The sequence below is a fragment of the Actinomadura sp. WMMA1423 genome (genome assembly GCF_006547145.1).
Lineage (GTDB): Bacteria > Actinomycetota > Actinomycetes > Streptosporangiales > Streptosporangiaceae > Spirillospora.
Genome location: NZ_CP041244.1, coordinates 5,909,842 through 5,966,866, shown reverse-complemented (window position 1 = coordinate 5,966,866; position 57,025 = coordinate 5,909,842). Strand labels below are relative to the sequence as shown.

Sequence of the window (57,025 nt, the reverse complement as noted above, 5' to 3'; positions counted from 1 at the left end):
TCGACCTGACCTGCGAGCTGTCCATGGGCGCGCAGAGCCGCGCCCGCGACCCCTACATCAGCGCGGCGTCCGCGCGCCGGGTCGCCCGCCTCGTCGTGGGTCCGACCGGGTTCGAGGACCCGCGGCTGGCCCTGCTCACGTGCGCCTGGACCGACATGCCGCCCGTCCTGATCCAGGTCGGCGGCGCCGAGGTGCTGCGCACCGAGGCCGAGGCGTTCGCCGAGGCCCTGCGCCGCGCCGGCGCCACCTGCGACCTGCAGATCTGGAAGGGGCAGATGCACGTCTTCCAGATCCTGAACCGCGTGCTGCCGGAGGCGAGCGCCGCGATGCGGGACGCCGCCCACTTCGTCCGGACGGTCACGGGCACGCCGGCCAAGCGCGCCAGGCACGGAAAGCGCACCAGGGCCGCCTAGCAGAGGGGACGTACTCGCCAGGCCCAGCGCTCACAGGTTCTCCTGAGCGAACTGAGCGGCGTCCTAAACGCCTGGCAGCGCGCATGCGGCCGATCCAGCTACTTCTGCGCTGTTGCCCCTGTATCTGATGCAGGGACGGTCCTAGGGCGTCATCCCTACAAACAAGACACGAGGGGGCAGAACATGGACCACTGCAGGTCAACTCTGATCATCTGCGCTCTACCCGACGGATTCGAGCCCGGGTTCCTGGTGTGCCTACTCGGGGTGATCGGCACACTCGGGGTCGTCCTCTACCACTTCGGCGGTGACCGCAAGGACGGCCAGTAACCGTTCAACGCGGTAGCAGCCCACTTGTCGCCGGGCCCTCCACGGGCCCGGCGACCCCTTGTCCGAGGGCGTTCCACCAGTACTTCGTCCGGACGGTCACGGGCACGCCGGCCAAGCGCGCCAGGCACGGAAAGCGCACCAGGGCCGCCTAGGGCCGGCCGTCCTTCCGCTTCGTCAGGAGCCCGGCCAGCAGAGCCGCCGCGTGGTCGGCCATGAAGCGCGGGACCCGCGCTCTGAGAAGCGCCCTGTGCAGTGCCGACGCCGGGAACGGCAACTCGCCGGGACGTTCGCGCGGCTCTTCCATCCGGTCCCCCAGATTTCAAGATCAACTGGATGGTAACCGAGCAGGACCGGTCGTACCGCGAGAACGGCGACCTTCTCCACGCTCCGCACAGGACCCATCACGTCGAGTCCACACCTCGCGGCGCCCCTCCACAAGGTTCTTCGCCGATAGCGCGTTTCGGTTTCACGCCCGGGATGGACGGGGCGCGGACGACCGGTGCGAGGGGCCGCGGTCAGCCGCTCGCGAGTTCGCGGCCCCGGTTGCGGGCCGCCTCGATGGCCTCCAGGACGGCGGCCCTGACGCCGTGCCGCTCCAGCTCGCGGATCGCCGAGATCGTCGTCCCTCCGGGGGAGGTCACGGCCTCGCGCAGCAGCACCGGGTGCTCGCCGGAGTCGCGGAGCATGACCGCGGCGCCCACCGCCGACTGGACGACCATCTCCAGCGCGGCGGCGCGGGGCATGCCGAGCAGGATGCCCGCGTCCACCATCGCCTCGACGAGGTAGTAGAAGTACGCCGGGCCGCTCCCGGACAGGGCCGTGGCGCCGTCCTGCAGCGACTCGGGGATGCGCAGCACCTTGCCGACCGGCGACAGCAGCTCCTCGGCGAGCTTCAGGTGCTCCTCGCCCGCGTGCGACCCGGGCGAGATGACGCTCATGGCCTCGTCGACGTGGACGGGCGTGTTCGACATGACGCGCACGACCGGCACCCCCTCTGGGAGCCGCGCCTCGATGAACCCGGTCGTGATGCCCGCCGCCATCGAGACCACGAGCCGGCCGGGCGGCACGTGCGGGCCGACCTCGTCCAGCAGGGCCCCCATGTCCTGCGGCTTCACCGCGAGGATCAGCGTCTCGGCCGTGGCGGCGGCCTCCGCGTTCGGCATGATCTCGACGCCGTACCGCTCCCGCAGCAGCGCCCCCCGCTCCTCCCGGCGCGCGGTCGCCACCAGCTCGGACGGGCGGCGGCCGGCCCGCAGGACGCCGGACAGCAGCGCCTCGCCCATCTTCCCGGCACCCAGAATCGCGATCATCGACATACCTTGACGTGGGGTTCCAACGACCCGTACAGCCTATCGCCGGGCCTGCCCGGCCCGCCGCCCGGCCGCCTCGGGACCCCGCCCTAGGCCCGCCCCGCGAGGGAGCGCATGAAGAAGCGCAGGTTGGCGGGCCGCTCGGCGAGGCGCCGCATGAAGTACTGGTACCACTCGCGGCCGTAGGCGACGTAGACGCGGACATGCGCGCCCTCCGCGGCGAGGCGGCGCTGCTCCTGCGGGCGGATCCCGTAGAGCATCTGGTACTCGAACGAGTCGTCGTCGCGCTCGTCCAGCACCGACAAGGCGCCGGCGATCTGGATGAGCCGGGGGTCGTGGGTGGCGAGCATCGGGTAGCCCTTGCCGGCCATCAGCACCTTCATGCACCGCACGTACGACCTGTCGACCTCCTCCTTGTCGGTGAAGGCGACCGCCGCGGGCGCCGCGTACGCGCCCTTGCACAACCTCACCCGCGAGCCCTCGTAGGCCAGTTCCGCGCAGTGCTCCTCCGCACGACGCAGGTACGCCTGGACGACCGCGCCCACGTCCGGGTAATCACGCCGCAGTTCGTGGACGATCCCTAGCGTCGAGTCGACGGTCGTGTGCTCTTCCATGTCGAGGGTGACGGTCGTACTGGACGCGCGGGCCGCGGCGCACACCCGCTGTGCGTTCTCCAGGGCGAGGTCTTCGTCGAAGGTCTGCCCTATGGCCGAGAGCTTGAGCGACACCTCGGCGCGTCCACCGAACCCCTCTGCCCACAGCCGGTCCAGGAGCTCCACATAGTGCGAGACGTTCGCCTCGGCCCGGTCCTTGTCGTGGGTGTCCTCGCCCAGGACGTCCAGGCTGACGAGCAGGCCCTCACCGGTCAGCGCGCCGGTGACGCGCATGGCGTCGTCGATCGTCTCGCCGGCGACGAAGCGGCGGACCACGTCCCCGCTGAACGGCGCGGTCTCCACCAGCCTGCGTGCGCCGCCGCTGCGCGACGCCGCCAGCAACGCCTGACGAAGCACTGTGCGAACCCCTGTCCCTGGACGTGCCGTCTCCGGTTACCGTCCCAGGCTATGCGGACGGGGCTCGGCGATCACGACACGGTGCCGAGGGTGTTCCCGGCGCCGTACCGCTGAACGTAGTCCGGCATCCGCGCGGTCTTGACCGCCTCGAACAGGGCCTTCGCCTTCGGGCCGTCCAGGAACACGACGCTCTGCCGCTTGCGCATGCCGGTGCCCTTGTGCGGCAGCGTCATGAACATCACGTCGGACGGGCGGACGCCGCGCATGCTGAGGGCCAGCGAGCGCAGGTCGCCCGCCGACACCCCCTCGTCCACGCTGATCGACCTGGTGAGCGCCGACAGGAACCGGTCGAGCTTGAGCGGATTGCTCAGCGTGCCCCGGTCGGCGGCCTGCTTGGCGAGCGCGCCGAGGAACGCCTGCTGGCGCTTGATCCGGTCGAAGTCGCCGTTCGGCAGGTTGTAGCGCTGCCGGACGAACAGCAGCGCGTCGTCGCCGTTCAGCTTCTGCCGCCCTGCCTCCCAGCGCTTCTTGCGCGCGGGGTCGTACACGCCCTGCTTGATGTTGACGGTGACGCCGCCGAGCGCGTCCGTCATCGACTTGAAGCCCTCGAAGTCGATCGCGCCGTAGTGGTCGATCCGGACGCCGGTGAGGTTCTCCATCGTCTCGATCAGCAGCTTCGGCCCGCCGAACGAGAACGCCGCGTTGATCTTCTGCTGCCCGTAGCCGGGGATCTCGACCCACGAGTCGCGCGGGAACGAGACGATGTAGGCCTTCTTCCGGTCCGCCGGGAGGTGCAGCAGCATGATCGTGTCGGTGCGCTGCTGGCCCGGCTTCCAGACCTGGTTGCCCTCCCCGGTGGTCGCGGAGTCGGCCCGCGAGTCCGAGCCGACCAGCAGCCAGTTCTCGGTCCCCGCGACGTTCGGGCCCGGACGCCGCGCCCCGGCGTCCGGCATCACGCCCTTGATCCGGTCGATGTTGCCGTTGTAGGACGACTGCCGCTGCCAGATGAGCCCGCCCAGCCCTGCCACGACCAGCGCCAGGAACACGCCGACCGCGATCAGCACGCGGGGCCACCGCCGCTTGCGCCGCGTCTCGCCGCCGTCCGTACCGCCGCCCCAGAACGCGTCCTCGGCGCCGGCCTCAGGGGTGCCGGGGGCCTCGGGGGCGCCCGGCGCCTCGGCCGTTCCGGGCCCCGCGGGCGGGCGCGCCCCCTCGGCGGACGGCTGCGGCCCCTGCGAGCCGTGAAGATCAGGGGAGGTCATGGCGCGAAGCTACCAGCCCCACCGCAGGGAGATGGCCGACTTCGCCCCCTCTGTCCGCTTACGGCGCACTCGCCCGTCCGGGTAAACCCCGCCCCCCGTTCGCGGGTCGGCCCCTCGCCCCGCCCGGGCCTCAGGCGCTCCGGCGGCGGAGGGTCACCGCCCCCAGCAGGAGGGCGACCACCACGAAGCCGGCTATGACCGAGACGTCGACGGCCAGGGTGCCGGTGAAGTCGGGGCTGGCGCTGATCTCCTGCATGCCCTCGACCGCGTAGGACAGGGGGAGGACGTCCGCGATCGCCTGGAGCCAGGACGCCATGCTCTCGCGCGGGATGATCAGGCCGCAGAGCAGCAGCTGCGGCAGGACGAACGCGGGCATGAACTGGACGGCCTGGAACTCGGTCCGGGCGAACGCGCTGGCGAGCAGGCCGAGGGCCATGCCGAGCAGCGCGTCCAGCACCGAGACCAGGACCAGGGACGCCAGCGAGCCGCTGAGGTCGAGGTCGAGCCAGGTCAGCGAGATCGCCAGCACGACCGCGACCTGGACGAGCGCGAGCAGCCCGAACGCGAGGGCGTAGCCGAGCAGCAGGTCGAGCTTGCCGAGCGGCATGGTCATCAGCCGTTCGAGGGTGCCGCCCGTGCGCTCGCGGAGGGTGGCGACGCTGGCCACGACGAACATGACGATGAACGGGAACAGGCCGAGCAGCATGGGCCCGATCCGGTCGAAGACCATCGGCTGGTCGAACACGTACCGCAGCAGGACCATCAGCAGCGCCGGCACGCCGATCAGCAGGCCGAGCGTGCGGTGGTCGTGCTTGAGCTGCGCCAGGATGCGGCGCGTCGTGGCGAGCGTGATGGCGGCGTTCATGGCGCGCTCCCGGCCTTCTCGTGGATCAGATGGAGGAACGCCTCTTCGAGGTCGGCCGCGCCGGTGCGCGAGCGCAGGCCGTCCGGCGTGCCGTCGGCGAGGATCTCGCCCTCGCGCATCAGCAGCAGCCGGTCGGTGCGGCCCGCCTCGTCCATGACGTGGCTGGACACGACGAGGGTGGCGCCCCGGTCGGCCAGCTCGCGGAACAGCTCCCACAGCTCCTGCCGCAGTACCGGGTCGAGGCCCACGGTCGGCTCGTCCAGGACGAGCAGCTCGGGCGCGCCGAGCAGCGCGACGGCGAGGTTGGCGCGGCTGAGCTGCCCGCCGGACAGCGTCGACGCGCTCTGGTGGCGGCTGCGGCCGAGCCCGACCTCGTCGATGACGCGGGCGACGTCCGAGCGCGGGGCGCGCAGGACGGACGCGAAGTAGCGCAGGTTCTCGGTGACGGTCAGGTCGGCGTAGACGGCCGGCGTCTGCGTCGCGTACCCGACCCGGCGCCGCAGGGCGGGCGACCCGGCGGGCTCGCCGAGCACGGTCACCTCGCCGCTCCGCACGATCTGGACGCCGACGAGCGCCCTCATCAGGGTCGTCTTCCCGCATCCGCTCGGGCCGAGGAGCCCCACGATCGAACCGCGCGGGACATCGAAGGCGAGGTCGCGCAGCACCTCCCGGCCGCCGCGGACGACCCGCAGGTCGCGCACCCGCACCGCGGTCCCGGACGCCCCCGCGGGGCTGGAACTCATCATGTGTTGAATTTATGCCGATACGGAGACCCGGTCAAGGGGCCGAACGTCCCGTCGAGAAGGAACCTCCACTGAGAACGGCAGGGGCGACGTGAAGGCCGGTCGAGAAGGGACCGCAGGGCCGGAACGAAGAGCCGGGCGAGAGGGGAGGGCCGTTGGGAACGCAGGGGCGAACTGAAGGCCTGGTCGAGCGAGGGGAGGCCCGGCAGGGGCGGAGCCGAGCCTGAAGGGCAGTGGTACCGGGGCTCAGGGCATGAGGTAGCGCTGGAGGGTCGGCGCCACCAGCTCGATCAGCTCCTCCTCGGAGGCGGAGGCCAGCGGCTCGACGCGCAGCACGTAGCGCAGGATCATCAGGCCGATCATCTGGCCGGCCGCCGCCTGGATGCCGAGCGGCGCGGCCTCGGTGGCCTGCGAGGCCCGCCCGAACAGCGCCGTCGTGACGAACTCGCGCAGCAGCGCCGCCGCCCGCTCGTTCGTCATCGCCGAGCGGAGCATCGCGAGCATCGGGGCGCGCCGGGCCTCGTCCCCCCACACGTGCAGGAAGGTGCGGACCATCCCCTCGCCGATGCGCTCAGGGGGGAACGCCATGATGTGCGGCAGGAGGACGGTCGGGTCCACCGGGAAGCGCATCGCCTCGACGAACACGCCCTCCTTGTTGCCGAAGAAGTGGTGCACCAGCGCGGGGTCGACCTCGGCGGCGCGGGCGATGGCGCGCAACGAGGCCCCGTCGTAGCCCTTCTCAGCGAACAGGTCCCGCGCCGACGCCAGGATCTTCTCGCGCGTCTCGGTCGGACCGGGCCTGCGTCCCGGGCCGCGGCCGCGCGACCCGGCGGGCTCCGCCGGGCGGGGTCCGCCCCGGGGGCCCGTCACCGGCGCACGCCCCGGCGGGTGACCTCCCCGGCCGAGGTGACCTCCCACGTGTGGGCGGCGGCGGCCAGGTGCAGGCGCGCGAACGCGAGGGCCTCGGCGAGGTCCTCCATCCGCTCGACCCGGTTGGAGGCCCGCCGCGTGTTGACCTCCAGGACGATGTGCCCCTTGAAGCCGCCCTCGGCGAGGTTCTCCAGCATCGTCCCGCAAGGCTGGTTGCCCCGCCCCGGGACGAGGTGCTCGTCCTTGTTCGTGATGCCGACCCCGTCGGCGAGGTGGATGTGCCGCAGCCGGTCGCCCAGGCTCCCCGCCATGTCGACGGCGTCCGAGCCCGAGACGGCGGTGTGCGACAGGTCGAGGGTGACGTGCGGGTAGTCCTGGTCGACGGGGTTCCAGTCGGGCAGGTACATGCCCGCCTCCGCGCCGCGCGCCTTGAGCGGGAACATGTTCTCGACCGCGAACAGCACGTCCGTCTCGTCCTGCATGCGGGCGAGGCCCTCGACGAACTCCTTCGCGTAGTCGCGCTGCCAGCGGAACGGCGGGTGCACGACGACGACCTCGGCACCCAGTTCCTCGGCGACCTCCTTGGAGCGCACCAGCTTGCCCCAGGGGTCGCGGCCCCAGACCCGCTGGGTGAGCAGCAGGCACGGCGCGTGGATCGACTTGATGGGGACCTGGTGGTAGTCCGACAGCCGGCGCAGCACGTTCAGGTCCTGGGAGGAGGCGTCCGTCGAGACCATGACCTCGATGCCGTCGTAGCCCAGCAGCGCGGCGATCTCGAACGCGCTCGGCACCTTCTCGGGGTACACCGAGGCGGTGGAGAGCGTGATCGGCGCGTCCGGGACGCGCAGCGCCGGTGAAGGGACGCCGTTGTGCTGCGGAGTCAAGGCTTCCTCGCCAGGAATGGTCGCTCGGCCGTGTTCGTGAGGCTGTCTGGTGAAAGCTGTGTTCGTAAAAGAGAGCCTATGCCGCGGCGGCCGTGATGAAACCCTCGCCCGGAGTGATCTCGCTTGCTCCCCCCGGGCCGCGGCTACGCTCTGTCCCCGTGGCCGAGATCGCGCGGGGCGCCGTGCCGAGCCCCAACATCTGGAACTCCCCTCAGGTCTACGAGCTGGAGAACCGCGCCGTCGACCCCGACGGCGTGCTGGCCGCGGCCATGCGCGCGATCCGTCCCTGGGACGGCGCCGACGTCCTCGACGTCGGCTGCGGCACCGGCTTCCACCTGCCCTTCTTCGCCGAGGACGCGCGCCGGGTGATCGGCGTCGAGCCGCACGCGGGCCTCGCCTCCGCCGCCGCCCGACGGACCCGCGGCCTTCCGAACGTCACCGTCCGCACGGGGACCGCGCAGGCGCTGCCGCTCCCCGACGCCTCCGTCGACGTCGCCCACGCGCGGTGGGCGTACTTCTTCGGCCCGGGCTGCGAGCCGGGCCTCGCCGAGCTCGACCGGGTCGTCCGGCGCGGCGGCGCGATCTACATCATCGACAACGACGCGACCCGCTCCACGTTCGGCCGCTGGTTCCGGCGGAGCCTGCCGGAATACGACCCCGCCGCCGTCGAGCGGTTCTGGACGCGGCGCGGCTTCCACCGGGAGCCGCTGACGATCCGGTGGGCGTTCCAGAACCGCGACGATCTCGCGGCCGTGCTGCGGATCGAGTTCCCCCGCGATCTCGCGGACGCCTGCCTGCGCGAACACCCCGGCCTCGAGGTGGACTATGCCGTGAATTTGTGGTGGCGTTGCCCCTGAGTTACCAGTCGGTTGGGTCACGGGAGGAACGCACCATGGGTCGCGCCGCCGCCACGAGCCGAGTCACCGCCGCGAGAGCGCTCGGCGGCCTGTTCGCCGCCACCGCGCTCGGCGCGGCCGGCGCCGGAGCCGGGCTCGTCGCCCAGCGCCGCGCCATGCGCCGCCTGCAACTGCGCCCCGACCCGTTCGCGGGCGAGCCGTTCGGGTCGCTGCGCGGCCGCCCCCTGCCGGTCCGCGCCGACGACGGCACCCGGCTCTACGCCGAGATCGACGGCGAGGAGCGCACCGACCTCGCCGTCGTGTTCTGCCACGGCTGGACGCTCACCCAGGACTCCTGGCACTTCCAGCGCAAGGCCCTGCGCGGCCTCGGGCGGCTCGTCTTCTGGGACCACCGCGGCCACGGCCGCTCCGACGGCGGCGCCCGCGACGGCTACGCCGTCTCCCGGCTGGCCCGCGACCTCGGCGCCGTGATCGAGGCGACCGTCCCCGCCGAGACCCCCGTCGTCCTCGTCGGCCACTCGATGGGCGGCATGACCGTCATGCGGTTCGCCGACGAGAACCCCGACCTGGTCGGACGCAAGATCCTCGCGACCGGGCTGCTCTGCACCTCCTCCGGCGGGCTCGGCGAACTCACGCTCGGCATGCCCGCCCTCGTCGCGCGCACCGCCCACCGCGTCCTGCCGGGCGCCCTCGGCGCGCTCGGCGCCGGCTCCGGCGCCGTCGAGCGGGTCCGCCACCTCGGCCGCGACGCCGCCGCCCTCCTGGAGGACCTGGTCGCCTTCGGCCCGGACGCCAGCCCGGCCGCGGTCGCCTTCGCCGAGCAGATGATGACCGACACCAGGATGGACGCCTTCGTCGACTTCTTCCGCTCCATGATCACCACCGACGTGATCAGCGACTGCGCGTCCCTCGGCGGCGCCGACACGCTCGTCCTCGGCGCGGAGAACGACCTGCTCACCCCGGTCGAGCACAGCCTGAAGATCGCCTCCTGCGTCCCGTCCGGGCGGCTGGAGGTCGTTCCCACCGCCGGTCACATGGCCATGCTGGAGCGTCCCGGCACCGTGTCCGACCACCTCGGCGATCTGATCGAGCGAGCCCGCAAGGAAACCTGACCCCCGGCGCTCCCCCGGCGGGATGAATACTGTCGGTGCCCGGCTCTACGCTTCCGCGCATGGCGAAGGCGAAGACGGCCAAGGCCGCCTACCGGTGCTCGGAGTGCGGGTGGCAGACCTCCAAGTGGGTCGGGCGCTGCGGCGAGTGCCAGACATGGGGAACGGTCACCGAGGCCGCGTCGGCGACACCGGCGCGGGTCGTGTCGGCCGGGCCGGTCAGCTCACCGGCGCGCCCCATCGGGCAGGTCGACGTGCGGTCCGCGCAGACGCGCCCCACCGGCCTCGACGAGCTCGACCGCGTCCTCGGCGGCGGCATCGTGCCCGGGGCCGTCCTGCTCCTGGCGGGTGAGCCCGGCATCGGCAAGTCGACGCTGCTGCTGGAGGTCGCCGCCCTCGCCTCCACCAAGGCGGGCGACGCCGCGGGCTCGGCGGGCTCGGCCGACTCGGCGGGCGAGAACGTCCTGTACGTGACGGGCGAGGAGTCGGCCGAGCAGGTCCGGCTGCGCGCCGACCGCGTCGGCGCGATCACCGACCGGCTGTACCTGGCCGCCGAGACGGAGCTGTCGGCCATCCTCGGCCACATCGACTCGGTCGACCCGGGGCTGCTCGTCGTCGACTCCATCCAGACGATCGGCACGTCCGAGGCCGACGGCGCGCCCGGCGGCGTCACCCAGGTCCGCGAGGTCGCCGCCAACCTGATCAGGGTCGCCAAGGAGCGCGGCATGACCGTCGTGCTCGTCGGCCACGTCACCAAGGAGGGCTCGATCGCCGGCCCGCGCCTCCTGGAACACCTGGTCGACGTCGTCCTGTACTTCGAGGGCGACCGGCACTCCCGGCTCCGCATGATCCGCGCGATGAAGAACCGGTACGGCCCCACCGACGAGCTCGGCTGCTTCGACCTGTCCGAGGTCGGCATCGTCGGGCTGCCCGACCCGAGCGGCCTGTTCCTCACCCGCCGCGAGGAGGCCGTGCCCGGTACCTGCGTCACCGTCACGCTCGAAGGGCGCCGCCCCCTCGTCGCCGAGGTGCAGTCCCTGGTCGCCAAGTCGCACCTCCCGGCGCCGCGGCGCGCCACGTCCGGGCTCGACACCTCCCGCGTGGCGATGGTCCTCGCCGTCCTCGCGCAGCGCTGCAAGATCTCCATGCACGAGCAGGACGTCTACGTCTCGACCGTCGGCGGCGTCCGGCTCGCCGAGACCTCCGTCGACCTCGCCCTCGGCCTCGCCGTCGCGGGCTCCACCGTCGAGCAGGCGCTGTCCACCAGCCTCATCGCACTCGGCGAGGTCGGCCTCGCCGGAGAGGTCCGCATCGTGCCCGGCGTCCAGCGGCGGCTGGCCGAGGCGGCCCGGCTCGGGTTCAAGTACGCCGTCATCCCGCGCGGCTCCCTCGAACTGGCCGACGGGCCCCTCAAGCGCGCCGATCCGCAGCTCAGCAGCTACGAGGGCATGAAGGTCATGGAGGTCGACAGCCTCCAGCAGGCGCTGCAGGTGGCCTTTACCGCTCCGTGACAGGCGTCCCGCCAGAGTATTACTCCACACAACGCACGCTTGCGACCTGGGGAGGAACCAGCGCGCGGCCCGCCTCGGTAAACTGACGCCGTCCAGCGACCTCCGGGGGTCAGGTGCCAGTACACAAGAGTCATGACGAACGACGCCGCGCCACGTTGGCCGCGGTGGCTCCGGGCACCCAGATCCGCGACGGGCTGGAGCGCATCCTGCGGGGCCACACCGGCGGCCTGATCGTGCTCGGCTACGACGGGCCCGTCGCGGAGCTGTGCACGGGCGGCTTCGAGCTCGACGTCGAGTTCTCCGCCACCCGGCTGCGCGAGCTCGCCAAGATGGACGGCGCGATCGTCCTCGACGACAGCCACACCCGCATCGTCCGCGCCGCCGTCCACCTCGTGCCGGACTCCACCCTCCCCACCGAGGAGTCGGGCACCCGGCACCGCACCGCCGAGCGCGTCGCCCGCCAGACCGGCCTGCCGGTCATCTCGGTGAGCCAGTCGATGCACATCATCGCGCTCTACCTCGACGGCATCCGCTACGTCCTGGAAGACTCCGCGGCCATCCTCTCCAAGGCCAACCAGGCCCTGGCCACGCTCGAGCGCTACAAGCTGCGCCTCGACGAGGTGTCCGGCACGCTGTCGGCGCTGGAGATCGAGGACCTCGTCACCGTCCGCGACGTCAGCGCCGTCGTGCAGCGCCTGGAGATGGTGCGCCGCATCGCCGACGAGATCGAGGGCTACGTCGTCGAGCTCGGCACCGACGGCCGGCTGCTCTCCCTCCAGCTCGACGAGCTGGTCTCCGGCGTGGACGTCGACCGCCAGCTGATCGTCCGCGACTACCCGTCCGACGACACCCGCACCCGCGGCGTCGACGCCATCCTGTCCTCCCTGGACACCCTCTCGGCCAACGAGCTGCTCGACCTGTCCACGGTCGCAGAGGTGATGGGCTTCGCCGGACCCGATGCCCTCGACCTCCCCGTGAGCCCCAAGGGCTTCCGCCTGCTCGCCAAGGTCCCCCGCCTGCCGAGCACCGTCGTTGAGCGCCTCGTAGAGCACTTCGGCGGCCTGCAGAAGCTCCTCGCCGCCAGCATCGACGACCTCCAGGCCGTCGGCGGCGTAGGCGAGTCCCGCGCCCGAAGCGTCCGCGAGGGCCTCTCCCGCCTAGCCGAATCCTCCATCCTGGAACGCTACGTCTAACCCGCGTTTCAAAGCCCCTGCCCGCTCCACTCGCCTGACGGCTCGCTACGTGTCCGCTCCTGGGCAAACGCGGCATCGCTTCACGATCAACCCGGCTCCCCTCGCCTCCGGCTACACCACACCGGGCAGGTAACACGTTCGCGCGGGCGCTCAAGGCCACTGCGAGCCAGGCCCTGACCCAGAAGCCCCACCCACCAAGGCCCGAACCCCGGCCCCCCGCGTACACACGTTGGCCGAGGTCAGCAAGCGGCAGAACACAGCGAGCAAAGCACGACGCGTAACACGAGGCATCACAACGCGCCCGAGACGAAACCGCACGCAACACGCGACCACCCAAACGCGGAGCTAACGACGCGTCGAGCGGCGCAACGACCCGCGCGAGACGGAGCACGCGCAAACAAGCGGATCGCACGCAACAAACGGAGCGCGCAACAGACGGAGCGCACGCACCAGACGGAGCGCACGCAACAACTAGCGACGCGTGACGGGCAGCGCGACGCAGGGCAACGCGACACGTGACGGACCGCGCGACGCGTGACCGCGCGGGCGCGCTGCGCGGGTCGGGGCGTAGCGGGCGGGCGGGGGGCGGAGCCCGGTCCAGCGAGGCCTGATGGGACGGGAGCGGCCTGGCCCGACCAGGGCGGATACGCCTGGCGGGGGCGAATGGGGTGAATGCGGCGGAGCCGCGCAGTGGACGGACACAGAGGCGAAGCGGCGCAGTGGCAGGACGGACACAGAGGTGAAGCGGGCGCTGAGGCGAAGCGGGCGCAGAGGCGAAGCGGGCGCAGGAGCGAGGCGGACACAGAGGTGAAGCGGGCGCAGAGGTGAAGCGGGCGCAGAGGTGAAGCGGGCGCAGAGGCGGGACGGACACAGAGGCGAGGCGGGCGCAGAGGCGAGGCGGGCGCAGAGGCGAAGCGGGCGCAGAGGCGAGGCGGGCGCAGAGGCGAAGCGGGCGCAGAGGCGAAGCGGGCGCAGAGGCGAAGCGGGCGCAGAGGCGAAGCGGGCGCAGAGGCGGGACCGACACAGAGGCCAAGCGGGCGTGGTGGCGGGACGGACGTGTCACAATGGCGGCGCGTTATGAACATCGACTCCGCCTTCACTGCCCCGATCCTCGGCTGGTACGAGGCGAACGCTCGGGATCTCCCGTGGCGGGCGCCGGACGCGACGCCCTGGGGCGTCCTGGTCAGCGAGATCATGCTCCAGCAGACCCCGGTCTCCCGCGTCCTGCCCGTCTGGGACGCGTGGATGACCCGGTGGCCGACGCCCGAGGCACTCGCGGCCGAGCCGTCCGGCGAGGCCGTCCGCGCTTGGGGGCGGCTCGGCTACCCCCGCCGCGCGCTGCGCCTCCACGAGGCCGCCCGCGCGATCACCGAACGGCACGGCGGCGACGTCCCGTCCTCGCACGCGGACCTGCTGGCGCTCCCCGGCATCGGCGCCTACACCGCCGCGGCCGTCGCCAGCTTCGCGTTCCGGCAGCGGCACGCCGTCCTCGACACCAACGTCCGGCGCGTCCTCGCCCGGCTGCTCACCGGCGTCGAGTACCCGCCGAAGACGCAGACCAAGGCCGAGATCAGGCTCGCGGAGAGCCTCCTGCCGCTCGACCCGCCGACCGCCGCCCGCTGGGCCGTCGCCGTCATGGAGCTGGGCGCCCTGGTCTGTACCGCCCGCTCGCCCCGCTGCGTCGACTGCCCGGTCATCGACAGGTGCGCGTGGCAGCTGAACGGCCGTCCCGCCTACGACGGGCCGCCGCGGCGCGGCCAGACGTACGCCGGCACCGACCGGCAGTGCCGAGGCCGCCTCCTCGCAGTCCTCCGGGACGCCGAGGAGCCGGTCGCGAAGCCTGCCCTCGACGTCGTCTGGTCGGACCCCGTCCAGCGCGAACGCGCCCTCGACGCCCTCATCGCGGACGGCCTCGTCGACCCCCTCGAAGACGGCCGCTACGCCCTACCCGTCTGACCCCAGCCGCATTGAAGGCCGGCGCTACCACCGCTCCGCAGGCGGAAGCCAGCCAGGCCGACAGCGACGATCCGGCACTCGGGGCCAGGCGCGGATCCGCGCGGTCTGCCCCCCTGCGCGGACCCGCACACCGCCACCGAGCGGCCCGCCACCCCATGCCGCGCCCGGATCCACTCCCCGCCGACACCGCAGTCGAGGAGCACCTCTCCGACCCCAGAGACGCAGCCGCGGACGCAGCCGGAGGCACAAAGCGAAGGCGCCGACACAAGCGAAGGCGCAGGCGGAACATGTGCTCGGGCGCAGCTACAGGCTAGTGGCGGGACGGCTGAGCCGACCCGCGCGCGGGCGGCGGGGCCGAACGAATGCACCCCTCCCAAGTGAGAGAGCGCCGGCGCCACGCAACCTGGTGTCGGGACGGACGGTCCCCCCGCCGATCCCCACGCTGCCCCGGGACGGCCAAGGGGCCAACGGCTCGCCGGGTTCGACGGTGTCACCCCGCACCACCTACTTGGCGCGACTACATCGAGCCGGGACGGGAGGCTCGGGCGAGGGACACACCGCCGGTGGCGAGGCGAACGGCGGCGCCCGGGCGGCCCGGCAGAGTCCGCCGAGAACTCATCCATTCGCCGTTTTTCATGGAAGAGGAACACCCGCTCTCTGGGCTCGGATTTCGGAACGGACCAGTTCCAGGAGGCGCCCTACCCAGTTGCGGCCTTCCCCTCCGCGCGTGATCCAGTGGTCGGAGTCCGATCCGCTGTAAGCGAGCGGCGCGTCGGCCGTGCCGAGCAGGATCTCCGCCAATTCCGGATGCCGGGCGTATTTCGCGCGCAGGAGGCCTCCCATCACCGCCGTCCTGATCTGCGGCCACTCCTGGAGTCGGGGCGCCTCTTCCCCGATCTTCCGGGCGTCGTGGGAGCGTTCGGCCGCGCGGATCCGCTCACGGGCCTCGAGATCCTCGGTGGACAGGGCCCAGTAGGCGTGCGTGACCGACGGGTAGACGACGCCGCCGACCTCGATCGGGGCGGGGTAGTCGTTCTGCAGGGCGTCGATTCCGGGCTCGTCCGGCCAACCTCGCGGAAATACGCGTCCGCCGAAGTGGATCGTCCCTGCCACAGGTTCACCCGACTCGTCGGCCGGGATTTTTGATGCGTATTCGGCATGTGCGCGGTCGCGCTCGGCGAAGTAATCGAACGCCCATTCCCGCATGCCTTCGGTGACCACGTCGTCGAACTCGAACCAGCCGTCTATCGGACGCTCGCCCAGGTCGGTGCACAGGATGACCAACGGCCGGTCCTTGTTGTCCATGTCGCCGAGCGCATAATGGCGCTTGTGCGCGGGGATGGCCAGGTACGCCTCGCGCAGCGCCCGTCGGTCGGCCTCGTCCCTGGACTCCAGGTACCGGTCCAGCACGGCCAGGCAGCGGTCGGTGGAATCCGGACGGCCGTTGAGCCGCTCGATGTCGTCGGCCACCTCTCCCAGCAGCATCTCCGGAGTGAGGCCGAACGACGGCTCGGCGGCCTTCCAGCTGCCCAACTCGAACGCGCTGATCTCACCGCCCTCGGGTACCTCCGTGACCACCCAGCCGCATTCGAGCTTCTCCCGCAGACCCTGCAGGTCGACCCAATCCCAGCAGTTGATCGCACCGTCCGCGAACACCTGGAGGCTCGTGAGGTGGTACGAGAAGTTGTGGATGAAGACAGGCCGCGCCGTTCCCTCGATGCGCTGCCCGTCCTCGAAACGATGGATCCGTCGCAATGCGGGGTCTCCTCAATCCTCGTCCAGCGGTGTGAGGCACAGCCGTTGGAACCGTCGTCAGCTCACCGGGCCACGCGGCAGCACATCACGGACATGCGCGTCCGGCCGAATCATGGGCGGACCGCCCCGCCGGGGTCAACGAATAATCGTTCGTCAGCCCAGGCCACCGGCTCGTAACGTACGCACGTGCGCGATCTGCTGAGCCTGCCCAAAGCCCACCTGCACGTTCATCTCGAAAGCACCGTACGCAGCGCGACGCTCCGCGAGATCGGCGCCGCCAACGGCGTGCGGGTCCCGGACGACGTCGGCACTTTCGGTGACTTCGCCTCCTTCTTCGCGCAGAACGACCTCGTCCGCGCCTGCCTGCGGCGGCCCGACGACTTCCGCCGGGTCGCCTACGAGTTCTGCGAGGACGAGTCCGCCCAGGGCGTCCGGTACGCAGAGGTCTCGTTCACGGCCGCCGCCCATGGCGAGCGCCTCGGCGACCTCGACATGCCCTTGGCGGCCGTCCTGGAGGGCCTGGAGGCCGGCCAGGAGGCCTTCGGCATCGAGTGCCGCCTGATCCTCGACCATTCCCGCCGCCGCTCCGTCGAGCGCGCTTGGCGCACCCTGGATCTGGCCCGCCGCCACGACCGCGTGGTCGCCGTGGGCCTCGCCGGCGACGAGGCCCACCCAGGCGACCCGTTCAACGAGGTCTTCGCCGCCGCCCACGACGCGGGGCTCCACGTCGTCCACCACGCGGGCGAGGGAGAAGGGCCCGCCAGCATCCGGCAGGCGCTCGGCCCCGGACGCACCGAGCGGCTGGGCCACGGCATCCGGATCCTGGACGACCCGGACCTGGTCGCCGAGGTCCGCGAACGGGGGATCGCCCTGGAGGTCTGCCCCTCCTCCAACGTCGCCCTGGGCTTCGCCCCGTCCCTGGACGCGCACCCACTCCCCCGTCTCCGCGAAGCAGGCCTGCTGATCACCATCAACACTGACATCCCCGCTCTGATCGGCACCCCCCTCACCACCGAGTACACGCGCGTCCGCACCGCCTTCGGCTACGACGACACCACCCTGGCCGACCTGGCCCGCGCAGGCGTGACCGCATCCTTCGCCCCGCCTGCCACCAAGGAATCCCTCCACGAAGCGATAACCACCTGGCTCACGACGCCCGCCTCCCCTTGAACACCCCCGCTCCAGCCCGCGCGAACCCCGACCAAAGCCGGCCGCTCCGAGCAGGCCCGAGCGAGACCTGACGGAGCGAGACCCGGCCCGGCGCGGCCTCTGATCCAGGATCGGCAAAGCCGGCGAACACCGGAGGCAGAACCGCGTTCTGTGGATTACTCCACCGGCGCTTCCGGCTCGCGCACGAAGAGGCAGAACGGCCGCCCCACGGGATCCAGGAAGACGCGCACGTCGTCATCCGGCTGGAAGTCGGCCAAGACGCCACCCACGGCCTCCGCGTGCTTCGCGGCGGCATCCAGGTCTTCGACCTCGAAGTCCAGGTGGACCATCTGCAGTTGAGCACCCTCTGCGGCGGGCCAGGTGGGAGCCTTGTAGAGCGGCTCTGTCTGGAACGACAGGCCGGTACCGCCACCCGGAGGACGCAGCTTCACCCAGTCCGGCTCGCGCTGCACGACCGTCCAGCCGAGGAGGCGCCGGTAGAAGTCCGCCAGCGCGTGCGGGTCGGGGGCGTCGAGAACGGGGGCGGACAGAATCAGTCGGCTCATCGCAACTCCCGGGGCTAGTTGATCATGTGAGTGAATACTGCCCGCGAGAAGCCCGACCATGCGAATGCCCAAAGCTGCGGCTGGCCGAGGCGCGCCCCGGTACGGGCCATCAGCACGACGGCTCTCAAGGGCGCTTTCACCACAAAGGCCCGCCCCGGAGACCGGTGCGGGCCTTTGTCGTGCGGACGCTTAGTCCTTGTTGAAGTTGACCGCGCCCTCGATGGGCGGCGGGCTGTCGGGGACGGTGGACGGCTTCGGCACGCCCTTGAAGGTGAACTTGGCGTTCTCCGCCGAGTCCTTGTTCTCGGGGTCGAAGCCCTCCGTGCCGACGATCACGATCTGGCCGGGCTTGAGCTCGTTGTAGAGGATCTTCTCGGACAGGTTGTCCTCGATCTCCCGCTGGATCGTGCGGCGCAGCGGCCGGGCGCCGAGCACCGGGTCGTAGCCGCGGATCGCGAGCAGGTCCTTGGCCTCCTGGCGGAGCTCGATGCCCATGTCGCGGTCGTGGAGCCGCTGGTCCACCTTGGCGATCATCAGGTCGACGATCTGGATGATCTCCTTCGGGGTGAGCTGGTGGAAGACCACCGTGTCGTCGACGCGGTTGAGGAACTCGGGCCGGAAGTGCTGCTTCAGCTCCTCCGAGACCTTCGCCTTCATCCGCTCGTACGAGCCCTGCTCGTCGTTCTGACGGGCGAAGCCCATCGAGACGCCCTTGGAGATGTCCTTGGACCCCAGGTTCGTCGTCATGATGATGACGGTGTTCTTGAAGTCCACGACGCGGCCCTGCGCGTCGGTGAGGCGGCCGTCCTCCAGGATCTGCAGCAGCGAGTTGAAGATGTCCTGGTGGGCCTTCTCGATCTCGTCGAACAGGACCACCGAGAACGGCTTGCGGCGCACCTTCTCGGTGAGCTGGCCGCCCTCCTCGTACCCGACGTAGCCGGGCGGGGAGCCGAACAGCCGCGAGACGGTGTGCTTCTCCATGAACTCGGACATGTCGAGCTGGATCAGCGCGTCCTCGTCGCCGAACAGGAACTCCGCGAGCGTCTTGGACAGCTCGGTCTTACCGACACCGGACGGACCGGCGAAGATGAACGAACCGCCGGGGCGCTTCGGGTCCTTCAGGCCGGCGCGGGTACGCCGGATCGACTGCGAGAGCGCCTTGATGGCGTCCTCCTGGCCGATGACGCGCTTGTGGAGCTCGTCCTCCATGCGCAGCAGGCGGGTCGACTCCTCCTCGGTCAGCTTGAAGACCGGGATGCCGGTGGCGGTGGCGAGGACCTCGGCGATCAGCTCGTCGGTGACCTCGGCGACGACGTCCATGTCGCCGGCCTTCCACTCCTTCTCCCGCTGCGCCTTCTGGCCGAGCAGCTGCTTCTCGGAGTCGCGCAGCGCCGCGGCCTTCTCGAAGTCCTGCGCGTCGATCGCGGACTCCTTGTCGCGCCGGACGTCGGCGATCTTCTCGTCGTACTCGCGCAGGTCCGGCGGCGCGGTCATGCGGCGGATGCGCATCCGCGAGCCGGCCTCGTCGATCAGGTCGATCGCCTTGTCGGGCAGGAACCGGTCGCTGATGTAGCGGTCGGCGAGCTGCGCGGCGGCGACCAGCGCGCTGTCGGTGATCGACACGCGGTGGTGCGCCTCGTACCGGTCGCGCAGGCCCTTGAGGATCTCGATCGTGTGCGACAGCGACGGCTCGGCGACCTGGATCGGCTGGAAGCGGCGCTCCAGCGCGGCGTCCTTCTCCAGGTGCTTGCGGTACTCGTCGAGCGTGGTGGCACCGATGGTCTGCAGCTCGCCGCGCGCCAGCATCGGCTTGAGGATGGACGCGGCGTCGATCGCGCCCTCGGCGGCGCCCGCACCGACCAGCGTGTGCAGCTCGTCGATGAACAGGATGATGTCGCCGCGGGTGCGGATCTCCTTCAGCACCTTCTTCAGGCGCTCCTCGAAGTCACCGCGGTACCGGGAGCCGGCGACCAGCGCGCCGAGGTCGAGGGTGTAGAGCTGCTTGTCCTTGAGCGTCTCGGGCACCTCGCCCTTGACGATCTTCTGCGCGAGCCCCTCGACGACGGCGGTCTTGCCGACGCCGGGCTCGCCCACGAGGACGGGGTTGTTCTTGGTACGGCGGGACAGCACCTGCATGACCCGCTCGATCTCCTTGTCCCGGCCGATGACCGGGTCGAGCTTGCCCTCGCGGGCCGCCTGCGTCAGGTTGCGGCCGAACTGGTCGAGCACGAGCGACGTGGAGGGAGCCGCCTCCGAGGGACCGCCGGAGGCGGCCGGCTCCTTGCCCTGGTAGCCGTGGAGCAACTGGATGACCTGCTGGCGGACCCGGTTCAGGTCGGCGCCGAGCTTCACCAGCACCTGGGCGGCGACGCCCTCGCCCTCACGGATCAGCCCCAGCAGGATGTGCTCGGTGCCGATGTAGTTGTGGCCGAGCTGCAACGCCTCACGCAGCGACAGCTCAAGGACCTTCTTGGCACGCGGAGTGAACGGGATGTGGCCCGACGGCGCCTGCTGGCCCTGGCCGATGATCTCTTCAACCTGCTGACGCACGGCCTCAAGACTGATCCCCAGGCTCTCCAGAGCCTTGGCGGCCACGCCCTCACCCTCGTGGATCAGACCCAGGAGGATGTGCTCGGTGCCGATGTAGTTGTGGTTGAGCATCCTGGCCTCTTCCTGAGCCAGGACGACAACCCGCCGCGCGCGGTCGGTGAACCTCTCGAACATCTCGTCGCTCCTCACAGAGCGGTTGGGCAGAGTCCGGAACGTCCGGAACTGTCCTTCCGCATGCTAGCCCGCCCCGAGGAGGCCGCCCGGTGCACTCCCACCAGGAGACGTTCCCCAGCTATGCGCTGTTCAGTCTCATCCAACTACCGCATCGGTGCGTCATGTTCCCGCTACGCCCCAAGCGAACGGGGGACTTTTCGCAGGTCGATCAAGGCGCGGGCCGAGAGTGCCGAATGGGGGTGGAGTTTCCACCCGCGGGCCCTGTGTACCTCACGGCGGACTCGGTGAACCGCACGGACGCTACGCCACAAGCGAACGGCTCTTCGCATCGATCCGCCGGGGCGGCGAATCGCCGGCGTCCTTCCGGGTGCCGCCGGCCGTGCGAAGCGCTCGGTCGTGGAGAGCCCGCCCCGGGAACGGCTCCCTCGCGAACGGTCAACCGTGAACGCCGCGCCCGCGAACGGCACGCCCGCGAACGGCGAACGGCCCGCCCCGCGAACGGAGACGGGCCGCCGGTGGTCCGGGGCGGGTCAGTTGGCCGCCTCGTACTGCTCGATCACATGAGCCGGGATGCGGCCGCGCTCATTCACCTTGATGCCGTTGTTCTTGGCCCAGGCGCGGATCTCCGCACTGCGTTCACGGCTGGAAGCGCCGCGCTGCCGGCGGCGGCGGTTGACCGTGCCCGCCTTACGGGACTTCTCGACGAACGGCTGCAGAGATTCCCGCAGCTTCGTCGCGTTGGCGCCACTGAGGTCGATCTCGTAGGAGGCGCCGTCGATCGAGAACGCTACGGTCTCGTCCGCCTCGCCACCGTCGAGGTCGTCGACGAGAAGCACCTGAACCTTCTGTGCCATGGGGACAGACCTTTCGGCTTGAGCAAACTCTAATCGAGTGCCAAAGATATACCTAGAACTTCGCAGATGACAATTCCGGCGTCCACATGAACCCGCAGTCGCACGAAGTCGCCTTCCCGTTCGTTACCGGCTGTAATCGGCCTCGTCGTTTCGGGTGCGCACGACCCTCGGATGACGCCCGGATCCTGCCCGGTGTCCATCAATTCCCCATGCCGCGGCGACCCGCCCGGGTTTTCAACCGTGACCGGTGTCACGGCGTACCGCGCTGACCTGCGCGGGCGTGCGCACATTGCCCCGGGTTTGCGGACGGCGCCGCCGCCGCCGCGATTAACCTCCGGTATCGGATACTTACCGCGCGCCCGCGCGGTATTGCGCAGGTGACCGGCAGCGCCTGATCAACGCCACGACCGGGGACGTGGACGAATAACGCCGGACGGCCCGGCTCCGAAATCTGTTGCCGGAGCCGTGCGCGCGAGGCAGGCGCCCTGCTCACGCGGCGGAAGCGGGACGCCTGCCGGCGCCCTGAAATCGGAAGATCGGGACACAATCCCACCGCCTGCCCCAGTTCTTCAACCCGGCCCCGGGGCCCGGACGGACCCGCCCCTCGGCCCGGCTCGCGCCGCGCGGGGCATGCCGTGCGAAAGGTCCGTTCCAAGGGCGAGCCCGCGCCTTCCGAAGTAAGTCCAGGCCCGCAATCACGCGGTCCCGTTCCGGCGGCGGCAACGGCTTCGGAGGGGAACTCCCAAAGCGGAGGCCACGTCCGGGACGAGACAGATCCCGCCGGTTTCAGGACCGTAACCGGAAGGAACGGGCATATGCTGTCGCCCGGCGGACGCCCGGAAACAGCGAGCATCTCGGCGAAAGCATGTATGGCGCACGTGCGCCGCCTCGCGTGCGCACAGGGCCGCACACGCGACCGCGCGGTATCGGACGCGTGGTATTGGACGGAGTGTATTGGAACGCCGCGGGCACCTCACGGCGCCCGGGAGGGCCTCAGAAGGCCGAGGATTCGGGCCGCGGACGTTTTACCACGAGCGTCCCCGCGAGCCTGTCGTGAACGGCCTGACGGCGCGTGCCCTCGAACAAGACCCCCGCGTTCGCGACCCAGAAGACGCTCGCGAGCACACCCAGAACGGGAATCGGACGCAAGCCGATCGGCACCGAATAGACGGCGGCGCGCAGAACGCAGCGCAGGACGTCCGGACGCGCACCTGCACCGGTGCCCTCGGCCTCTCCCGGAGCCGCGCTCTCCGCGGGCTCAGGGGCCGCCACGGGCACGAATCCGGGCACGGACACGGGTAGGGCCGAAGCGGCACCGGGCCCGGCGCCACCGGCGGCTTCCGCAGCGCCCTGCGCAGCCGCTCCAGGGGCCTCCTGAGGGGCCGCCACGACCACCTCGATACCCGCGACGCGCTTGCCGAGCGTCCGGCCCCAGAGGGCCAACTGGACCGCCTCGTACAGCAGCATGCATCCGGCCACGGCGGTGGGAGCGATGACGTCGGCCGCGTGCCCGGACACGAGCTCACGGACGACGAGAACGACGGGGACGCCGACGACGAGCGTGTCGACGACGCGCGCGAGGAGCCTCTGTCCCGGCTCGGCGAGCGGTGCCGCCATCGTGGCCTTAGCCCGCGTACTCGGAGTACTCGGAATCGTCATATCCGACCCGCTCGTCAATGACGAGCGTGCCGGCGAAGCGATCGTGCAGTGACTGGTGCAGGGGCTGGTCCCAGATCGCCCAGAGGTAGGCCATGAGCGCACCCGCCCAGACCAGCACCATCCCGTACGCGGCGTAGTCCCACACCATCACCGCCAAGATGAGGAAGAAGAAGACCCCGAGCTGGTAGCCGACGTGGGTGATACCGGCACGCCAGACCGCCTGCGTCGTGGTGATCGGGCTGCCCGCGGGCCGCGCCTGGACGACCCCCAGGCCGAGGACGCGCTTCCCCAGCGTGCGACCCCACATGGACAACTGGACGGCCTCGTAGATGAACGGCAGCACGGAGAGCACACAGAAGAGGGTGAAGATGATGGGCCAGTTCCACACACCCCCCTCGTCCTCCGTCTTGCTGCCGGGCTTGCCCAGGCCGAACGCGCCGATCGTCACCGGGAGGACGAGAGCGAACCCGAAGACGGCGACGAGCGCGTTGTCGATGATCCGCGCGCCCGCCCGGCGGTAGATCGGTGCCAGCGCCACATCACCGCTGTCGCCGTAGGAGCCGTGGCCGTACGAGCCGTGGTCGTCGTAGGCGGGCTGCTGGTTCCAGTTGTCCTGTTGCGGCTGCTGCCATTGCTGCTGCTGGGGCTGTTGCTGCCACTGCTGCTGGGACGACCCCTGCTGCGGTTGCTGCCACTGGGAACCTTGGTACGGGGGCGGCGGGCCATAGGAGCCCTGCCCCTGCGGGGGCTGGTAAGGCCGCCCGCGGCGGGGGGAATCGCTCATTTGAGTCAGTCCTCCAGGCGAAGCAACATCCGGGTGTTGCCCAACGTATTCGGCTTGACCCGGTCGAGGTCCAAGAACTCTGCCACGCCTTCGTCGTAGGAGCGGAGGAGTTCCTCGTACACCTCTGGCGCCACCGGAGTCCCCAGGATCTGCTGGAAGCCGTGGCGAGCGAAGAACTCCACCTCGAAGGTAAGGCAGAACACCCTTCGCACGCCGAGTTCCCGCGCGGTCTCCAGGAGGCGCGTCACGATGCGGTGCCCGATACCGCGTCCCCCGCACTCCTTCTCCACGGCCACAGAGCGGACCTCCGCGAGGTCCTCCCACATGACGTGGAGGGCGCCGCACCCGACGACGCGCCCAGGCGTCCCGTGCTGGAGGTCCTCGGCGACCCAGAACTCCTGGACGTCCTCGTACAGCTTGACCGTCGTCTTCTTCAGCAGGCGCCGCCCCGACCCGGCGTACAGATCGACGAGCCTGCTGATATCCGGGACGTCGGCGGTACGGGCCCGCCGGATCACGACTTCCACAAACAGGCGAGATTATCGAACGCCGCGGCTCTCCAGTGGCCGCCCTCCGCCAGACCTCGCACCGGGCACCGCACGCAGGCGACCGGACCAGAGCGACCGGGGGCGCCGCCCGCCCGTCCGAAAGTGAGCCAGAACACAGGATACGGGCGTGACACATCCCGTGGTTCCTCGTACACCGCGCCGCACCACCTGCGAATTCGCATGTTCTGGTTGGCATCCAATGCGGGTTCCGTTAGTGTCCTGCGCTGACATCGGCCGACCGCAGAGCGGAGGCCGTACCGCCGAGTCCCACCGGTCGCAACCAGCGTTCCTGGGAGCCGGGGACCCACTTTCGGAGCGTTTCAGGGGATCGCCCCTGAAGACCCGCCGTGAGGGGTGAATCCGCAGCCGCGAGCGATCGGATCGCGCGCGGCCGCGGACGGGCTGCTCCAGCCCTAACCCGTCAGCTAACCCGGTAGGCGGCTGAGGAGAGGAGTATTCGTGAAGCGATCGCGGCATGCTTCCCTTTCACGCTTCCGCTGGCGTGCGGCCACCGCGGCCGGAGCGCTCATCGCAGTTTCGGCCGCTCCGCATGCGCTCGCCCCGCACACGCTCGCCGTCGCGCACGCCGACCCCGACCCCTCGGCCAAGGAGCTGAGGACGAAGGCCCTGAAGCTCGCCGACCAGCTGGAGCAGCTCACCGAGCAGTACAACGGGCTGAAGGTCCGGCTCGCGCAGTCGCAGCGCGCCGCCAAGGTCGCCACGGAGAACGCCAAGCGGCAGGAGAAGACGCTCGAGGCGCTCCGCCAGAAGGTCGGATCCCTCGCGGCGACGAGCTACATGCAGGGCGGCTCCGACCCCGCGGTCTCCTTCGTCGCCTCCCAGGACCCGCAGTCCATCCTCGACCAGGCCGCGACCCTGCACTACTTCGCCAAGCAGGACAGCACCCAGGTCCTCGGGCTCATGCAGGCCATGCAGTCCGCGCAGCGGGCCCGCAAGTCCGCCGAGGCCCGCGCCAAGCAGGTCAAGGACCTGAAGACGCAGCTCGAGTCGCAGCGCACGAAGATCACCAGCGCCTACGAGAAGATCCGCGGCAAGCTCGTCGACAAGGACCCCACCCAGCTGGCCAAGCTCCCCGTCGTCGGCAGCGGCAAGGCCGCGCAGGCGCTCCGGTACGCGATGAGCAAGATCGGCCGCCCGTACGTGTGGGGCGCCGCCGGCCCGAGCTCCTTCGACTGCTCCGGCCTCACGATGTGGGCCTACAAGCAGGTCGGCATCAACCTGCCGCACTACACCGGCAGCCAGTGGAACGCGGGAACGCACGTGTCGCGCAGCCAACTGCAGCCCGGCGACCTCGTGTTCTTCTACTCCGACCTGCACCACATGGGCATCTACGTCGGCGGCGGCAAGATGCTGCACGCCCCGCAGACCGGGGACGTGGTGAAGATCGCCCCCATGGACGGCCGCCCCTTCGCCGGCGGCGTACGAGTCGCCTGACCCGGCCACCGCCTCGCGGACGCACGCTCGAGACAACGCCGGAGGCCGTCGTGCGGCCGGGGGTTGTCGCCGGTTCTCAGGCAGGCCTCAGAGGGCTTGGGCGGTTCGAACGCCGTCCGCGGCGGCGCCTTCTGCAGGGACCTACCTGCCAGGGCGCCGGCGCCGCCGCTGCGGGGTCGGACGGTATTCGAACGAGCCGCCAATTCTCCGGATGACGCCCGCCGTCCCCTGGCGAGCGTCGGGGTCGCAGGCTAGATGAGCTGCCTCCGGGCCGCCCACACCACGGCCTCGATAGGGGTGTTGACCTCCAGCCGGTCGCAGATCGTCCGCAGCCGGCGCCGCAAGGTCCGAGCGCTCAGTTCCAGCTTGCGTGCCGCCACATCGGCGGTGACACCGCTTGCGATCTGGGCGAGCAGCCGGATCTCCTCTTCGCTCAGCCCGAAATCGTCGGTGCCACGACGTGCGAGTGTGGCTGCTGTTTCCACTCCGTCCTCCCTCGTCCGTGGTGATGACCGCGGGGATGCAGCCGTCCGCTGCACAGGCACGGGTTGGGCCTCGATCTGTACGCGCGTTGGGTTGCCGGGTCCGGACCCTTCCGGACTTAGATCATCGGGTTCCTTTTCTGTCTCACGCGCTTGGCCGGAGGTGGCCGCATGGCCGATTGCGGGGGTGTACGGGGGAACTCCGGGTGACGATTCACTCGTTGCCCTGCCGAGGGAGACGGGATGTGATCGCCAGCCATCCGCACCCGCCCCTCCCGCCGAACTCACCGGTCCTCGTCAGTGAACGAAGATCGTGAATCGTTTCAAGCTACGCTTCGGCTCGGAACGCTAGGCGGCCGGATCCGGCCCGTCAAGCGCCGGTCAAGAGCGCTACGTGCCCGTACGTTCACCATGTGTGACCGTGCATTCGGTGCCACGCCATGCAAAACTCCACTACCTGGGAAAACGCCCATGGAGCGGGACGAGGAGCGAGTTGCCACAGACCAGTATTCGTGAGGTCGCGAGGCGTGCTGGCGTCTCAGTTGGGACCGTTTCGAATGTCCTAAACCGGCCAGATCTCGTGGCCGAAGCTACCCGTGACCGCGTCCGCGCGGCGATCGAGGAGCTCGGGTTCGTCCGCAACGAGTCCGCGCGCCGGCTCCGCACGGGCCCCGAGCGGACCGCGGGCGAGTTCGGCGACCAGCCGCGCCGGGCGTTCGGCGTCGTCGTCGAGGACCTCACCAACCCGTACGCGACCGACGTCGCGCGGGGCGCCGAGGCCGCGCTCAACGCGGCCGGCCACGACGCCCTCTGGCTGTCCAGCGACCACTCCCCCGCCAAGGAGCGCCGCTCGCTGGAGCTGCTCGCCGAGCAGCGGGCCGCGGGGGTCCTGGTGATCCCGGTCGGGCTCGGCTCCCGCGACATCTCGCGCCTGCGCGCCGCGGGCATGAGCGTGGTGCTGATCGACCGGGACGCCGTCGACGTGTGCTCCGCCCGGGTCGACCACGTGGCGGGCGGCGAGACCGCGGCCGCCCATCTGCTCGGCATCGGCCGCGAGCGCATCGCGTTCGTGACCGGCGTCCCGGAGCCGCAGCCCTGCGTGCAACGCCGCACCGGGGCCGCCCGCACGATCGTCGAGGCGGGCCTCGGCAAGCCGCCCGTCCTGGTCAAGGACGCCCTGAGCCCGACCGAGGGGCAGGCCGCCGCCCACGAGATCATGGCCATGTCGCCGGTGCCGGACGGCGTGTTCTGCGCCAACGACCTGCTGGCGATCGGCCTGATCAACGAGCTGACCCGGCTCGGCGTCCGCGTCCCCGGGGACATCGCCGTCATCGGCTACGACGACATCGAGCTCGCGGCGAGCGCCGCCGTGCCGCTCACCACCATCCGCCAGCCGCGCCGCGAGCTCGGCTGGGAGGCCGCCGAACTCGCGATGGCCGAGATCGGCGAGGGCAGGTCCCACCAGCACCGGCAGGTCGTCCAGCGGCCCGAGCTCGTGATTCGAGAAAGCGCTTAGCGAGCGTCCCCGTCCACCGCTATTGACATTTCGTCTCAGAATCGGGTCGGCTTGGGGCATGGAGGACAGGACGGCCCAGACCGTGCAGGCGGGGGCGAGCGCGGTACTGGGCTTCGATCCGGGTGATCCGGCGTTCCGGGCCGACCCGTACGCCCATTACCGCACGCTCGGGGCGGACGGGCAGAGCCTGCACCGGACGGACGTCGGGCTGCGCGTCACCGCGTCCTACGAGCTGTGCGAGCGCGTCCTGCGCGACCCGCGGTTCGGGCACCGCCCGTCGGGCGGCGGCGTGTGGCGCGAGACGCAGGGGCGGCACCGGTCGTTCCTGACCATGGACCCGCCCGACCACACGCGGCTGCGGCGCCTGGTGAGCAAGGCGTTCACGCCCCGCCTCGTGGAGCGGCTGCGGCCCCGGATCGAGGAGATCGTCGACGCACTGCTGGAGCCCGTCTCGGGCGAGGCCGACCTGATCGCCACGCTGGCCTACCCGCTGCCCGTCATCGTGATCAGCGAGATGCTCGGCGTCCCCGCCGAGGACCGCGACCTCTTCAAGGGCTGGTCCGACAGCCTCGCGCGCGGGCTGGACCCCGACTTCCTGCTGCCGGAGGCCGAGATCGCCCAGCGGGACGCGGCGCGCGACGAGTTCGCCGAGTACTTCCGGGAACTGGCCGCCGAACGCCGCGCCGAGCCGCGCGACGACCTCCTGAGCGCCCTCGTGGGCGTCTCTGACGGCGGCGACGTCCTTTCGGAGCAGGAACTGCTGGCGACGTGCATCCTGCTGCTCGTGGCGGGCCATGAGACGACCGTGAACCTCATCGGGAACGGTGCGCTGGCCCTGCTTCGCGACCCCGCCCAGTTGGAGCTGTTCCGGGAGCGGCCTGAGAACGTCCAAGCGGCCGTGGAGGAACTACTGCGCTTCGACCCGCCGGTGCAGCTGACCTTGAGGTCGGCCCTAGAGGACGTGAACCTGAACGGAACGCTCGTCGAGCGCGGCAAGCTCGTCCTCCTGCTGACGGGAGCCGCCAACCGCGACCCGGCGGTCTTCGACGACCCCGACCGGCTGGACCTGCTCCGCTACGCGGAGGGACGTGACGCGCCAAAGCACCTGTCGTTCGGGCACGGCGCCCACTTCTGCCTCGGTGCGCCGCTGGCCCGGCTGGAGGGCCGCGTCGCGCTCGGCAAGCTGTTCGAGCGCGACGTGGCCCTCGCCACGGACGACCTCGTCTACCGCGACAACCTCGTGCTGCGCGGGCTGCGCGAACTCCCGGTCGTCATTCGGGCTTGACCAGCGGGAACAGGATCGTGTCGCGGATCCCCTTGCCGGTGAACGCCATGATCATGCGGTCGATGCCGGCGCCCATCCCGCCCGTGGGGGGCATCGCGTACTCCAGGGCGCGCAGGAAGTCCTCGTCCAGCTGCATGGCCTCGGGGTCGCCGCCCGCCGCGAGCAGCGACTGCTCGGTGAGGCGGCGGCGCTGCTCCACCGGGTCGACCAGCTCGGAGTAGGCGGTGCCGAGCTCCGTGCCGAACCCGATGAGGTCCCACTTCTCGGTGAGCAGCGGCTCCTCGCGGTGCTGGCGGGTCAGCGGGGACGTCTCGACCGGATAGTCCATGACGAACGTGGGCTGGACGAGGGTGTGCTCGACCAGTTCCTCGAAGATCTCCTGGACGAGCTTGCCCTGCCCCCACTTGGGGTCCCAGGAGATGTCGCGGGCGTCCGCGAGCTTGCGCACGGACTCGATCGGCGTGTGCGGCGTGATCTCCTCGCCGAGCGCCTCGGACACCGCCCCGTACAGGGTGATCCGCGGCCACTCCGCGAGGCCGAGGTCGTACTCGGCGCCGTCGTGGACGACCACGGTGGTGCCGAGAGCGGCGACGACCGCCTTCTGGTACATCCGCTGGGTCAGGTCGGCCATGTCGTTGTAGTCGAGGTAGGTGCCGTAGGCCTCGACCATCGTGAACTCGGGGTTGTGCGTGGAGTCCGCGCCCTCGTTGCGGAAGTTGCGGTTGATCTCGAAGACCTTCTCGATGCCGCCGACGACGAGCCGCTTCAGGTACAGCTCGATCGCGATGCGGAGGTAGAGGTCCATGTCGTAGGCGTTGATGTGCGTCTTGAAGGGGCGCGCCGCCGCCCCGCCGTGGATCGGCTGGAGCATGGGCGTCTCGACCTCGAGGTAGCCCTCCTCGTGCCAGAAGTCGCGGACCGCGCGGACGGTGGCGCTGCGCACCCGCGCCATCCGCCGGGCCTCGTCGTTGACGATGAGGTCGACGTAGCGCTGCCGGACCCGCGCCTCCGGGTCGGTCAGGCCCGCGTGCTTCTCCGGCAGCGGCCGCAGGCACTTCGAGGTGATCGCGAACCGGTCCGCCATGATCGACAGCTCGCCGCGGCGGGAGGTGATGATCTCGCCCTCGACGCCGACGTGGTCGCCGAGGTCGACCTCGCGCTTCCAGAAGTCGAGCTGCTCCTGCCCGACCTTGGCCAGCGACAGCATGACCTGGATGTCGCCGCCGGCGTCCCGGATGGTGGCGAAGCACAGCTTTCCGGTGTTGCGGATCAGCATGACGCGACCGGTGACGCCGGCCTTCTCGCCCGTCTCGGTGCCCGGCTCCAGGCCGGTGTGTTTCGCGCGGATCTCGGCGATCGTCGCCGTCCGCGGGAAGGTCACCGGGTAGGGGTCGATCCCGCTCTCGCGGAGCCGGTCGAGCTTCTCCCGGCGCACGCGCATCTGCTCCGGGAGCTCGTCGAAGGTCTCGTCACTCACATCGCAAGGCTATCCAGCCCGTCCGGTGCGGGCGAACGACTTCGCCGCGATCACCGCGCCGGGCGCGCCAGGATGCGTCAGGGCGTGTTGCGCTCGTAGATGAGGCGGAGGCCGATGAGGGTGAGCCACGGCTCGAACTCGTCGATGCTCCGGGACTCCTCCAGGACGAGCGGGGCGAGGCCGCCGGTGGCGATCACCGTGACCTCCTCCGGGTCCTCGGCGAGCTCCTCCGACATGCGCTCGACGATGCCGTCCACCTGCCCGGCGAAGCCGAAGATGATCCCGGACTGGAGCGCCTCGACGGTGTTCTTGGCGATCACGTTGCGCGGCCGGACCAGCTCGATCTTGTGGAGCTGCGCGCCGCGCGACGACAGCGCGTCGATGGAGATCTCGATGCCGGGGGCGATCGCGCCGCCCACGTACTCGCCCTTGGCGGAGACCGCGTCGAAGGTGGTGGCGGTGCCGAAGTCGACCACGATCGCGGGCCCGCCGTGGGTGTGGACGGCGGCGAGCGCGTTCACGATCCGGTCGGCGCCGACCTCCTTCGGGTTGTCCATCCGGACGGGGACGCCGGTCTTGACGCCCGGCTCCACGATCACCGCGGACACGTCGCCGTAGTAGCGGCGGCACATCTCCCGCATCTCGTGCAGGACGGACGGGACCGTGGAGCACAGCGCGATGCCGCTGATGTCGGTCTCGGCCAGGAGCGGGCTCTGCTGGACGAGCCCCTGCAGGACCACCGCGATCTCGTCGGCGGTGCGCCGCGGATCGGTGTTGATCCTCCAGTGCTCGATCACCTCGTCGCCCTCGAAGAGACCGAGAACGGTCTGGGTGTTACCGACGTCGATGGTCAGCAGCATCAGGTCCCCGCTGTTCAGGTGAAGTCAAGGCCGATGTCGAACACGCGCCCCGAGTGCGTCAGCGCGCCGACGGCAAGGTAGTCCACCCCGGTCACGGCGACGTCTCGGGCCCGCTCCAGGGTAAGGCCACCGCTGGCCTCGAGCTCCGCCCGCCCTGCCACGAACCGGACCGCCTCGGCCATTTCGGCGTCGGTCATGTTGTCGAGCAGGATGCTCGTGGCGCCCACGGCCAGGGCCTCCTCGACCTGCGCCAAGGTGTCGCACTCCACCTGGACGTGCAGGGACGGGTACACGGCGCGGATCGCCTCGTACGCCTTGGTGACGCCCCCGGCCGCCGCGATGTGGTTGTCCTTGATGAGCGCCGCGTCGTGCAGGCCCATCCGGTGGTTGACGCCGCCGCCGCAGTGCACGGCGTACTTCTGCAGGGCCCTCAGGCCGGGGAGGGTCTTGCGGGTGTCGCGGACCTTCGCCTTTGTGCCCTCCATGGCGTCCATCCACCCGCGGGTGGCCGTCGCGATTCCGGACAGATGGGTGAGGAGGTTCAGCGCCGTCCTCTCGGCCCTCAGGATGGCCCTCGTGGGCCCGCTGACCTCGATGAGGACCTGCCCGGGGACGACCGGGTCGCCGTCCTCCACCCTGGCCTCGTAGGCGACGTCCAGCATCTCGAAGACGAGGCAGGCCACGGGGACGCCCGCGACGACACCCTCCTCGCGGGCCTTCAGCTCCCCGCTCGCGGTGTCCTGCGGCGCGAAGATCGGGGTGCTGGTGACGTCGACCTCGCCGTCCTCGGCCAGCGCCGTGCGGACGAGGTTTTCCACAGCCTGTGGATCCAGCCCGGCGGCGTTCAGCCTCTGCGAGAGTTCCGGTGTCATGAGCGGTTTCCTTCCAGAGGTTCGTAGATGGTCGTCAGGACGTTCCCCGCCAGCCGCGTGACGAGGTGGCCGCGCCACGTCCCGTCCGCGCGCTCGGGGAAGTCCTCCCGCCAGTGGCTGCCGCGCGTCTCCTCCCGGAGCCGCGCCGCCGCCGCGATCGCGGACGCGACGGTGTGCAGGTTGGTGGCCTCCCAGGCCGCCACCCCTGGCTCCGCGCCCGCGCCCGCGCTCACCGCACCGGCGCGCCCGAGCGCCTCCAGCTCCCGCACCGCGGTCTCCAGCCCCTCGGCCCCGCGCAGCACCCCGACACAGGAGGTCATGATCCGCTGAATCTCCCCCCGCACCCCGGGCTCCAACAACCCACCCCGCCCACCTTCCGCGCTTTCCGGCACGTGCGGTGTGGGGGCGGTTAGGTCGTGGGGTAGGGCTTCGGCGATCCTTGCGGCGTAGACCAGGCCCTCCAGGAGGGAGTTGGAGGCGAGCCGGTTCGCGCCGTGGACGCCTGTGCAGGCCACCTCGCCGCAGGCGTAGAGGCCGGGGACCGACGTGCGGCCGTGCAGGTCCGTGCGCACGCCACCGCTGGCGTGGTGGGCGGCGGGCACGATGGGGATGGGCTCGGTCACCGGGTCGATGCCGTGGTGGCGGCACACGGCCATGATGGTCGGGAACCGGCTCTCCCACGTCGCCGCGCCGAGGTGCCGGCCGTCCAGCAGCATGTGGGACGCGCCGGTCTCGTGCATCCGGTTCATGATCCCCTTGGTGACGACGTCGCGGGGGGCGAGTTCGGCCAGTTCGTGCCGCCCCACCATGAAGCGGACGCCGGCGTGGTCGACGAGGTGCGCGCCCTCCCCGCGGACGGCCTCGGAGATCAGCGGCTGCTGCCCCGCCGCGTCCTCGCCGAGCCAAAGCACGGTCGGGTGGAACTGGACGAACTCCAGGTCGGTGACCTCGGCCCCGGCGCGCAGCGCCAGCGCGACGCCGTCGCCCGTCGAGACCTCGGGGTTGGTCGTGGCGGAGAACACCTGGCCGAGCCCGCCGGTGGCGAGCACGACGGCGCGGGCGCGGACGGCGCCGACGCCGCCGGGCTGCCCCTCGCCCATGACGTGCAGGGTGACGCCCGCGGCGCGCCCCGCGGCGTCCTTCAGCAGGTCGAGGACGAGCGCGTGCTCGATCACCTCGACGCCGGAGTCCTTGAGGGCGGCGAGGAGGGCGCGGCTGATCTCGGCGCCGGTGGCGTCCCCGCCGGCGTGCGCGATGCGGCGCCGGTGGTGCCCGCCCTCGCGGGTGAGCGCGATGTCGCCGCCGGAGCGGTCGAAGGCGGCGCCGAGGCCGATCAGGTCCCGGACGGCGTCCGGTCCCTCGGTGACGAGCACCCGGACGGCGTCCTCATCGCAGACGCCGACGCCCGCGGTCAGGGTGTCGGCCAGGTGCTCCTCGGGAGTGTCCTCGGGTGCGAGGGCGGCGGCGATGCCTCCCTGGGCCCACCGGGTCGACCCGGCGTCCAGGAGGGCCTTGGTGACGAGCAGCACCCGGCCGTGCGGGCGGCAGCGCAGGGCGGCGACCAGCCCCGCGATGCCCGACCCGATGACGACGACGTCGGTGTCGGCGGTCCAGCCGGGCGCGGGGGCGTGCAGAACGGAAGGGATCACGAGCCCTCCTCCGGGATCGGTTCTCGTCATTATGACCATAACCCCGAACCGTCCGAATGCCCGCCCCCCGCCTTCCGGGTCCGGGGGGTCAGCGGTGGATCAGGTCACCCCGGGTCGTGCTGGTGCCGGGGACGGGCTCGGCCGGGTCGGAGCCCAGCGAAATGATCTCGTTGGAGCGGTCGACGTGCACGACGGCGGGGACGAACTCGCGGGCCTCGGCGTCGGTCATCTGCGCGTAGCTGATGATGATGACCAGGTCGCCGGGCTGCACGAGGCGGGCGGCGGCGCCGTTGATCCCGATGACGCCGGAGCCGCGCTCGCCCGCGATCAGGTAGGTCTCCAGCCGGGCGCCGTTGTCGATGTCCACGATCGAGACCTGCTCGCCGGGCAGCAGGTCGGCGGCGTCCATCAGGTCCTGGTCGATCGTGAGCGAGCCGACGTAGTGCAGGTCCGCCTGGGTCACCGTGGCGCGGTGGATCTTCGACTTGAACATCGTCCGGAACATCAGTGCTCCTTGCCGAAATCGAGGGGAAGGTTGTCGATGAGGTGGGTGGCGCCGACGCGGCCCGCGACGGCGAGGACGGCCCGGCCGGCGTGCGGCCCGGTGATCTCGGTGAAGGTCGACGGATCGACGAGGACCAGGTAGTCCAGGGCGAGCGGCGGCTCCGCCGCCTCGGCCTCGGCGAGGACGGCGCGCGCGGCGGCCAGCACGGCGTCCGGGCCGGAGGCTAGGGCGTCGGCCCCGGCCCGCAGGGCGCGCGCGAGGGCGAGCGCGGTCCGGCGCTCGGGTACGGACAGGTAGCGGTTGCGGCTCGACAGCGCCAGCCCGTCCGGCTCGCGGACGGTCGGCGCGCCGACGATCTCCACGGGGACGTTCAGGTCGGCGACCATCCGCCGGATCATCGCCAGCTGCTGCGCGTCCTTCTCCCCGAAGATCGCCACGTCGGGACGGACGAGGTTGAGCAGCTTCAGCACGACCGTCAGCATCCCGTCGAAGTGGCCGGGGCGCGCGGCCCCCTCGACGACCTCGCCCATCGGCCCCGATTTGATCGTGACCTGCGGCTCGCCCGGGTACATGACCTCGCGGGTCGGCGCGAAGACCAGGTCCACGCCCTCGGCGGCGCAGGCCTCCAGGTCGGCGGCGAACGTGCGGGGGTAGCGGTCGAAGTCCTCGCCGGGCCCGAACTGGAGCGGGTTGACGAAGACGCTGACCGCGACCGCGTCCGCGCTGCGGCGTGCCTGCCGCATCAGCGACAGGTGCCCCTCGTGCAGGGCGCCCATGGTCGGGACGAGCGCCAGGGTGCCCTCGGTCTTCGACCGGGCCTGCGCCAGTTCCTCGCGCGTGCGCGCGACGATCGGTGTCACGCCCCGTCCCTCCCCTCACGCAACGGCGGGCGCCGGCCGTGGCCGGTCTCGCCGGAAACGCCAGAAGCCAATGCCGTTCCCTTCCTGGTCAGCCGACCGGAGGTGGGATCCGGGCGGCGCTGTCGGTCGTCGGGGCTGTCGGTCATCGGACTGCCGGTCGTCGGCGCTGCCAGTTGGCCGGCGCTCTCGGTCGGCGCTGTCGGGTGGTCTTCGGGCACTGTCAGTCGGCCAGTGCTTCGAGGAGCCTTTCGGCGTCCTCCGGTTTGAGCACTCCGGCGCCGAGCGCCCGGTCGGCGGTGAGGCGGGCCAGTGCGACGTAGGCGCGGCGGCTCTCGGCCGACACCTTGGCCAGCTCGGCGATGTGATCCGCCACCGTTCCGGCGTCGCCGCGCGCGACCGGGCCGGTGAGCCCGTCGATTCCGAGCCGCAGCCCGTTGTCGAGGGCGGCGCCGAGGAGCGGGCCGAGCATCCGGCCGGGTTCGGCCACGCCCGCGGCGCGCAGCAGGTCCATGGCCTCCACGACGAGGGTGACCAGGTGGTTCGCGCCTCCGGCGAGCGCCGCGTGGTAGAGCGGGCGCGCCTCCTCGGTGATCCAGACGGGTTCGCCGCCCATCTCCAGGACGAGGGCCTCGGCGACCGGGCGCAGCGGCTCGGGCGAGGTGACGCCGAACGAGATGCCGGTGAGCCGGTTCACGTCGTCCGGGCGTCCGGTGAACGTCATCACGGGGTGCAGGGCCAGCGGCAGCGCGCCCGCGCGGGTGAGCGGGTCCAGCACGGCGGTGCCGTAGCGGCCGCTGGTGTGCAGGACGAGCTTGCCGGTGACGGGAACGCCCGCGGAGACCAGCCCGGCGGCCAGCTCCGGCAGCTCGTCGTCGGGGACGGTCAGCAGCACCAGGTCAGCGGCGGCGACGACCTCCTGCGGGGTGGCGACGCCGGCCCCCGGGAGGCGTTCCTCGACGCGGACCCGCGACCGCTCCGACACGGCGGTCGCGGCCACGACGCGGTGGCCCGCGAGGGAGAGGGCGACGCCGAGCGCCGTGCCGACGCGGCCGGCGCCGACGACGCCGACCGCGAGGCGGGCGGGCCGGTCCTCCGGGGTCTCCGGAGCGCTTTTACGGGGGGTGTGGGGGGTCGCCCCCCCACCGGGAGCCGGAGCGCTTTTCCGGGGGGTGTGGGGGGTCGCCCCCCCACCGGAGCCGGAAGTGCTTTTCCGGGAGGTAGGGGGGACCGGCTCCCCACCGGAGCTCGGACCGCCGTTTCGGGGAGACGTCCCCCCGTCGGAGACCGGCACGTACCCCCGCCGGGTGGGATCCCCGCCGGGGACCGGCCCGTTTCCGGGCGTGCCGGAGGAAGGCGTGACCTGTGGGTCCATCGGTTTCGTTCCAGTCCTCAGGTAGGTACCGGACGTGCGCGCACCACAGTACCCGCGGGACCCGGCCGCGCGGTCCGGTGGGTGACGATCGTCACCCCGCCCCCCATTCAGTCATGCGCGAGGGACTCCACGATGGACGTCTTCGCGGCGCGCCGCGCGGGCAGCACGGCGGCGAGCATGCCGGACGCGCCCGCGAGCACCACGAACCCGACGACCTGCAGATAGGGCAGCGCGAAGATCGAGTCGCCCGCCATCGCGTTCGTCGCGCCCCAGCCGAAGCCCACCCCGAGCACGACCCCCGTGGCGGCGCCGATGACGGCCATGACCAGCGCCTCCACCGAGAGCATGCGGCGGAGCTGCCGCTTGGTGAGGCCCAGGGCGCGCAGCAGCGCCGACTCGCGGGTGCGCTCGACGACCGACAGGGTCAGCGTGTTGGCGATGCCGAAGAGCGCGATGATGATCGCCAGCCCGAGCAGCCCTCCGAAGATCATCAAGACCGTGTCGATAGCCTTGGTCAGCGTCTCCTTGAACTCGGCGGACGAGGCGACCTTCGCCGCCGGGTAGGGGCGCGCCGCATCGTCCACGGCCCGGCGCGCCTGGGACGCGGGCAGGTCGTCGCGGGTCTTGACGTAGATGCCCGCCGGGTCCAGGGCACCGAAGTACCGGGTGAAGTCCGGCTCGGGGACGACGATCCCGTCGAGGCCCGCGCCCACCCCGTAGACGGCGGTGATCTTCACTGGGACGGTGCCCCGCACCGTCCGCACCTGCAGCGTCTCCCCGAGGCTCAGTCCGGACGACCGGGCCGTCCGCCCGTCCACCATCGCCGTGCCCGGCTTCAGCGCGGCCTCCAGCGACCCCTGCTTGATCTCCGGCTTCAGGAGCCTGCCGAGCGCCGACGTGGTGATCGTCGAGATGTCGCGGTCGTCGCCGCCGACTCGGGTCTCCTTGCGGCGGGACTCGACCACGTCGGTGACCTCGGGCCGCGCGCGCAGCTTCTCGGTCAGCGCGTGCGGGAGGGTCCCGTCGAAGCTCTGCGGCCGGATCTGGAACTGGACGGGGAACTGCTCCTCCAGTTGCTGCGCCGCCGTCGCCTTGGCGCTCGCCGCGACCACCGCGAACAGGCTCATCAGCCCGACACCGACCGTCAGCGCGATCGTCGTGGTCGCGGTGCGGCGCGGCGCGCGCTGCGCGTTCGCCACGGCCAGCCGCCCCGGGACGCCGCCGAGCCGCGCCGGCAGCGCGCCCGCGGCCCGTCCGAGCGGGCGGACCAGGGCCGGCATCGCCGCGATCACGCCGAGGAAGAAGACGCCGCCGGCGAACGCGACCGCGTACATCGCCGCCTCGCCCTTGTCCATGACGAGCGAGCCCGCTCCGCCGATGGCCAGGCCCGCGACGCCGAGCAGGACGGCGAGGACGGTGCGCACGGGGCCGAGACGGAAACGTCCGCCACCCGGCTCCAGCTCGGCGCGCAGCGCGGCGACCGGCGCGACCCGGGTCGCCGCGCGGGCGGGCAGCAGCGCGGACAGGACCGTCACCACGATCCCGACCGCCAGCCCGATCGCGATCGTCCGCACCGCGAGGGACGGCCCCGCGACGGCGATGCGCTCGTTCAGCCTGTTCACCACGACCAGCGCGCCCTCGCCCAGCCCGACCCCGGCGGCGATGCCGAGCAGCGAGCCGACCAGGCCGACCGCGGCGGACTCCACCAGGACGCCGCCGAACACCTGGCGGCGGGTCGCGCCGACGCAGCGCAGCAGCGCCATCTCACGCATCCGCTGCGCGATCAGGATCGAGAACGTGTTGTAGATGACCAGGGCGGACACCAGCATCGAGACGAGACCGAAGATCAGCAGACCGGTTCTGATGATCTTGGTGTCGGCGCCGGCCGCCCTGGCCAGCCGCTCGCCGAGCTCCTCGCCCGTGTAGACGAGGTAGGAGCCGCCCGCGGCGGCCTTGACCGCCGCCCCGGATCCGCCCGCGACGTCGAGCTCGCGGTAGGTCTTCTCGCCCGTCATCCGCATCGCGGTCGCCGCGTCGAAGCCCACCGCGCCCCGGAAGCTCGCCTCCTGGTCGATGCCGAAGTCGACCAGCCCGACGACCGTGAACCGTTGCGGCCGGTTCCCGTGGTCCAGGACCGTGACCGTATTCCCGACCGAATAGCCTTCCCGTTTCGCCAGCTGGGTGTCGAGAACGGTCTCACCGGCGCCGGACGGGGGCCGCCCCTTGTCGATCTCGTAGCGCAGCAGGCGTCCGGACGGTACGGACATCCCGACCGTTGGGAAGTCGCCGACCGCCTTGCCGTCCTTGCCCACGAGCGGGGCGTCGCCCTTCACCGCGCCCTGCACGTCCGTGACGCCGGGGAGCGCCTTGAGCTCGTCGAGCAGGGCTGGGCGGATCCCCGCGTCGGAGTCGTCGCTCTTGGGCAGCACCGCGAAGTCGACCTTGTCGGCCGACTTGGCGAACGTCTTGGAGACGCCCTTGTCCAGCGTGTCCGTCAGGACGAACGTCCCCGAGATGAAGCCGACGCCGAGGGTGATGGCCACCGCCGTGAGCAGCAGCCGCAGCTTGTGGGCGCGCAGGCCCGCCAGAGTCGTCCGCAGCATCACGCCCCCAGGCCCTTCAACCGGTCGAGGACGGCGTCCGGGGTCGGCCGGAGGATCTCCGACACGATCTCCCCGTCCCGCAGGAAGACCACCCGGTCGGCGTACGAGGCGGCCACCGGGTCGTGAGTGACCATCACGATCGTCTGGCCCATCTCGCGGACCGAAGCGCGCAGGAACCCGAGGACCTCGGCGCCCGCGCGGGAGTCGAGGTTGCCGGTCGGCTCGTCCGCGAAGATCACCTCGGGGCGGGCGACGATCGCGCGGGCGCACGCCACCCGCTGCTGCTGGCCGCCCGACAACTCGCTCGGACGGTGCCCGAGCCGGTCCCGCAGCCCGAGGGTGTCGACGACACGGTCGAACCACGCCCGGTCGGGCCTGCGGCCCGCCAGCTCCATTGGCAGCAGGATGTTCTGCTCGGCGTTGAGCGTCGGCAGCAGGTTGAACGCCTGGAACACGAACCCGACGCGGTCGCGGCGCAGCATCGTCAGCTGCCGGTCGCCCATCCCGGTGATCTCGGCGTCGCCGAGGACGATCCGCCCGCCGCTGACGGTGTCCAGCCCCGCCAGGCAGTGCATCAGCGTGGACTTGCCGGACCCCGACGGCCCCATGATCGCGGTGAACGCGCCCCTGGCGAACCCGACGCTGACCCCGCGGAGCGCGTGGACGGCCGCGTCACCGGACCCGTACACCTTGGACACGCCCTCGGCGGTGACGGCCGGCGGTGCCGCGGCGGCGGGGACTCCCCCGGGCGGTTCGGCGAACGTGCTGGTCACGGTGACTCCTTCATGGTCGTGAACGGACGCGCCCAACGCTAGGAATCCGCGCCGCCCCTGCCATCGACCCGGCGGCCACGCTCCGCCTCACTCTCACGGCCATCCGCCCCGCCCCGCGTACGACCTGAGTCGTACACCCCGTCCCACCTACAACCGACCCCACCCGCGCCCTCACCCGCCCTAGACGCGCGTACGAAGGCGCCGGAGGCATCATCGGTCTCCGGCGCCTCGTTCACGGCTCAGGCATCCACCCCGGTCCGGGGCGGCCGGACGGGGTCCAGGTCAGGCGGGCGGGTCGTTCTGGCCGCTCCGCACCAGGCCCGTCTCGTATGCGAACACCACGGCCTGCACTCGGTCGCGCAGGCCGAGTTTCATGAGGATCCGGCCCATATGGGTCTTCACCGTGGCCTCCGAGACGTACAGGCGCGCGGCGATCTCCGCGTTCGACATCCCGCGCGCCACCAGCCGCAGGACCTCGTTCTCCCGGTCGGTCAGGGTCTCCAGCGCCCCGCCCGCCTTCTGCTGGGCGTCCGGCAGATGCACGGCGAACCGGTCGAGCAGCCGCTTCGTCGTGCTCGGCGCCACCACCGCGTCCCCCGAGTGCACCGCCTTGATCGCCTCGATGAGCTGCGCGGGCCCCGCGTCCTTCAGCAGGAACCCGCCCGCGCCCGCCTTGATCGCGGCGAACGCGTACTCGTCCAGGTCGAAGGTGGTCAGGATGACGACCTTCGGCCCGGATCCCGCCACCACCTGCCGGGTCGCCTCGATCCCGTCCATCCGCGGCATCCGGACGTCCATGAGCACCACGTCCGCCCGCGTGCGGCGCAGCAGTTCCAGCGCCTGGACGCCGTCGCCCGCCTCGCCGGCGACCTCGATGTCGGGCTGCGCGTCCAACACCATCTTGAAGCCGGCCCGCACCAGCTCCTGGTCGTCCACGAGCACCACCCGGATGGGCGCCGCCACCTCATCGAAGTCCGTCGTCATGCCACCTCCTGTGTGCGCCACCCCACACGCCCGGCGAGAGCCGCCGCAAGCCCCGGTCCCGCTCACCGCGGCCGGTCACGCGGCGACCTCCTCGCGGACGGGGAGGCTCGCGGCCACTTCGAACCCGCCGCCGGCGCGCGGACCGGCGTGGACCGTGCCGCCGTACACGGCGACGCGCTCGCGCATCCCGGCGAGGCCGTGACCGTGCCCGTCGTCGGGTGCGGCGGCGCCGCGCCCGTCGTCGACCACGCGGACGTCGAGCGCGTCGCCGGCGTAGCGCAGCCGCACCGACACGCTCACCCGCGGGCCGCCGTGCTTGAGCGTGTTGGTCAGCGCCTCCTGGACGATCCGGTAGACCGTGAGCTGGCGGCCCTCCGACATGATCGCGGGGGTTCCGTCGACCTCGAACGCCACCGCCAGCCCGGCCGCCCGGACCTGCTCGACCAGGTCGTCCAACTGCGCCACGCCCGGCTGCGGGGCGTAGGCCCCCGCATCGTCGTTCTCGCGCAGCACGCCGAGGAGCCGCCGCATCTCCGCCAGCGCCACCCGTCCCGTCGAGGAGATCGTGTCGAGCGCCTGCCGGGCCCGGCCCACGTCGGTCTCGATGGCGTAGGACGCGCCGTCCGCCTGCACGACGATCACGCTGACGTTGTGGGCCACCACGTCGTGCAGCTCGCGGGCGATGCGGGCGCGCTCGGCGGCCATCGCCACCTTGACCTCGTTGTCGCGTTCGCGCTCCAGCCGCTCGGCCCGCTCCTCGACCGAGCGCAGGTACGCCCGCCGCGTGCGCATGTGCAGGCCGAGGACGTAGACGCCCGCCACCAGCACCGTCATCAGGACGAACGTCAGCCTCCGGTCGTCGGCGCCTTGCGGGTAGCGGTAGGTCGCCATGCCCGCGCCGATCTCGCCGACCACTGCCGCCGCGAGCCCCCAGCGGAACGTGCATCCGGCTGTGACCGTGTAGAGGCCCATCAGGACGGCGACGTTCGCCGGAATCGGCATCGCTCCCAGCACGCACTGGACGAAGGAGACCAGTGCGACGAAGCCGAAGACCGTCCGGGGGAACGTGCGGCGCAGCACCAGCGGCCCGGTCAGCAGGAGCGTCAGCAGCAGGTAGTACCCCGCGCCGATCTGGGCCGGGCCCGCCAGCAGGGTCGGCAGGGAGAAGAACAGGACCGCCAGCGCGAAGAAGGCGTCGACGAGCGGCTTCTTGCCCCGCAGCCACTCCCATGCGCTCGCCACCATGCCGCAAGCGTACGTACCCGCTGGTCAGTCAGGATCAGCCGGAGGTCTGACCCGTGTCCACCGCAAGGAGGGCCCGTCCGGACTCCGCCACTCACGGTAACGTCGCAGGTGTGGAGTCGCTGGTTTCCGGATGGCTGACGTGGCGCACCGCGATGGAGCGGGCCCTGTACGGGGAGGAAGGTTTCTACCGGCGCGAACGCCCCGCCGAGCACTTCCGCACCTCGGTGCACGCCTCGCCGCGGTTCGCAGCCGCCATCACCCGCCTGCTGGTCGAGGTCGACGCCCTGCTCGGCCGGCCCGACCGGCTCGACGTGGTCGACATCGGCGCGGGGTCGGGCCGGCTGCTGAGCAACATCCTGGCCTGCGCCCCGCCCGACCTCGCCGCCCGGCTCGCTCCCACGGCGGTGGAGCTCGCGCCGCGTCCGCCCGACGTGCCCTCCCGTATCGTCTGGCGCCCGGACCTGCCCGCCCGCGTCACCGGCCTCGTCGTCGCGAACGAGTGGCTCGACAACGTGCCGCTGGACGTGGCGGAACGCACCCCCGACGGCGTCCGGACCGTGCTGGTCGACCCGCTCACCGGCACCGAACGCCCGGGGCCGCCGCCGTCCGATGAGGACCGCGACTGGCTGGAGCGGTGGTGGCCGCTGCCCGAACCTGGCGACCGCGCCGAGATCGGGCATCCGCGCTGCGCCGCCTGGTCCGCGGTGATCAGGCGCCTGTCGGCCGGCCTCGCGCTCGCCGTCGACTACTCGCACTCCCGCGAGGCGCGCCCCGCGTACGGGACGCTGACCGGCTACCGCGACGGCGCCACCGTGCCCGCCGTCCCGGACGGATCGTGCGACGTCACCGCCCATGTCGCGCTCGACGCCTGCATGGTCGCGGGGCGCCGCGCCGGCGCGACGTCCAGCCTCCTGACCGGTCAGCGCGAGGCCCTGCGCGCCCTCGGCCTCTCGGGGGCCCGCCCTCCGCTGGACCTGGCCCACCGCGACCCCCGCGGCTACGTAGCCGCCCTCTGCCACGCAGGCGAGGACGCCGAACTGACCGACCCCTCCGGCCTGGGCGGCTTCGGCTGGCTGGCCCAGACCGTCGGCATCCCAATCCCCCCTCCCCTTACCCCCGCCCAACACCCCACCAGCTAACCCCACCCGCCAACCACCACCGGTCTCACCCACAACACCAGCCATGACTCACCGGCCATGTGTCACCGGCCAACGCCCTACAGTCAGCGCTCCACCAGGAGGCGCCCCACCAGCCGGTGCTCCACCGGTAGGCACCACACCGGCCAGCGCCACCCCGGCCAGCGCCCCACCGGCCAGCGCCCCACCGGCCAGCGCCCCACCGGCCAGCGCCCCACGGGCCAGCGCCACCCCGTCAGCGCCACACCCACCAGCGCCACACCCATCAGTGCTTCACCGGCCAGCACTCGACCGGCCAGCGCTCCACCAGCCAGCGCCACTCCCGCCAGCACTCCACCAGCCGCCACCCCGTCAGCTCTCCACCCCGTCAGCTCTCCACGCGCCGGCGCGACACCCGGCAGCGCTCCACCCGCCGGCGCTCCACCCGTCAGCGGTCTGCCGGTTAGCGCTCTACGTGGAGGGCTGTCAGGCCGCGGAGGATGAAGCCGGGCTTCCAATCCGGTTCGGTCGCGAGGCGGAGGGCCGGGGCCGCGCGCAGGAGTGCGCCGAACGACTCCACGAGTTCGATGCGGGCCAGGGGTGCCCCCAGGCAGTAGTGGATGCCGAGGCCGAACGTGATGTGCGGGTTGGGGTCGCGTCCGAGGTCGAGCCGGTTCGGGTCGGCGAAGACCTCCGGGTCGCGGTTGGCGGACGCGAACTGCAACGCGACCTCCGCGCCGCGGGGGATGTCGACGCCGGCGACCCTGATGTCCTCCAGTACCCAGCGCTCGAACATGGGCGCCGGGGTGTCGTAGCGGAGCAATTCCTCGACCGCGGTGGGGACGAGCGACGGGTCGGAGCGGAGGCGTTCCAGCTCGGCGGGGTTGCGGAACAGCGTCCACCAGCCGTTGCCGGTCGCGTTGACCGTGGCCTCGTGCCCAGCGTTGAGGAGCAGGACGCAGGTGCCGATCAGCTCGTCCTCGGTGAGCCGGTCGCCCTCGTCCACCACGTGCGCGAGCGCGGAGACGAGGTCGTCGCGCGGCTCGGCCCGCCGGGTGCGGGCCAGGCCGCGCAGGTAGTCGGAGAACTCCACGGCGGCGCGGACGGCCGTCCGCTGGGCCTCCTCGGGCGGGTTCAGCTCGTACATGCCGCAGATGTCGGCCGACCAGGGGCGCAGGAGGTGCCGGTCCTCGACGGGGACGCCGAGCATCTCGGCGATCACGTTCACCGGCAGCGGCTCGGCGACCTCGGCGAGCAGGTCGCCGCCGCCCCTGTCCGCCAGCCCCGAAGCCAGTTCCTCGGCGAGGCGCCTGATCGTGGGCCGCAGCCCCTCCACCATCCGCGCCGTGAACGCCTTGGACACGAGGCGCCGCAGCCGCGTGTGGGTGGGCGGCTCAACGTCGAGCATCCCGGCGCGGATCAGGTCCCAGAAGGGCTTGAGGAACTCGGGCTCCGCCAGCTGCCCGAACTCCTCGTGGGTCGCGACGTGGAGGTAGGACCGCCCGAGGCGACGGTCGCGCAGCAGCGCGTCGACGTCCTCGTACCGGCTGATCACCCACTGGCCGGTGGGCTCGTGGAAGAACACCGGATGCTCGGCGCGGAGCCGCTCGAACACCGGGTACGGGTCCGCCACGAACTCGGGGGACCAGGGGTCATAGGCCAGATCGCTCATGCTCAGACGATATGTGCCCGTCGCGGCCGACCGGCCGGGAGCGGAAGGGCCGTAACCCGGTGACGGACGCTTCGAGCGCAGCCGCGCTCCTACCGGAACCGTGGGAGCGGGTAGCCCGCTGCCACCGGCGGCGACCCGGCCGCGGCGGCGTGTGCCGTGGGCGGTCGGATCTTCATCCACGCGAGGCTCCATGCGGCGCCTCCTTCCACGCGATCACGTTCGTTCGATGACGGGGTCGGCCCGCCCTCCCCCCTCGGGCGGGCCGACGTGTCCATCGTCGAGGGACGCCGTGGGGCGTGACAGTAGAACGCGATTCTGTGGATAAGTCGTCAGCGGGCCCAGCGGGTCGGGTCGCCGCCGCCGGCGCGGCGGGCGGCGAGGGCCCGGCGCGCGGTGGACTCGACGATCGCGCGGGCCTCACCGAGTTCGCGGTCCGTCGCCGACACCTGGACCGGGCCCGGGGGCGCGTCCACATGGACGGTGGCGAGGCCCATCAGCCGCTGGAAGAGGTTCGCGGTCAACCGGACGCTCTGCGCGCGCGCGTGGGCGATCACGTCCGTGCGGCGGCAGGGCCAGCCGTGCCGGGTCACGAAGACCACGTCGTCGGTGCCGGCGCCGTCGGCGTGGTCGACCGACACGGCCTTGGAGGACGCCGGGACGAGAGCGACGGCGTCCACGTGCGTCCCCGGGAAGACCTGCGAGACGAGGTGCATGGCGACGTGGCGGGGCGCGACGGGAAGCAGGGTCGAAGAGAGCGCTTGGCGCTCACCCGCGTAACCGGCGACGGTGACCTCGACGCGGGCCCAGCCGAGGGTGCGCCAGATCGCCGGTTCGACGATGCTGACGGCCTGGACGCGCCCAGGCGGCAGCGTCTGCATCCGGGTCTCCAGCAGGCCGTAGCGCAGGCGGATCCCGTCCGGGGACATGGCCACCGTGAAGTTGGCGTACATGACCAGCGGTGCGATCACGGCCCGGATCAGGCCGAGCAGAACCGGGATGGTGACGGCCAGGATGCCGCCCTCCGCGTACATGACCAAGAAGATGAGGGACGCGAGGAAGAGCAGCACCGCCCCCAGGACGGGCAGCCGCACGACCAGCGACCCGAGCAGGGCCCCGAACGGCACGCGCCACAGGTGCCTCTCAGGGGCCTCCGGGGTGTGGCCTGGAAGCCCGGCGGCGCGGGCCAGGAGTTCGGCGCGCAACTGCTGCGCCGACTGCCGCCCCAGGTAGCGGAGGGCGATCTCGCTCTGCTCGCCCCCTGCCAGCTCCACCCGTACTTCCGAAAGCGCGAACACCCGCGTCACCAGCGGACGCACCACGTCTATGGCCTGGATTCGCGAAAGCGGGATGCGCCGCGCGTTCTTCCGCAGGATTCCGGTCTCCACGACGAGGTCGTCGTTGTCGACGCGGAAGCGGAGGGACAGCCAGGTCCACAGGCCGCTCCCCACCGCGATGAACCCCATGGGGACGGTCACGATGACGAACCGCAGGATCACCTCCGGCGTGAGCGCCAGGGTGACGCCGCTGTCGGTCTGCGTCAGCAGCAGGGGGAAGCCGAGGAGGACGAAGTAGATGATGAGGAAGACGAACGCGCGCAGCGGGGCCGTCGCCCAGTGCAGCCTATGCGTGCCCTCCGAGAACCGGACCGGTGGACGCTGCGGCGGACCGTACGCATACGGCGGACGAGGCGGCCCGTACCCAGGGTGCGGCGGCGGGTAGGAAGGTCCCGGCGGCCGCCCATAGGGCCCAGGCTGCCCGGGTTGCCCCTGTGGCCCGGACGGACCAAGGGGTCCAGGCTGCCCGTGGGGCGAAGGTTGCCCGTGGGGGCCGGGCGGGCCCGGCGGCCCGGGTCGGCCAGGCGGACCATACGGGCCGTAAGGGCCGCTCATAGGCCCATGCTCCGTTCCTCGCCCTTCTGCGCGAGACGGTCACGCAGAAGCGCGGCCTCCGCAGTGGGCAGCCCCGGAATCGTCGCGTCCGTCGCCGCGGCGGCCGTGTGCATCCGGACGGTGGCGACGCCCATCCACCGCTCCAGAAGGCCCGCGGTGACGTCCACGAACTGCATCCGCCCGTAGGGGACAACGATGAGCCGCCGGACGAGGACGCCATGGGTCACGATGAGGTCGTCCTGACGCTCGACATAGCCGTAGGCCCGGCGATCCAGCACCGCGACCAGCCAGGTGAGGATCACCCCGAGCACTACGGCGGCGACCCACATGGAGGCGGCGACCACGGTGCCGTTCCTCCACACGATGAAAGCGCCCACAGCACCGACGGGGATCGCCCAGAGGACCGCTGTGAGAAGCCTGTGCCAGGCGTGGCGCTTCGAAATGTGCGACCAGTGGAGGCCGGCTCCAGGCGCAAAGGCCTGGTCCGCCTGGTAGAGGGGCGGCCCCTGCTGCGGCGGGTAGGGTGCCCCTACCTGTCCCTGACCAGGGGGCTGACCGCCATGGGACGGCCTGGACGGCGCGGGCGGGCGCACCGCGCCCTGCGGCCCAGGGTGCGCGGCGGGATCGTATGGCGGTTCGCCGTGGCTCGCGTTCATCGCCCCCTAGTCAACCGGATAACGAGTACCGCTCGCCATGGGACCATGAAGCGGTGATCAGAGTGGCGGAGGCGCGACCATGACCACCGAACGGATCGTAGGGATCGGTGCGGGCGCCAAGGAGCTCGCCACCGAGGACATGACCCTGAACATCGGCCCCCAGCACCCGTCCACGCACGGCGTGCTCCGGCTGAAGCTCACCCTGGACGGCGAACGGATCTCGGCCGCGGAACCCATCGTCGGCTACATGCACCGGGGCGCGGAGAAGCTGTTCGAGGTCCGCGACTTCCGGCAGATCATCGTCCTGGCGAACCGGCACGACTGGCTGTCAGCCTTCTCCAGCGAACTCGGGGTCGTGCTAGCCGTCGAGCGCATGCTCGGCATGGAGGTCCCGGTCCGGGCCGTATGGGCGAGGACGCTGCTCGCGGAGCTCAACCGGATCCTCAACCATCTGATGTTCCTCGGCTCCTACCCCCTGGAAGTGGGCGCCATCACTCCGATCTTCTACGCGTTCCGCGAGCGGGAGGTCCTGCAGCGGGTCATGGAGGAGATCTCCGGTGGACGTATGCACTACATGTTCAACCGGGTCGGCGGGCTGAAGGAGGAGCTCCCCGCCGGGTGGACGGCACGCGCGCGGGCGGCGGTCTCCGAGGTGCGCGCCCGCATGAGCGACATCGACGACCTCATCATGGGCAACGAGATCTTCCGGGCCAGGACCAGAGGGGTGGGCATCCTCACGCAGGAGCAGATCCTGCAGTACGGGGTGTCCGGGCCCATCGCGCGCGCGTCCGGGGTCGACTTCGACCTGCGCAGGGACGAGCCCTACCTCGCCTACGACGAACTGGACGTACGCGTGGTCACCCGGTCGGAAGGCGACTGCCTGGCCCGGTTCGAATGCCTGCTCGACCAGGTGCACGCGTCCCTCGACCTGGCGGACGCCTGCCTCGACCGCATGGCCGAGCTGCCGCCCGGGCCGATCAACCAGCGGCTGCCGAAGGTCCTGAAGGTCCCCGAGGGCCACACCTACGCCTGGACGGAGAACCCGCTCGGCCTCAACGGCTACTACCTGGTGTCGCGTGGCGAGAAGACCCCGTGGCGGATGAAGCTGCGGTCCGCGTCGTACAACAACGTCCAGGTGCTGGCGGAACTGCTGCCCGGCAACCTGGTCGCCGACATGATCGCCATTCTCGGCTCGATGTTCTTCGTCGTCGGCGACATCGACAAGTAGCGCGCGCCGGCCTCAGGCGCGGCACCGGCCTCAGGCGCGGGACGCGCCGTGGCCGTGGCGCTCGTCGTCCGGGCCCTTGGGCACCCGGCACGCGTACTCCAGGAAGAACGCCGCCGCCACCAGCACGACGGCCGCGAGGAACGTGCCGCCGCTCACGAAGAAGTCGTGCCGCGGAGTCGACTTGTCGAGCGCGCCGGCGAGGCTGATGGCGAACCCGCCGAACACGCCCGCGATGACCGCCGCCGAGTGCGCACTGGCCTTCCCGAGGGCCGCCAGGCGCGCCACCGCCATGGGATCCAGCGGCTTCGGCCCCGGCTTGCGGGACGCGTCCGGCGCGCGCCTGTCGGAGGGCCTGCGGCGGATGCGGCGCAGCACGTTCAGGCCGGTGAAGGCCTCGCCCAGGGCGAGCAGCAGCAGCGTCGGCACCGCGGTCCACGGCAGCGGCGGAAGCGACAGGTAGGCGGACCGCAGCACCGCCCAGGTGATCAGCGCTATGACGACCACCACGGCGACGAGGAACAGTGGGCGGGAGGGCTTCATGCAGGCTGCTGGAGGGCCAGGTCTTCGCGCCGCCGGCAGGCCGAGGGGCCGCCCTCCGCCTGCTTGGCCTCGGCCAGGTCGCCTACGCGGCCCTGTCCGGGGAGCAGGACGTCCGGCTCGATGTCGGACCAGGGGACGAGGACGAAGGCGCGCTCGTGCGCGCGAGGGTGCGGGAGCGTCAGATCGGGGTCGTCGGACGTGATGTCGCCGAACGTCACGATGTCGATGTCGAGGGTGCGGGGGCCCCAGCGCACCTCGCGCTCACGCCGCATCGAGTTCTCGATGTTGAGGACCCGCTCCAGGAGGTTCTCCGGTGGCAGGCGGGTGTCGGCGATGAGCACGATGTTGAGGAAGTCGCCCTGCTCGGGGATGTCCTCCCCAGGGGGCGCGTAGGGGGCGGTCTCGTAGACCGGGGAGAACGCCACGAAGTGCAGGCCCGGTGCGTCGAACAGCGCGTCGACCGCCTCCTGGATGTTGTCCAGCCGGTCGCCGAGGTTGCTGCCGATCGAGAACACGACACGGTGCTGGACCAGCATGTGCCCGCCGGTGGCGGTGCGGTCGGGCATGCGGTCGGACGCTGTCATGGGCGACTCCTCCTGATCTTCACGGCGACGTCCGTGAAGGGGTGCGGGATCGGGGCGCTCGGCTTGTGGACGGTGATCTCGACCTCGGAGACCAACCGATCTTCCAGACATATCTTCGCCAACCGGTCGGCCAGCGTTTCGAGCAGGTTCAGGGGCTCACCCTCGACGGCCGCGACCAGCCGGCCGGCGAGCGTGCCGTAGTCGACGGTACGCGAGAGGTCGTCGCCCTCGGCGGCGGGGCGGGTGTCGAGGCCGAGGACGGCGTCCACGACGAACTCCTGGCCCAGGTCGCGCTCGGCGGGCAGGCATCCGTGCCGTCCCCGCGCCCGAAGCCCGCGCAACTCGATGCGGTCGAGAGTCATTCTTCCTCTGCATCCACGACGTTGAGGACGGGGGACCCGTGGTGAAGCAGGAGCCGCCACTCCCCGCCCGCCCGTACGAACACGTTCGTCGCCACGATGCTTCCCCCGGCTAGGAACCCCGCTTCGGTGTCCTCGTCGGCGGTCAGGATGTTCTCCTTGCAGGTGACCACGGCGTGGTCGCCGTAGACGTCCGTTTCCACGTCGGTCAGCACGAACTGGATGTAGGACGTGTTGGCCATGATGAGCGCCCACGAGCGCAGCACCGCCTCACGTCCCCGCAGCATCGTCCAACCGGGGTGCACGCAGGAGACGCCGTCGGCGTAGGGGCCGTCCGCCCAGACCGCCGACATGCGGTCGAAGTCGCCGGCCTCGAACGCGGCGTAGAACTCGGCGTGGACCTCGTCCACGTCGGCGCGGTTCACGGCACGGCTCATAGGCGGGGACTCCCAATGTCGTAGCCGGCGCTAGCACCGGCGTCGTGGCTGTCTTCACTGACGGGGCCTGCCGCACTGGCGGGGCCCGCCGCGCGGATCGCGGCCGCCACCCGTACCGCGTCCGCGTTGGGCCGGACCCTGTGCACCCTCACGCACCACGCCCCGGCGGCCGCCACGAGAGACGTGATGGCCACGGTCGCGTCATCGCACTCGCCGAAGGGACGGCGCGTCCCGTCCGGCTCCGCCAGGAGCCTCGTCAGGAACGCCTTGCGGGACGCCCCCACGAGGACAGGGTGGCCAAGGCTCGTGAACGCGTCCAGATGGGCGAGCAGCGACCAGTTGTGCCCCGTCTGCGGGTTCTTGCCGAAGCCGAGCCCGGGGTCGAGCACGATCATTGAGGGGTCGACGCCCTCTTGCAGTACGGCGTCGACCCTGTGCGCCAGCTCCTCGCGCACCTCGCGGACCACGTCCGTGTAGACGGCGCGGGTCTGCATGTCGTGGCTGTGGCCGCGCCAGTGCATCACCACGTAGGGGACGCCAGCGGCGGCCACCACGCGCGGCATGTCGGGGTCGGCCAGGCCGCCGCTCACGTCGTTCACCAGCCGGGCGCCCGCGTTGACGGCCACCTCGGCGACCTCGGCGCGCATGGTGTCGACGCTCACCGGCACGTTCTCGGCCACGAGCGCCTCTATGACGGGCACCACGCGCCGCAGTTCCTCCTCCTGCGACACACGCTGCGCACCGGGGCGCGTGGACTCGCCGCCCACGTCCACGATGTCGGCGCCCTCGGTCACGAGATCGAGCCCGTGGCGGATCGCCTTCTCGGGGTCGAACCAGGCGCCGCCGTCCGAGAAGGAATCGGGGGTCACGTTGACCACGCCCATGACGAGGCAGCGCCCTGGCTCGGGCAGCCCCGGAACGGCGGCAGTGGTCATGTCACCCCACCCTATGCCTTGGAATCGACCTGCCAGGGCGGCACCTCGACCGTCTCACCGGTCCGGCTACCCCCTCCGGAAGCGGCAGAACGGGCCTCAGCGCGATGCTGAGGCCCGTTCAGGCGTTCAGGCGGCCCCGGGGCGGCCGGTGGCGGCGTCAGCGGCCGAGAATCAAGCTCATCGCCTCGGACCGCGTCTCGGCATGGTCTCGGAAGTCGCCGCGCACCGCCGACGTCACCGTCTTCGCGCCGGGCTTGCGCACCCCGCGCATCGTCATGCACAGGTGCTCCGCCTCGATCACCACGATGGCCCCGCGGGGCTCGAGCACCCTCATCATCGCGTCGGCCACCTGGCTGGTGAGGCGCTCCTGCACCTGCGGACGGCGCGCGTACACGTCCACCAGCCGGGCCAGCTTGGACAGACCCGTGATCTGGCCCTTCTTGTTGGGCGTGTAGCCCACGTGCGCGACCCCGTGAAAAGGCACCAGGTGGTGCTCGCACACGGAGTACACCTCGATGTCCTTCACCAGGACCATTTCCTCATGGTCGGCGTCGAACACCGTGGTCAGCGCGTCCTCGGGCTCCTGGCGCAGACCCGCGAACTGCTCGGCGTACGCGCGCGCCACCCTGGCGGGGGTGTCGCGCAACCCGTCGCGGTCGGGGTCCTCCCCGATGCCGATCAGGATCTCGCGGACGGCCTTCTCGATGCGCGCGTGGTCGAAACGCCCGCCGTGCAGTGTCTCGCCCGGCGGGTCGTTCTCCATCGGCGCCTCGTCGTACGGGATCGCCAAGGCCGTCAGCTCTCGCCCGGGGCCGGATCGACGGCCTCAGAGGTGACGCCGCCCTGTCCGTTGTTCTTGGTCAGGTCGGTGACGTCCTGCGGGCCGAGCAGTGCCAGCTCCTTGGGCGTGAGCACCGGCGGACGGTCGGACGGGAGGCGCTTGCCGTACCCGGTGTAGGAGTTCTGGTGCGGCCGCTTCTGGATCGGCGCGAAGATCTCCAGCACCTGGTTCTTGGAGAGCGTCTCCTTCTCCATGAGGTTGACGACGAGCTCGTCCAGGACGTCGCGGTACTCGACGAGGATCTCCCACGCGGTGTCGTGCGCGGCCTCGATGTAGCGCCGCACCTCGTCGTCGATCGCGGAGGCGATGTCCTCGGAGTAGTCGCGCTCATGGCCCATGTCGCGGCCGAGGAAGACCTCGCCCTGCCCGGTGCCGAACTTGCGCGCGCCGAGGCGCTCGCTCATGCCGTACTCGGTCACCATGTTGCGGGCGATGGAGCTGGCCTTCTCGATGTCGTTGGCCGCGCCGGTGGTCGGCTCGTGGAAGACCAGTTCCTCGGCGGTGCGGCCGCCCAGCAGCATGGCGAGCTGGTCGTTCATCTCCGAACGGGTCGTGAGGAACTTGTCCTCCATGGGGAGGGTCATGGTGTAGCCCAGGGCCCGCCCGCGCGGAAGGATCGTCACCTTGTGCACCGGGTCCGAGTTCGGAAGCGCGTGCGCCACCAGGGCGTGGCCGCCCTCGTGGTAGGCGATGATCTTCTTCTCCTTCTCCGACATCACCCGGGTCTTGCGCTCCGGCCCGGCCATGACGCGGTCGATGGACTCCTCGAGGGTGTCCATGTCGATCAGCTTGCGGTCGAAGCGCGCGGTGAGCAGCGCCGCCTCGTTGATCACGTTGGCAAGGTCGGCGCCGGTGAAGCCGGGGGTGCGGCGCGCGATCACGTCGAGGTCGACGTCCTGCGCGAACGGCTTGCCGCGCCCGTGCACGCGCAGGATGCCCTTGCGGCCCTCCAGGTCGGGACGGTCGACGGTGACCTGGCGGTCGAATCGGCCGGGACGCAGCAGCGCCGGGTCGAGGATGTCGGGGCGGTTCGTCGCGGCGATCAGGATCACGCCGCCCTTGACGTCGAAGCCGTCCATCTCGACCAGCAGCTGGTTGAGGGTCTGCTCACGCTCGTCGTGGCCGCCGCCGAGGCCCGCGCCGCGGTGCCGGCCGACGGCGTCGATCTCGTCGATGAAGATGATCGAGGGGGCGTTGGTCTTGGCCTGCTCGAACAGGTCGCGGACCCGGGACGCGCCCACGCCGACGAACATCTCGACGAAGTCGGAGCCGGAGATCGAGTAGAAGGGGACGCCGGCCTCGCCGGCGACGGCGCGCGCCAGCAGCGTCTTGCCGGTGCCGGGCGGGCCGTACAGCAGCACACCCTTGGGGATCTTGGCGCCGATGGACTGGAACTTCGCCGGGTTCTGCAGGAAGTCCTTGATCTCTTCCAGTTCCTCCAGGGCCTCGTCGGCCCCGGCCACGTCGGCGAAGGTGGTCTTCGGGGTGTCCTTGGTGATGAGCTTGGCCTTGGACTTGCCGAAGTTCATCACCCGCGAGCCGCCGCCCTGCATCTGGTTCATGATGAACAGGAAGATCAGCACGATCACCACGATGGGCAGCAGGCTGAACAGCAGGTTCAGGAAGAAGCTCTGCTTCGGGACATCAACGTTGTAGCCGCCGGGCAGCTTGCCGGCATTGGCCTGGTTCTGCAGCTGCTGCTGCAGCTGGAGGCCCTGGCCGTCGACCCAGGAGGCCTGCTGCTGCTTGCCGTTGGTGAGCGTGAGCTCGATCCGCTGGTCCTTGTCAATGATCTTCGCGGACTTCACCTGGCCCGCGTTGATCTCCTGGACGACCTTGGATGTGTCGACCTTCTCGAAGGAACGACCGGGGTTGACGCCCCACATCACCAGGGCGACCAAGAGGCCGAACAGCAGGATCCACAGCAGCGGCCCGCGAAAGTAGCGCTTCACGTCCATTTATCCGGTTACCCCTGAGGGGCCCGTCCCTCCTGACCAACGTCTGTGTGCGATCCTCGCCCGTCCCGGAGGACGAACGCCACTGCGACCAACATTGCGACCAACGGGAAGGCCCGTCGCCCGGGGCTCCGGTCCCACCGTGGCGGCTTCCCTCATATGGCTTCCCGAACCCAGGGTCCGGGACACCGACGGTACACCGCAGGCGCAGGAGACGCAGCCGCCGCCGTTCTCCCGCATCCCTTGCCTATACCCGTCAACGACCTTTGCAACGATTCGTCACGGTCCCTTGTTCCCTGGGGGCGTTGGTACGCCTCTGACCAGTGTGAGCCTGTAGGGGCCGATCGGCTCTCCAGTCGCGCACGCCCCCACGGTTTGCTGACCCCCTCCAGCCGCCAAGGCCTCAGAAGGCCCAGGCCTCCAGAGTGCCCTGCCTTCGGAGTGCTCAGGCCCCGTCGCCTCCGTACACGTGCGGGGCCAGGGTGCCGACGAAGGGGAGGTTCCGGTACCGCTCGGCATAGTCGAGCCCATAGCCGATGACGAACTCGTTAGGGATGTCGAAGCCGATGTACTTCACGTCGATCTCGGTTTTGACGGCCTCCGGCTTGCGCAGCAGCGCGCAGATCTCCAGGGAGGCGGGGTTGCGCGAGCGCAGGTTGCTCACCAGCCAGGACAGCGTCAGGCCCGAGTCGACGATGTCCTCCACGATCAGGACGTGCCGGTCGAGGATGTCGGTGTCGAGGTCCTTGAGGATGCGGACGACGCCGGACGACTTCGTCCCCGATCCGTAGGACGACACCGCCATCCAGTCCATGGAGGCGGGCGAGTGCAGCGACCGCGCCAGGTCGGCCATGATCATGACGGCGCCCTTGAGCACCCCCACGAGCAGCAGGTCCCTGCCCTCGTAGTCGGCGTCGATCTGCCCGGCGAGCTCCCTCACCTTGGCCTGCAGGTCGTTCTCGGGGATCAGCACCTTCGCCAGGTCGTTGCCCAGGTCCTTCTCGTCCACAACCCCACCCTCATAGCTCAGACCTCGCCCGTCCGGTGGGACGGACGTCGGACGGACACCGCCGCGCGCCGGTCAGGTGCGCGGCGGACGCGACACGTGATGATGCGCACACGCCGCGACGTCAAACCGGGCCGAACAGCAGCTTCCCAGACCTCCGCAGGGCTCGCAGCCCCCCGGGCAGATCCACGTGCCGCTGGCCGCGCCAGGCCGTGACCAGCCGATCCACCGCATCGACATGGACCGCCGCGAGCGTACCCGGTGGGCTCCCGGCCCTGAGCGCCGCCATCCGCAGGACCCTCGTGCGGACGGCTCTGGGCAGGTCTTCGAGCCCTTCCAGACGGAGGGCCGCGCCATAGCCGTCTTCGGGGGCCTCCAGGTCGGCGTAGGCGCGGGCGGCCGCCTCGTCGAGGGCGTCGGCGTCGTCGCGCAGCATCCTGGCCGTCCGTGCCAGCGCTTCGGCCACTCCCGGGCCGAGCGCCTTCTCCAGGGCGGGGAGGGCTTCGTGCCGGACGCGCACGCGCGCGTAGGCGGGGTCGACGTTGTGGGGGTCGTCCCAGGGGTCGAGGCCCATGGCCTTGCAAGCCCGGCGTGTAGTGGCGCGATCCAGGTCCAGCAGGGGCCGCAGGTACAGGACGTTCCCGGAGCGCGTGAATCTGGAGGGCATTCCCGCCAACGACCGGGCGCCGGAACCGCGCGCAAGCCCAAGCAGGACGGTTTCGGCCTGGTCGTCTTGGGTGTGGCCAAGGAGGACGGCAACAGCACCCCATCGGTGGGCCGCATCGTCCAGGGCCGCGTACCTAGCGTCGCGGGCGGCGTTCTCTGGGCCGCCCGTCCCATCGACGGTGACCGCGATCGATCCTGACGGGTCCAGGCCAAGGCCCGCCATGGTCCGGACCACCGCATCGGCACGCTCGTCCGAGCCGTGCTGGAGGCCGTGGTCGATGGTGACGCCTCCGGCCGGACGCCCCGCCCTGGGCGCCTCGAAGGCCAGCGCCCCCGCAAGTGCGAGCGAATCGGCGCCCCCGCTGCAAGCCGCGAGCACCAACGCCCCCTGGGGCAGGTCGGCCAGTACCCGGCGCACCGCCAGACGTACCGCCGCCACAGCCGGATCAGGGCCCATGGCAAACGTTTACCACCCCGCGCCGTCGCGCGCGTGACAGGTGCCGCCCGCGGGCCCGGCCGGGACGGCGGGTCAGCTCAGGCCTCGTTGGCTGTGGGCGGAGCGTCGATGGCGCGCGTACCCACGACCCTGTTCATCCACAGGCTCGGCTCCTTGATCTCGTCATGGGTCGGGAGCGACTCGGGCGAATCCCACACCCGGTTGAACCCGCTCATGCCCACCTCGGTGACGACCCGCCGCACGAACCGCGAACCCTCCGCGTACTGCTTCATCTTGAGGTCGATGCCGAGGAGGCGCCGGATCGTCTTGTCGAGCTTGGAGCCGCCGCTGCGCCGCCCCTGGAAACGCGACCGGATCTGCTGGACGGACGGCACGACCTCCGGGCCGACCGCGTCCAT

General features: G+C 71.2%; 53 protein-coding genes, 1 pseudogene and 1 riboswitch (2 of these 55 running past the window's edge). Of the genes and pseudogenes, 13 read left to right on the top strand and 41 right to left on the bottom strand.

Annotated elements, in window-relative coordinates; all coding sequences use genetic code 11:
- A protein-coding gene (locus FKD65_RS27640; protein WP_141580274.1) for an alpha/beta hydrolase crosses the window boundary here: on the top strand, positions 1–413 show its 3' portion. Its footprint begins 613 nt before the window's first position; 413 of the gene's 1,026 nt are visible here — the last part of the coding sequence; the start codon falls outside the window, past its left edge; it ends in the stop codon at positions 411–413.
- Between the two features lie 183 nt (positions 414–596).
- Entirely contained in the window at positions 597–740 is a 144-nt protein-coding gene (locus FKD65_RS44460; protein WP_168221217.1) for a hypothetical protein, read from the top strand.
- 148 nt (positions 741–888) lie between these two features.
- Here FKD65_RS44460 and FKD65_RS44455 read toward each other — a convergent pair whose 3' ends face one another.
- The 8 genes from FKD65_RS44455 to FKD65_RS27605 all read right to left on the bottom strand — a co-directional run bounded on the left by FKD65_RS44455 (position 889) and on the right by FKD65_RS27605 (position 7,684).
- Positions 889–1,044: a hypothetical protein gene (locus FKD65_RS44455; RefSeq protein WP_168221216.1), complete on the bottom strand. Its 156-nt coding sequence runs from the start codon at positions 1,042–1,044 to the stop codon at positions 889–891.
- Positions 1,045–1,255: 211 nt separating this feature from the next.
- Positions 1,256–2,050, bottom strand: a complete 795-nt coding sequence (gene proC, locus FKD65_RS27635) for a pyrroline-5-carboxylate reductase (protein ID WP_141580272.1) — start codon at positions 2,048–2,050, stop codon at positions 1,256–1,258.
- An 89-nt stretch (positions 2,051–2,139) separates the two neighbouring features.
- On the bottom strand, positions 2,140–3,060 hold the full coding sequence (locus FKD65_RS27630; RefSeq protein WP_141580270.1) for a proline dehydrogenase family protein: 921 nt from the start codon (positions 3,058–3,060) through the stop codon (positions 2,140–2,142).
- A 71-nt stretch (positions 3,061–3,131) separates the two neighbouring features.
- Positions 3,132–4,322 (bottom strand): LCP family protein, encoded by a 1,191-nt coding sequence (locus FKD65_RS27625; RefSeq protein ID WP_141580268.1) that lies wholly within the window; start codon positions 4,320–4,322, stop codon positions 3,132–3,134.
- A gap of 130 nt (positions 4,323–4,452) precedes the next feature.
- Complete coding sequence (locus FKD65_RS27620; RefSeq protein WP_141580266.1) at positions 4,453–5,187, bottom strand: ABC transporter permease; 735 nt, start codon at positions 5,185–5,187, stop codon at positions 4,453–4,455.
- Entirely contained in the window at positions 5,184–5,933 is a 750-nt protein-coding gene (locus FKD65_RS27615) for an ABC transporter ATP-binding protein (protein WP_205718274.1), read from the bottom strand. The genes FKD65_RS27620 and FKD65_RS27615 overlap by 4 nt, the downstream gene beginning before the upstream one ends.
- A 243-nt stretch (positions 5,934–6,176) precedes the next feature.
- Entirely contained in the window at positions 6,177–6,800 is a 624-nt protein-coding gene (locus FKD65_RS27610; RefSeq protein ID WP_141580264.1) for a TetR family transcriptional regulator, read from the bottom strand.
- Complete coding sequence (locus FKD65_RS27605) at positions 6,797–7,684, bottom strand: sugar phosphate isomerase/epimerase (RefSeq protein WP_141580262.1); 888 nt, start codon at positions 7,682–7,684, stop codon at positions 6,797–6,799. Before FKD65_RS27605 ends, FKD65_RS27610 begins: the two co-directional genes overlap by 4 nt.
- Before the next feature lie 158 nt (positions 7,685–7,842).
- Between FKD65_RS27605 and FKD65_RS27600 the strand changes: the two genes are divergently transcribed.
- The 5 genes from FKD65_RS27600 to FKD65_RS27580 all read left to right on the top strand — a co-directional run bounded on the left by FKD65_RS27600 (position 7,843) and on the right by FKD65_RS27580 (position 14,310).
- Complete coding sequence (locus FKD65_RS27600) at positions 7,843–8,541, top strand: class I SAM-dependent methyltransferase (protein WP_240809635.1); 699 nt, start codon at positions 7,843–7,845, stop codon at positions 8,539–8,541.
- 35 nt (positions 8,542–8,576) lie between these two features.
- Positions 8,577–9,653, top strand: coding sequence for an alpha/beta fold hydrolase (locus FKD65_RS27595; protein ID WP_141580258.1), 1,077 nt, complete (start codon positions 8,577–8,579; stop codon positions 9,651–9,653).
- A gap of 59 nt (positions 9,654–9,712) precedes the next feature.
- Positions 9,713–11,161, top strand: a complete 1,449-nt coding sequence (radA, locus tag FKD65_RS27590) for a DNA repair protein RadA (RefSeq protein WP_141580256.1) — start codon at positions 9,713–9,715, stop codon at positions 11,159–11,161.
- A 113-nt stretch (positions 11,162–11,274) separates the two neighbouring features.
- On the top strand, positions 11,275–12,354 hold the full coding sequence (gene disA / locus FKD65_RS27585; RefSeq protein ID WP_141580254.1) for a DNA integrity scanning diadenylate cyclase DisA: 1,080 nt from the start codon (positions 11,275–11,277) through the stop codon (positions 12,352–12,354).
- A 1,077-nt stretch (positions 12,355–13,431) separates the two neighbouring features.
- The gene (locus tag FKD65_RS27580) at positions 13,432–14,310 is read left to right on the top strand and encodes an A/G-specific adenine glycosylase (protein ID WP_141580251.1); all 879 of its coding nucleotides are present in this window, start codon (positions 13,432–13,434) and stop codon (positions 14,308–14,310) included.
- A 633-nt stretch (positions 14,311–14,943) separates the two neighbouring features.
- Here FKD65_RS27580 and FKD65_RS27575 read toward each other — a convergent pair.
- Positions 14,944–15,966, bottom strand: a complete 1,023-nt coding sequence (locus tag FKD65_RS27575; protein ID WP_205718273.1) for an NADAR family protein — start codon at positions 15,964–15,966, stop codon at positions 14,944–14,946.
- A 285-nt stretch (positions 15,967–16,251) separates the two neighbouring features.
- Here FKD65_RS27575 and add point away from each other — a divergent pair, with 285 nt between their 5' ends.
- Positions 16,252–17,235 carry an adenosine deaminase gene (gene add / locus FKD65_RS27570; RefSeq protein ID WP_141580248.1) on the top strand — a complete coding sequence of 328 codons (984 nt, stop codon included), beginning with the start codon at positions 16,252–16,254 and terminating at the stop codon, positions 17,233–17,235.
- A 155-nt stretch (positions 17,236–17,390) separates the two neighbouring features.
- Here add and FKD65_RS27565 read toward each other — a convergent pair whose 3' ends face one another.
- From FKD65_RS27565 to FKD65_RS27540, 6 genes are all read right to left on the bottom strand, one after another.
- Entirely contained in the window at positions 17,391–17,780 is a 390-nt protein-coding gene (locus tag FKD65_RS27565) for a VOC family protein (protein WP_141580246.1), read from the bottom strand.
- Between the two features lie 189 nt (positions 17,781–17,969).
- Positions 17,970–20,504 carry an ATP-dependent Clp protease ATP-binding subunit gene (locus FKD65_RS27560; protein ID WP_141580244.1) on the bottom strand — a complete coding sequence of 845 codons (2,535 nt, stop codon included), beginning with the start codon at positions 20,502–20,504 and terminating at the stop codon, positions 17,970–17,972.
- 530 nt (positions 20,505–21,034) lie between these two features.
- The gene (locus FKD65_RS27555) at positions 21,035–21,358 is read right to left on the bottom strand and encodes an Lsr2 family protein (RefSeq protein WP_089316904.1); all 324 of its coding nucleotides are present in this window, start codon (positions 21,356–21,358) and stop codon (positions 21,035–21,037) included.
- A 993-nt stretch (positions 21,359–22,351) separates the two neighbouring features.
- Positions 22,352–22,975, bottom strand: a complete 624-nt coding sequence (locus tag FKD65_RS27550; protein WP_240809633.1) for an RDD family protein — start codon at positions 22,973–22,975, stop codon at positions 22,352–22,354.
- Positions 22,976–22,982: 7 nt separating this feature from the next.
- The gene (locus FKD65_RS27545) at positions 22,983–23,801 is read right to left on the bottom strand and encodes an RDD family protein (RefSeq protein ID WP_141580240.1); all 819 of its coding nucleotides are present in this window, start codon (positions 23,799–23,801) and stop codon (positions 22,983–22,985) included.
- A gap of 5 nt (positions 23,802–23,806) precedes the next feature.
- Positions 23,807–24,334, bottom strand: coding sequence for an amino-acid N-acetyltransferase (locus FKD65_RS27540; protein ID WP_141580238.1), 528 nt, complete (start codon positions 24,332–24,334; stop codon positions 23,807–23,809).
- A gap of 263 nt (positions 24,335–24,597) precedes the next feature.
- Positions 24,598–24,805, top strand: a riboswitch (cyclic di-AMP (ydaO/yuaA leader).
- Positions 24,806–24,808: 3 nt separating this feature from the next.
- Here FKD65_RS27540 and FKD65_RS27535 point away from each other — a divergent pair.
- A complete protein-coding gene (locus tag FKD65_RS27535; RefSeq protein WP_240809632.1) occupies positions 24,809–25,804 on the top strand; it encodes an NlpC/P60 family protein in 996 nt (331 codons plus the stop codon).
- A gap of 251 nt (positions 25,805–26,055) precedes the next feature.
- Here the strand turns inward: FKD65_RS27535 and FKD65_RS27530 are convergent, their stop codons facing one another.
- Complete coding sequence (locus FKD65_RS27530; RefSeq protein ID WP_141580236.1) at positions 26,056–26,289, bottom strand: LuxR C-terminal-related transcriptional regulator; 234 nt, start codon at positions 26,287–26,289, stop codon at positions 26,056–26,058.
- Between the two features lie 391 nt (positions 26,290–26,680).
- Between FKD65_RS27530 and FKD65_RS27525 the strand changes: the two genes are divergently transcribed.
- Together FKD65_RS27525 and FKD65_RS27520 are read left to right on the top strand one after the other, a co-directional pair.
- On the top strand, positions 26,681–27,802 hold the full coding sequence (locus FKD65_RS27525; protein WP_368367135.1) for a LacI family DNA-binding transcriptional regulator: 1,122 nt from the start codon (positions 26,681–26,683) through the stop codon (positions 27,800–27,802).
- A gap of 58 nt (positions 27,803–27,860) precedes the next feature.
- A complete protein-coding gene (locus FKD65_RS27520; RefSeq protein WP_141580234.1) occupies positions 27,861–29,087 on the top strand; it encodes a cytochrome P450 in 1,227 nt (408 codons plus the stop codon).
- On the opposite strand, the gene lysX is transcribed toward FKD65_RS27520, so the two are convergent.
- The 11 genes and pseudogenes from lysX to FKD65_RS27465 all read right to left on the bottom strand — a co-directional run bounded on the left by lysX (position 29,074) and on the right by FKD65_RS27465 (position 42,287).
- A complete protein-coding gene (gene lysX, locus FKD65_RS27515; RefSeq protein WP_240810362.1) occupies positions 29,074–30,528 on the bottom strand; it encodes a bifunctional lysylphosphatidylglycerol synthetase/lysine--tRNA ligase LysX in 1,455 nt (484 codons plus the stop codon). The two genes, FKD65_RS27520 and lysX, sit on opposite strands and share 14 nt — an antisense overlap.
- A gap of 113 nt (positions 30,529–30,641) precedes the next feature.
- Positions 30,642–31,424, bottom strand: coding sequence for a type III pantothenate kinase (locus FKD65_RS27510; RefSeq protein ID WP_141580229.1), 783 nt, complete (start codon positions 31,422–31,424; stop codon positions 30,642–30,644).
- A 14-nt stretch (positions 31,425–31,438) separates the two neighbouring features.
- Positions 31,439–32,296, bottom strand: coding sequence for a carboxylating nicotinate-nucleotide diphosphorylase (gene nadC, locus FKD65_RS27505; protein WP_141580227.1), 858 nt, complete (start codon positions 32,294–32,296; stop codon positions 31,439–31,441).
- Entirely contained in the window at positions 32,293–33,945 is a 1,653-nt protein-coding gene (locus FKD65_RS27500; RefSeq protein ID WP_240809630.1) for an L-aspartate oxidase, read from the bottom strand. The genes nadC and FKD65_RS27500 overlap by 4 nt, the downstream gene beginning before the upstream one ends.
- Positions 33,946–34,033: 88 nt before the next feature.
- Positions 34,034–34,450 carry an aspartate 1-decarboxylase gene (panD, locus tag FKD65_RS27495; protein ID WP_141580223.1) on the bottom strand — a complete coding sequence of 139 codons (417 nt, stop codon included), beginning with the start codon at positions 34,448–34,450 and terminating at the stop codon, positions 34,034–34,036.
- Entirely contained in the window at positions 34,450–35,310 is an 861-nt protein-coding gene (panC, locus tag FKD65_RS27490; protein WP_141580221.1) for a pantoate--beta-alanine ligase, read from the bottom strand. The genes panD and panC overlap by 1 nt, the downstream gene beginning before the upstream one ends.
- Positions 35,311–35,530: 220 nt before the next feature.
- A pseudogene (locus tag FKD65_RS27485) lies at positions 35,531–36,406 on the bottom strand (Rossmann-like and DUF2520 domain-containing protein); the annotation flags it as partial.
- A gap of 383 nt (positions 36,407–36,789) precedes the next feature.
- A complete protein-coding gene (locus FKD65_RS27480; protein ID WP_141580219.1) occupies positions 36,790–39,285 on the bottom strand; it encodes an ABC transporter permease in 2,496 nt (831 codons plus the stop codon).
- Positions 39,285–40,058: an ABC transporter ATP-binding protein gene (locus FKD65_RS27475; RefSeq protein ID WP_141580216.1), complete on the bottom strand. Its 774-nt coding sequence runs from the start codon at positions 40,056–40,058 to the stop codon at positions 39,285–39,287. Before FKD65_RS27475 ends, FKD65_RS27480 begins: the two co-directional genes overlap by 1 nt.
- A 282-nt stretch (positions 40,059–40,340) precedes the next feature.
- Positions 40,341–41,042, bottom strand: coding sequence for a response regulator transcription factor (locus FKD65_RS27470; protein WP_141580214.1), 702 nt, complete (start codon positions 41,040–41,042; stop codon positions 40,341–40,343).
- Between the two features lie 75 nt (positions 41,043–41,117).
- Positions 41,118–42,287 (bottom strand): sensor histidine kinase, encoded by a 1,170-nt coding sequence (locus FKD65_RS27465; RefSeq protein ID WP_141580211.1) that lies wholly within the window; start codon positions 42,285–42,287, stop codon positions 41,118–41,120.
- 110 nt (positions 42,288–42,397) lie between these two features.
- Here FKD65_RS27465 and FKD65_RS27460 point away from each other — a divergent pair, with 110 nt between their 5' ends.
- Complete coding sequence (locus FKD65_RS27460; protein ID WP_368367134.1) at positions 42,398–43,426, top strand: SAM-dependent methyltransferase; 1,029 nt, start codon at positions 42,398–42,400, stop codon at positions 43,424–43,426.
- Between the two features lie 83 nt (positions 43,427–43,509).
- Here FKD65_RS27460 and FKD65_RS44450 read toward each other — a convergent pair whose 3' ends face one another.
- From FKD65_RS44450 to FKD65_RS45760, 4 genes are all read right to left on the bottom strand, one after another.
- The gene (locus tag FKD65_RS44450) at positions 43,510–43,770 is read right to left on the bottom strand and encodes a hypothetical protein (protein WP_168221214.1); all 261 of its coding nucleotides are present in this window, start codon (positions 43,768–43,770) and stop codon (positions 43,510–43,512) included.
- 95 nt (positions 43,771–43,865) lie between these two features.
- Positions 43,866–45,074, bottom strand: coding sequence for a cytochrome P450 (locus FKD65_RS27450; protein WP_141580209.1), 1,209 nt, complete (start codon positions 45,072–45,074; stop codon positions 43,866–43,868).
- 329 nt (positions 45,075–45,403) lie between these two features.
- Complete coding sequence (locus FKD65_RS27445) at positions 45,404–46,570, bottom strand: PH domain-containing protein (protein WP_240809629.1); 1,167 nt, start codon at positions 46,568–46,570, stop codon at positions 45,404–45,406.
- A gap of 389 nt (positions 46,571–46,959) precedes the next feature.
- Positions 46,960–47,340, bottom strand: coding sequence for a PH domain-containing protein (locus FKD65_RS45760; protein WP_240809628.1), 381 nt, complete (start codon positions 47,338–47,340; stop codon positions 46,960–46,962).
- A 358-nt stretch (positions 47,341–47,698) separates the two neighbouring features.
- Here FKD65_RS45760 and FKD65_RS27435 point away from each other — a divergent pair, with 358 nt between their 5' ends.
- Positions 47,699–48,847 carry an NADH-quinone oxidoreductase subunit D gene (locus FKD65_RS27435; protein ID WP_141580203.1) on the top strand — a complete coding sequence of 383 codons (1,149 nt, stop codon included), beginning with the start codon at positions 47,699–47,701 and terminating at the stop codon, positions 48,845–48,847.
- 30 nt (positions 48,848–48,877) lie between these two features.
- Here the strand turns inward: FKD65_RS27435 and FKD65_RS27430 are convergent, their stop codons facing one another.
- The 10 genes from FKD65_RS27430 to FKD65_RS27385 form a co-directional block, all read right to left on the bottom strand.
- Positions 48,878–49,387, bottom strand: coding sequence for a DUF3180 domain-containing protein (locus tag FKD65_RS27430; protein ID WP_141580200.1), 510 nt, complete (start codon positions 49,385–49,387; stop codon positions 48,878–48,880).
- Positions 49,384–49,971 carry a 2-amino-4-hydroxy-6-hydroxymethyldihydropteridine diphosphokinase gene (gene folK / locus FKD65_RS27425; protein ID WP_141580198.1) on the bottom strand — a complete coding sequence of 196 codons (588 nt, stop codon included), beginning with the start codon at positions 49,969–49,971 and terminating at the stop codon, positions 49,384–49,386. The genes FKD65_RS27430 and folK overlap by 4 nt, the downstream gene beginning before the upstream one ends.
- On the bottom strand, positions 49,968–50,333 hold the full coding sequence (gene folB / locus FKD65_RS27420; RefSeq protein ID WP_141580196.1) for a dihydroneopterin aldolase: 366 nt from the start codon (positions 50,331–50,333) through the stop codon (positions 49,968–49,970). The genes folK and folB overlap by 4 nt, the downstream gene beginning before the upstream one ends.
- Positions 50,330–50,767 (bottom strand): nuclear transport factor 2 family protein, encoded by a 438-nt coding sequence (locus tag FKD65_RS27415; RefSeq protein WP_141580195.1) that lies wholly within the window; start codon positions 50,765–50,767, stop codon positions 50,330–50,332. The genes folB and FKD65_RS27415 overlap by 4 nt, the downstream gene beginning before the upstream one ends.
- Entirely contained in the window at positions 50,764–51,702 is a 939-nt protein-coding gene (folP, locus tag FKD65_RS27410; protein WP_141580194.1) for a dihydropteroate synthase, read from the bottom strand. Before folP ends, FKD65_RS27415 begins: the two co-directional genes overlap by 4 nt.
- Before the next feature lie 157 nt (positions 51,703–51,859).
- Entirely contained in the window at positions 51,860–52,465 is a 606-nt protein-coding gene (gene folE, locus FKD65_RS27405) for a GTP cyclohydrolase I FolE (protein ID WP_141587111.1), read from the bottom strand.
- A 32-nt stretch (positions 52,466–52,497) separates the two neighbouring features.
- Entirely contained in the window at positions 52,498–54,501 is a 2,004-nt protein-coding gene (gene ftsH, locus FKD65_RS27400) for an ATP-dependent zinc metalloprotease FtsH (RefSeq protein ID WP_141580193.1), read from the bottom strand.
- Between the two features lie 442 nt (positions 54,502–54,943).
- The gene (hpt, locus tag FKD65_RS27395) at positions 54,944–55,507 is read right to left on the bottom strand and encodes a hypoxanthine phosphoribosyltransferase (RefSeq protein ID WP_141580192.1); all 564 of its coding nucleotides are present in this window, start codon (positions 55,505–55,507) and stop codon (positions 54,944–54,946) included.
- Between the two features lie 121 nt (positions 55,508–55,628).
- Positions 55,629–56,627, bottom strand: coding sequence for a tRNA lysidine(34) synthetase TilS (gene tilS / locus FKD65_RS27390; protein WP_141580191.1), 999 nt, complete (start codon positions 56,625–56,627; stop codon positions 55,629–55,631).
- Positions 56,628–56,704: 77 nt separating this feature from the next.
- On the bottom strand, positions 56,705–57,025 hold the final stretch of the coding sequence (locus FKD65_RS27385; RefSeq protein WP_141587110.1) for a zinc-dependent metalloprotease. Its footprint extends 789 nt past the window's final position; the window shows 321 of its 1,110 coding nt (coding positions 790–1,110); its start codon lies beyond the right edge, outside the window — the gene reads right to left on this strand; it ends in the stop codon at positions 56,705–56,707.

Bases quoted from the DNA above. Each gene is read 5' to 3' on its own strand.
- FKD65_RS44460 (WP_168221217.1), top strand. From the start codon at position 597: ATGGACCACTGCAGGTCAACTCTGATCATCTGCGCTCTACCCGACGGA.
- FKD65_RS44455 (WP_168221216.1), bottom strand. From the start codon at position 1,044: ATGGAAGAGCCGCGCGAACGTCCCGGCGAGTTGCCGTTCCCGGCGTCG.
- proC (WP_141580272.1), bottom strand. From the start codon at position 2,050: ATGATCGCGATTCTGGGTGCCGGGAAGATGGGCGAGGCGCTGCTGTCC.
- FKD65_RS27625 (WP_141580268.1), bottom strand. From the start codon at position 4,322: ATGACCTCCCCTGATCTTCACGGCTCGCAGGGGCCGCAGCCGTCCGCC.
- FKD65_RS27620 (WP_141580266.1), bottom strand. From the start codon at position 5,187: ATGAACGCCGCCATCACGCTCGCCACGACGCGCCGCATCCTGGCGCAG.
- FKD65_RS27615 (WP_205718274.1), bottom strand. From the start codon at position 5,933: ATGATGAGTTCCAGCCCCGCGGGGGCGTCCGGGACCGCGGTGCGGGTG.
- FKD65_RS27595 (WP_141580258.1), top strand. From the start codon at position 8,577: ATGGGTCGCGCCGCCGCCACGAGCCGAGTCACCGCCGCGAGAGCGCTC.
- radA (WP_141580256.1), top strand. From the start codon at position 9,713: ATGGCGAAGGCGAAGACGGCCAAGGCCGCCTACCGGTGCTCGGAGTGC.
- FKD65_RS27580 (WP_141580251.1), top strand. From the start codon at position 13,432: ATGAACATCGACTCCGCCTTCACTGCCCCGATCCTCGGCTGGTACGAG.
- FKD65_RS27565 (WP_141580246.1), bottom strand. From the start codon at position 17,780: ATGAGCCGACTGATTCTGTCCGCCCCCGTTCTCGACGCCCCCGACCCG.
- FKD65_RS27560 (WP_141580244.1), bottom strand. From the start codon at position 20,504: ATGTTCGAGAGGTTCACCGACCGCGCGCGGCGGGTTGTCGTCCTGGCT.
- FKD65_RS27555 (WP_089316904.1), bottom strand. From the start codon at position 21,358: ATGGCACAGAAGGTTCAGGTGCTTCTCGTCGACGACCTCGACGGTGGC.
- FKD65_RS27550 (WP_240809633.1), bottom strand. From the start codon at position 22,975: ATGGCGGCACCGCTCGCCGAGCCGGGACAGAGGCTCCTCGCGCGCGTC.
- FKD65_RS27545 (WP_141580240.1), bottom strand. From the start codon at position 23,801: ATGAGCGATTCCCCCCGCCGCGGGCGGCCTTACCAGCCCCCGCAGGGG.
- FKD65_RS27520 (WP_141580234.1), top strand. From the start codon at position 27,861: ATGGAGGACAGGACGGCCCAGACCGTGCAGGCGGGGGCGAGCGCGGTA.
- lysX (WP_240810362.1), bottom strand. From the start codon at position 30,528: ATGCGCGTGCGCCGGGAGAAGCTCGACCGGCTCCGCGAGAGCGGGATC.
- FKD65_RS27510 (WP_141580229.1), bottom strand. From the start codon at position 31,424: ATGCTGCTGACCATCGACGTCGGTAACACCCAGACCGTTCTCGGTCTC.
- nadC (WP_141580227.1), bottom strand. From the start codon at position 32,296: ATGACACCGGAACTCTCGCAGAGGCTGAACGCCGCCGGGCTGGATCCA.
- panD (WP_141580223.1), bottom strand. From the start codon at position 34,450: ATGTTCCGGACGATGTTCAAGTCGAAGATCCACCGCGCCACGGTGACC.
- FKD65_RS27480 (WP_141580219.1), bottom strand. From the start codon at position 39,285: ATGCTGCGGACGACTCTGGCGGGCCTGCGCGCCCACAAGCTGCGGCTG.
- FKD65_RS27470 (WP_141580214.1), bottom strand. From the start codon at position 41,042: ATGACGACGGACTTCGATGAGGTGGCGGCGCCCATCCGGGTGGTGCTC.
- FKD65_RS27465 (WP_141580211.1), bottom strand. From the start codon at position 42,287: ATGGTGGCGAGCGCATGGGAGTGGCTGCGGGGCAAGAAGCCGCTCGTC.
- FKD65_RS27450 (WP_141580209.1), bottom strand. From the start codon at position 45,074: ATGAGCGATCTGGCCTATGACCCCTGGTCCCCCGAGTTCGTGGCGGAC.
- FKD65_RS27435 (WP_141580203.1), top strand. From the start codon at position 47,699: ATGACCACCGAACGGATCGTAGGGATCGGTGCGGGCGCCAAGGAGCTC.
- FKD65_RS27430 (WP_141580200.1), bottom strand. From the start codon at position 49,387: ATGAAGCCCTCCCGCCCACTGTTCCTCGTCGCCGTGGTGGTCGTCATA.
- folK (WP_141580198.1), bottom strand. From the start codon at position 49,971: ATGACAGCGTCCGACCGCATGCCCGACCGCACCGCCACCGGCGGGCAC.
- folB (WP_141580196.1), bottom strand. From the start codon at position 50,333: ATGACTCTCGACCGCATCGAGTTGCGCGGGCTTCGGGCGCGGGGACGG.
- FKD65_RS27415 (WP_141580195.1), bottom strand. From the start codon at position 50,767: ATGAGCCGTGCCGTGAACCGCGCCGACGTGGACGAGGTCCACGCCGAG.
- folP (WP_141580194.1), bottom strand. From the start codon at position 51,702: ATGACCACTGCCGCCGTTCCGGGGCTGCCCGAGCCAGGGCGCTGCCTC.
- folE (WP_141587111.1), bottom strand. From the start codon at position 52,465: ATGGAGAACGACCCGCCGGGCGAGACACTGCACGGCGGGCGTTTCGAC.
- ftsH (WP_141580193.1), bottom strand. From the start codon at position 54,501: ATGGACGTGAAGCGCTACTTTCGCGGGCCGCTGCTGTGGATCCTGCTG.
- tilS (WP_141580191.1), bottom strand. From the start codon at position 56,627: ATGGGCCCTGATCCGGCTGTGGCGGCGGTACGTCTGGCGGTGCGCCGG.